This window comes from Streptomyces sp. NPDC029526, from assembly GCF_040637405.1.
In the GTDB taxonomy this organism is placed as follows: domain Bacteria; phylum Actinomycetota; class Actinomycetes; order Streptomycetales; family Streptomycetaceae; genus Streptomyces.
Genome location: NZ_JBEZWE010000002.1, coordinates 1079401 through 1136416, shown reverse-complemented (window position 1 = coordinate 1136416; position 57016 = coordinate 1079401). Strand labels below are relative to the sequence as shown.

The 57016-nt window shown below is 71.8% G+C and carries 50 protein-coding genes, 5 tRNA genes and 1 pseudogene (2 of these 56 running past the window's edge); 16 read left to right on the top strand and 40 right to left on the bottom strand.

What is annotated here, in order from left to right; genetic code table 11:
* The 8 genes from rnc to AB0F01_RS10500 form a co-directional block, all read right to left on the bottom strand.
* A protein-coding gene (rnc, locus tag AB0F01_RS10535) for a ribonuclease III (protein ID WP_362092591.1) crosses the window boundary here: on the bottom strand, positions 1-681 show its 5' portion. Its footprint begins 186 nt before the window's first position; the window shows 681 of its 867 coding nt (coding positions 1-681); it begins with the start codon at positions 679-681; its stop codon lies off the left edge, out of view.
* 19 nt (positions 682-700) lie between these two features.
* A complete protein-coding gene (gene rpmF, locus AB0F01_RS10530) occupies positions 701-874 on the bottom strand; it encodes a 50S ribosomal protein L32 (protein WP_003951102.1) in 174 nt (57 codons plus the stop codon).
* A 2-nt stretch (positions 875-876) separates the two neighbouring features.
* Positions 877-1521, bottom strand: coding sequence for a DUF177 domain-containing protein (locus AB0F01_RS10525; protein ID WP_362092245.1), 645 nt, complete (start codon positions 1519-1521; stop codon positions 877-879).
* A gap of 174 nt (positions 1522-1695) precedes the next feature.
* Positions 1696-2868, bottom strand: a complete 1173-nt coding sequence (locus tag AB0F01_RS10520; protein ID WP_362092242.1) for an ATP synthase F0 subunit B — start codon at positions 2866-2868, stop codon at positions 1696-1698.
* A 198-nt stretch (positions 2869-3066) separates the two neighbouring features.
* Complete coding sequence (coaD, locus tag AB0F01_RS10515; protein ID WP_362092239.1) at positions 3067-3546, bottom strand: pantetheine-phosphate adenylyltransferase; 480 nt, start codon at positions 3544-3546, stop codon at positions 3067-3069.
* A 26-nt stretch (positions 3547-3572) separates the two neighbouring features.
* A complete protein-coding gene (gene rsmD / locus AB0F01_RS10510; RefSeq protein WP_362092236.1) occupies positions 3573-4160 on the bottom strand; it encodes a 16S rRNA (guanine(966)-N(2))-methyltransferase RsmD in 588 nt (195 codons plus the stop codon).
* A 73-nt stretch (positions 4161-4233) separates the two neighbouring features.
* Complete coding sequence (recG, locus tag AB0F01_RS10505) at positions 4234-6504, bottom strand: ATP-dependent DNA helicase RecG (RefSeq protein ID WP_362092233.1); 2271 nt, start codon at positions 6502-6504, stop codon at positions 4234-4236.
* A gap of 252 nt (positions 6505-6756) precedes the next feature.
* A complete protein-coding gene (locus tag AB0F01_RS10500; RefSeq protein ID WP_362092230.1) occupies positions 6757-8490 on the bottom strand; it encodes a DAK2 domain-containing protein in 1734 nt (577 codons plus the stop codon).
* A 266-nt stretch (positions 8491-8756) separates the two neighbouring features.
* On the opposite strand from AB0F01_RS10500, the gene rpmB reads away from it, so the two are divergent.
* Positions 8757-8942 carry a 50S ribosomal protein L28 gene (rpmB, locus tag AB0F01_RS10495; RefSeq protein ID WP_003993230.1) on the top strand — a complete coding sequence of 62 codons (186 nt, stop codon included), beginning with the start codon at positions 8757-8759 and terminating at the stop codon, positions 8940-8942.
* Positions 8943-9169: 227 nt separating this feature from the next.
* On the opposite strand, the gene thiD is transcribed toward rpmB, so the two are convergent.
* Together thiD and AB0F01_RS10485 are read right to left on the bottom strand one after the other, a co-directional pair.
* The gene (gene thiD / locus AB0F01_RS10490) at positions 9170-9979 is read right to left on the bottom strand and encodes a bifunctional hydroxymethylpyrimidine kinase/phosphomethylpyrimidine kinase (protein ID WP_362092227.1); all 810 of its coding nucleotides are present in this window, start codon (positions 9977-9979) and stop codon (positions 9170-9172) included.
* Positions 9976-10941 (bottom strand): thiamine-phosphate kinase, encoded by a 966-nt coding sequence (locus AB0F01_RS10485; protein ID WP_362092224.1) that lies wholly within the window; start codon positions 10939-10941, stop codon positions 9976-9978. The genes thiD and AB0F01_RS10485 overlap by 4 nt, the downstream gene beginning before the upstream one ends.
* Before the next feature lie 206 nt (positions 10942-11147).
* Here AB0F01_RS10485 and AB0F01_RS10480 point away from each other — a divergent pair, with 206 nt between their 5' ends.
* Together AB0F01_RS10480 and AB0F01_RS10475 are read left to right on the top strand one after the other, a co-directional pair.
* Positions 11148-11381: an Lrp/AsnC ligand binding domain-containing protein gene (locus AB0F01_RS10480; protein WP_362092222.1), complete on the top strand. Its 234-nt coding sequence runs from the start codon at positions 11148-11150 to the stop codon at positions 11379-11381.
* A 20-nt stretch (positions 11382-11401) separates the two neighbouring features.
* Positions 11402-11902, top strand: coding sequence for a DUF3515 domain-containing protein (locus AB0F01_RS10475; protein WP_362092219.1), 501 nt, complete (start codon positions 11402-11404; stop codon positions 11900-11902).
* Between the two features lie 55 nt (positions 11903-11957).
* On the opposite strand, the gene AB0F01_RS10470 is transcribed toward AB0F01_RS10475, so the two are convergent.
* The 3 genes from AB0F01_RS10470 to AB0F01_RS10460 all read right to left on the bottom strand — a co-directional run bounded on the left by AB0F01_RS10470 (position 11958) and on the right by AB0F01_RS10460 (position 15099).
* Complete coding sequence (locus AB0F01_RS10470) at positions 11958-13115, bottom strand: D-alanine--D-alanine ligase family protein (RefSeq protein WP_362092216.1); 1158 nt, start codon at positions 13113-13115, stop codon at positions 11958-11960.
* A gap of 104 nt (positions 13116-13219) precedes the next feature.
* A complete protein-coding gene (locus tag AB0F01_RS10465) occupies positions 13220-14230 on the bottom strand; it encodes an NAD(P)H-dependent glycerol-3-phosphate dehydrogenase (RefSeq protein ID WP_362092213.1) in 1011 nt (336 codons plus the stop codon).
* Entirely contained in the window at positions 14227-15099 is an 873-nt protein-coding gene (locus AB0F01_RS10460) for a lysophospholipid acyltransferase family protein (protein ID WP_362092210.1), read from the bottom strand. The genes AB0F01_RS10465 and AB0F01_RS10460 overlap by 4 nt, the downstream gene beginning before the upstream one ends.
* Before the next feature lie 158 nt (positions 15100-15257).
* On the opposite strand from AB0F01_RS10460, the gene cofC reads away from it, so the two are divergent.
* Together cofC and AB0F01_RS10450 are read left to right on the top strand one after the other, a co-directional pair.
* A complete protein-coding gene (cofC, locus tag AB0F01_RS10455; RefSeq protein ID WP_362092207.1) occupies positions 15258-15896 on the top strand; it encodes a 2-phospho-L-lactate guanylyltransferase in 639 nt (212 codons plus the stop codon).
* 10 nt (positions 15897-15906) lie between these two features.
* Positions 15907-16110 carry a hypothetical protein gene (locus AB0F01_RS10450; protein WP_362092204.1) on the top strand — a complete coding sequence of 68 codons (204 nt, stop codon included), beginning with the start codon at positions 15907-15909 and terminating at the stop codon, positions 16108-16110.
* 179 nt (positions 16111-16289) lie between these two features.
* Here AB0F01_RS10450 and AB0F01_RS10445 read toward each other — a convergent pair whose 3' ends face one another.
* The 4 genes from AB0F01_RS10445 to leuC all read right to left on the bottom strand — a co-directional run bounded on the left by AB0F01_RS10445 (position 16290) and on the right by leuC (position 19606).
* Positions 16290-16934 (bottom strand): HU family DNA-binding protein, encoded by a 645-nt coding sequence (locus tag AB0F01_RS10445; RefSeq protein WP_362092201.1) that lies wholly within the window; start codon positions 16932-16934, stop codon positions 16290-16292.
* A 136-nt stretch (positions 16935-17070) separates the two neighbouring features.
* Entirely contained in the window at positions 17071-17301 is a 231-nt protein-coding gene (locus AB0F01_RS10440) for a hypothetical protein (RefSeq protein ID WP_362092199.1), read from the bottom strand.
* A 274-nt stretch (positions 17302-17575) separates the two neighbouring features.
* Entirely contained in the window at positions 17576-18169 is a 594-nt protein-coding gene (gene leuD, locus AB0F01_RS10435) for a 3-isopropylmalate dehydratase small subunit (RefSeq protein ID WP_362092196.1), read from the bottom strand.
* Between the two features lie 6 nt (positions 18170-18175).
* Positions 18176-19606, bottom strand: a complete 1431-nt coding sequence (leuC, locus tag AB0F01_RS10430) for a 3-isopropylmalate dehydratase large subunit (protein ID WP_362092193.1) — start codon at positions 19604-19606, stop codon at positions 18176-18178.
* A gap of 215 nt (positions 19607-19821) precedes the next feature.
* Here leuC and ndgR point away from each other — a divergent pair, with 215 nt between their 5' ends.
* A complete protein-coding gene (gene ndgR, locus AB0F01_RS10425; RefSeq protein ID WP_362092190.1) occupies positions 19822-20535 on the top strand; it encodes an IclR family transcriptional regulator NdgR in 714 nt (237 codons plus the stop codon).
* 487 nt (positions 20536-21022) lie between these two features.
* Here ndgR and AB0F01_RS10420 read toward each other — a convergent pair.
* From AB0F01_RS10420 to AB0F01_RS10380, 9 genes are all read right to left on the bottom strand, one after another.
* Positions 21023-21095, bottom strand: a tRNA-Glu gene (locus AB0F01_RS10420).
* A 27-nt stretch (positions 21096-21122) separates the two neighbouring features.
* Positions 21123-21194: transfer RNA gene (locus AB0F01_RS10415), tRNA-Gln, on the bottom strand.
* Between the two features lie 20 nt (positions 21195-21214).
* Positions 21215-21287 (bottom strand) — tRNA-Glu (locus tag AB0F01_RS10410).
* 87 nt (positions 21288-21374) lie between these two features.
* A tRNA-Glu gene (locus AB0F01_RS10405) sits at positions 21375-21447 on the bottom strand.
* Between the two features lie 38 nt (positions 21448-21485).
* A tRNA-Gln gene (locus tag AB0F01_RS10400) sits at positions 21486-21557 on the bottom strand.
* Positions 21558-21647: 90 nt separating this feature from the next.
* Positions 21648-22382, bottom strand: coding sequence for an HAD family hydrolase (locus AB0F01_RS10395; RefSeq protein ID WP_362092187.1), 735 nt, complete (start codon positions 22380-22382; stop codon positions 21648-21650).
* A 92-nt stretch (positions 22383-22474) separates the two neighbouring features.
* On the bottom strand, positions 22475-23962 hold the full coding sequence (gltX, locus tag AB0F01_RS10390; RefSeq protein ID WP_362092184.1) for a glutamate--tRNA ligase: 1488 nt from the start codon (positions 23960-23962) through the stop codon (positions 22475-22477).
* The gene (locus tag AB0F01_RS10385) at positions 23955-24740 is read right to left on the bottom strand and encodes a fumarylacetoacetate hydrolase family protein (protein ID WP_362092181.1); all 786 of its coding nucleotides are present in this window, start codon (positions 24738-24740) and stop codon (positions 23955-23957) included. Before AB0F01_RS10385 ends, gltX begins: the two co-directional genes overlap by 8 nt.
* Before the next feature lie 140 nt (positions 24741-24880).
* Positions 24881-25069 carry a hypothetical protein gene (locus AB0F01_RS10380; RefSeq protein WP_362092608.1) on the bottom strand — a complete coding sequence of 63 codons (189 nt, stop codon included), beginning with the start codon at positions 25067-25069 and terminating at the stop codon, positions 24881-24883.
* 603 nt (positions 25070-25672) lie between these two features.
* On the opposite strand from AB0F01_RS10380, the gene AB0F01_RS10375 reads away from it, so the two are divergent.
* From AB0F01_RS10375 to AB0F01_RS10340, 8 genes are all read left to right on the top strand, one after another.
* A complete protein-coding gene (locus tag AB0F01_RS10375) occupies positions 25673-29356 on the top strand; it encodes a nitrate- and nitrite sensing domain-containing protein (RefSeq protein WP_362092179.1) in 3684 nt (1227 codons plus the stop codon).
* A gap of 9 nt (positions 29357-29365) precedes the next feature.
* Complete coding sequence (locus tag AB0F01_RS10370) at positions 29366-29779, top strand: roadblock/LC7 domain-containing protein (RefSeq protein ID WP_004983056.1); 414 nt, start codon at positions 29366-29368, stop codon at positions 29777-29779.
* A 112-nt stretch (positions 29780-29891) separates the two neighbouring features.
* A complete protein-coding gene (locus AB0F01_RS10365) occupies positions 29892-30287 on the top strand; it encodes a DUF742 domain-containing protein (RefSeq protein ID WP_159535968.1) in 396 nt (131 codons plus the stop codon).
* Positions 30268-30858 carry an ATP/GTP-binding protein gene (locus AB0F01_RS10360; RefSeq protein ID WP_362092176.1) on the top strand — a complete coding sequence of 197 codons (591 nt, stop codon included), beginning with the start codon at positions 30268-30270 and terminating at the stop codon, positions 30856-30858. The genes AB0F01_RS10365 and AB0F01_RS10360 overlap by 20 nt, the downstream gene beginning before the upstream one ends.
* A 375-nt stretch (positions 30859-31233) precedes the next feature.
* A complete protein-coding gene (locus AB0F01_RS10355) occupies positions 31234-34611 on the top strand; it encodes a nitrate- and nitrite sensing domain-containing protein (protein WP_362092173.1) in 3378 nt (1125 codons plus the stop codon).
* A gap of 10 nt (positions 34612-34621) precedes the next feature.
* Positions 34622-35035: a roadblock/LC7 domain-containing protein gene (locus tag AB0F01_RS10350; protein WP_004983065.1), complete on the top strand. Its 414-nt coding sequence runs from the start codon at positions 34622-34624 to the stop codon at positions 35033-35035.
* Positions 35036-35129: 94 nt separating this feature from the next.
* Entirely contained in the window at positions 35130-35702 is a 573-nt protein-coding gene (locus AB0F01_RS10345; RefSeq protein WP_362092170.1) for a DUF742 domain-containing protein, read from the top strand.
* On the top strand, positions 35683-36264 hold the full coding sequence (locus AB0F01_RS10340; RefSeq protein WP_164334568.1) for an ATP/GTP-binding protein: 582 nt from the start codon (positions 35683-35685) through the stop codon (positions 36262-36264). The genes AB0F01_RS10345 and AB0F01_RS10340 overlap by 20 nt, the downstream gene beginning before the upstream one ends.
* A gap of 427 nt (positions 36265-36691) precedes the next feature.
* Here the strand turns inward: AB0F01_RS10340 and AB0F01_RS10335 are convergent, their stop codons facing one another.
* The 3 genes and pseudogenes from AB0F01_RS10335 to AB0F01_RS10325 form a co-directional block, all read right to left on the bottom strand.
* The gene (locus AB0F01_RS10335; protein WP_362092167.1) at positions 36692-36886 is read right to left on the bottom strand and encodes an acyl-CoA carboxylase subunit epsilon; all 195 of its coding nucleotides are present in this window, start codon (positions 36884-36886) and stop codon (positions 36692-36694) included.
* A 57-nt stretch (positions 36887-36943) separates the two neighbouring features.
* Positions 36944-38548 carry an acyl-CoA carboxylase subunit beta gene (locus AB0F01_RS10330; RefSeq protein ID WP_362092164.1) on the bottom strand — a complete coding sequence of 535 codons (1605 nt, stop codon included), beginning with the start codon at positions 38546-38548 and terminating at the stop codon, positions 36944-36946.
* A 116-nt stretch (positions 38549-38664) separates the two neighbouring features.
* Positions 38665-38925 (bottom strand): annotated as a pseudogene (locus tag AB0F01_RS10325) (hypothetical protein); the annotation flags it as partial.
* 451 nt (positions 38926-39376) lie between these two features.
* On the opposite strand from AB0F01_RS10325, the gene AB0F01_RS10320 reads away from it, so the two are divergent.
* Positions 39377-39988: a YceI family protein gene (locus AB0F01_RS10320; RefSeq protein WP_362092161.1), complete on the top strand. Its 612-nt coding sequence runs from the start codon at positions 39377-39379 to the stop codon at positions 39986-39988.
* Between the two features lie 847 nt (positions 39989-40835).
* On the opposite strand, the gene AB0F01_RS10315 is transcribed toward AB0F01_RS10320, so the two are convergent.
* The 7 genes from AB0F01_RS10315 to AB0F01_RS10285 all read right to left on the bottom strand — a co-directional run bounded on the left by AB0F01_RS10315 (position 40836) and on the right by AB0F01_RS10285 (position 50133).
* The gene (locus AB0F01_RS10315; protein ID WP_362092158.1) at positions 40836-42182 is read right to left on the bottom strand and encodes a hypothetical protein; all 1347 of its coding nucleotides are present in this window, start codon (positions 42180-42182) and stop codon (positions 40836-40838) included.
* Between the two features lie 313 nt (positions 42183-42495).
* Complete coding sequence (gene cimA, locus AB0F01_RS10310; protein WP_362092156.1) at positions 42496-44100, bottom strand: citramalate synthase; 1605 nt, start codon at positions 44098-44100, stop codon at positions 42496-42498.
* A 390-nt stretch (positions 44101-44490) separates the two neighbouring features.
* Positions 44491-45579, bottom strand: coding sequence for a branched-chain amino acid aminotransferase (locus tag AB0F01_RS10305; protein ID WP_362092153.1), 1089 nt, complete (start codon positions 45577-45579; stop codon positions 44491-44493).
* Between the two features lie 252 nt (positions 45580-45831).
* Positions 45832-46875, bottom strand: a complete 1044-nt coding sequence (locus AB0F01_RS10300) for a 3-isopropylmalate dehydrogenase (RefSeq protein ID WP_362092150.1) — start codon at positions 46873-46875, stop codon at positions 45832-45834.
* A 79-nt stretch (positions 46876-46954) separates the two neighbouring features.
* Positions 46955-47086, bottom strand: a complete 132-nt coding sequence (locus AB0F01_RS10295) for a hypothetical protein (protein WP_362092147.1) — start codon at positions 47084-47086, stop codon at positions 46955-46957.
* A 454-nt stretch (positions 47087-47540) separates the two neighbouring features.
* Positions 47541-49172, bottom strand: coding sequence for an L-glutamate gamma-semialdehyde dehydrogenase (pruA, locus tag AB0F01_RS10290; protein WP_362092144.1), 1632 nt, complete (start codon positions 49170-49172; stop codon positions 47541-47543).
* 34 nt (positions 49173-49206) lie between these two features.
* Entirely contained in the window at positions 49207-50133 is a 927-nt protein-coding gene (locus AB0F01_RS10285) for a proline dehydrogenase family protein (RefSeq protein ID WP_362092141.1), read from the bottom strand.
* A gap of 182 nt (positions 50134-50315) precedes the next feature.
* Here AB0F01_RS10285 and AB0F01_RS10280 point away from each other — a divergent pair, with 182 nt between their 5' ends.
* Complete coding sequence (locus tag AB0F01_RS10280) at positions 50316-51506, top strand: helix-turn-helix domain-containing protein (protein ID WP_362092138.1); 1191 nt, start codon at positions 50316-50318, stop codon at positions 51504-51506.
* Between the two features lie 31 nt (positions 51507-51537).
* On the opposite strand, the gene AB0F01_RS10275 is transcribed toward AB0F01_RS10280, so the two are convergent.
* The 4 genes from AB0F01_RS10275 to serA all read right to left on the bottom strand — a co-directional run.
* Positions 51538-52737: an amidase domain-containing protein gene (locus tag AB0F01_RS10275; RefSeq protein WP_362092135.1), complete on the bottom strand. Its 1200-nt coding sequence runs from the start codon at positions 52735-52737 to the stop codon at positions 51538-51540.
* Positions 52738-52882: 145 nt separating this feature from the next.
* Positions 52883-54166, bottom strand: coding sequence for a hypothetical protein (locus AB0F01_RS10270; protein WP_362092133.1), 1284 nt, complete (start codon positions 54164-54166; stop codon positions 52883-52885).
* 81 nt (positions 54167-54247) lie between these two features.
* Positions 54248-56371 (bottom strand): transglycosylase domain-containing protein, encoded by a 2124-nt coding sequence (locus AB0F01_RS10265; RefSeq protein ID WP_362092588.1) that lies wholly within the window; start codon positions 56369-56371, stop codon positions 54248-54250.
* 497 nt (positions 56372-56868) lie between these two features.
* A protein-coding gene (gene serA, locus AB0F01_RS10260; RefSeq protein ID WP_362092130.1) for a phosphoglycerate dehydrogenase crosses the window boundary here: on the bottom strand, positions 56869-57016 show its 3' end. It continues 1442 nt past the right edge of the window; 148 of the gene's 1590 nt are visible here — the last part of the coding sequence; its start codon lies off the right edge, out of view; it ends in the stop codon at positions 56869-56871.

Below are 57016 nucleotides of genomic sequence, written 5' to 3'. Positions count from 1 at the left end.
TGCCTGCTGCTCCGCCTCCTTCTTGCTGCGGCCGGTGCCGGTGCCGTACGAGACGCCTCCGACGCGGGCGGCAGCAGTGAAGGTCTTCTCATGGTCGGGACCGGTCTCCGTGACCAGGTACTCGGGCACACCGAGTCCTTCGGTCGCGGTCAGCTCCTGGAGACTGGTCTTCCAGTCCAGGCCGGCTCCGAGGTTCGACGACTTCTCGATCAGCGGGTCGAACAGGCGGTGCACCAGTTCGGAGGCCGCGTCGAGACCCTGGTCGAGGTAGACGGCGCCGATCACCGCTTCGAGGGTGTCGGCGAGGATGGATGCCTTGTCCCGGCCTCCCGTGCCCTCTTCACCGCGGCCGAGCCGGATGAAGGAACCCAGGTCGAGCCCGCGGCCCACCTCCGCCAGCGCGCGCGAGTTGACCACCGCGGCCCGGAGCTTGGCCAGCTGGCCCTCGGGCAGATCGGGGTGGGTGCGGTGCAGCGTGTCCGTGACGACGAGGCCGAGCACGGAGTCCCCGAGGAACTCCAGCCGTTCGTTCGTCGGCAGACCGCCGTTCTCGTACGCGTAGGAACGGTGGGTCAGCGCTCGCACCAGAAGGGCGGACTCGAGCCGATAGCCGAGCCGCCCTTCCAGAAGCGTGTGGGACGAGGCCTGGTGGTCCGCAGAGTTCTTCTTCGGCGTGGACACAGTGCCTCTCACCAGCCGCTCAGACCTCGAGGACCTGGCGCTTGTTGTAGGTGCCGCACGACGGGCACGCGATGTGCTGCTGCTTGGGCTCGTGGCAGCGCTCGCACGCAACCAGGGTGGGGACCGCAGCCTTCCACTGCGACCGGCGGTGGCGCGTGTTGCTGCGCGACATCTTCCGCTTCGGAACAGCCACGGCTACTTCTCCTGCTTCTCGTCGACGCCAGGTTCGGCGCCGCTCATCTCGTCCTTCTCGCCGTCCTTCATGGTGTCGGCGAGTCCCTGCAGTGCCGCCCAACGGATGTCGACGGCGTTGTGGTGGTGTTCCGGGTCGTCCGCGAGACGCGCTCCGCATTCGGAACACAGACCCGGGCAGTCTTCCTGGCACACCGGCTGCATCGGCAGTGCGAGCACCACCGCATCACGCAGCACAGGCTCGAGGTCGAACAAGCCGTCCTCGAGGAAGAGCCTGTCCTCGTCGTCCTCGGCGTCGTCGCCGGGCTCCGCGGTGACGCGGCCCCGGTCGTCGGCGTCAGGGTACGAGAACATCTCCTGGAAGTCCGCTGCGAGCTCCTGCTCGAGCGACTCCAGACACCTTACGCACTCCCCCTCGGCCGTCGCACGGGCGGTGCCGGTGACGAGCACACCTTCCATGACCGACTCGAGCCGGAGTTCGAGCTCCACCGGGGCGCCTTCCGGCACTCCGACGACTCCCTTGATACCGAGGTCCTTGGGGGCGTCCACCGTGCGGTTCAAGCGCTGCAGCGCACCAGGACGCCGCCCCAGCTCGTGCGTGTCGAACACGAGGGGGTTGCGGTGGTCGAGGCGGGCGTTCAGGGCCATTCCTGCTTTCGGTCTTCGAGCTCTGAGGGGGGACGCTGCTCCGTGGTGTTCCGGGCAGCGCTGATCGCGGACGTCCACGAAGTGAGCACAGCGCGCACGCGACCGATGAGCCAGGATACTGGACCATCGCCCATCGACCCAATTCGGTGCCGCGGGGGCACCCGGCCGGGGGCCTCAGCCGTTGCCGCGGCCCTCCTCGTAGGCCCGCAGCTGCTCCGCGCTGATCATGCTGGTGTCGAACAGGCTGGTCTCGTCCAGGGACGACGGCTGCTGCGGGACGTACCCCTGCGGGTCCTGTCCGGTGCCGTAGCCGCCCTGCCCCCCGTCGTAGCCCTGGTAGGCGGCCGCGTACGGGTCGGCCTGCTGCGGGTAGCCGTAGGGGTCCTGCTGTCCCGGGTACTGCTGGTGCTGCTGGTAGCCGCCGTAGGGGTCGGGCTGCGGGGGCTGCTGCGGGTAGCCGTAGTCCGGCTGCGGGTCCTGCCGGGCGTAGGCGGCCTGCTGGTCGTGCTGTTCCTGCGCCGCCGCGTACGCGGCCTGGTGGTCCTGTCCGGCGTAGGCCGGCTGGGGCTCGGGCTGCTGCGGGGCGTGGTCCGGCGGGGCCGGCCGGGGGTTGGGGCGGGCGGGGGTGTCCGAGAGGGCCGCCAGGTCGGCGAGGTAGTCGGCGTCGCTGGAGTGCTGGACGGTGGTGGGGTCGTCGGAGAGGGCGCCGAGGTCGTCGGTGGCGATCCGGCCGTGCAGCTTCTGGCGGCCCCGGCCGACGGCCTCCAGGGTTTTGGCGAGGACCGTTTCGAAGGCGCCCAGCTTGACGTCGACGTAGGCGTCGGCGTTGCGGCGCAGGGTCTCGGGGTCGTGGCTGCGCTCGGGGGCGTCCTCGTCCTCGTAGCCCTGCTCGTCCAGGCCGGGGCCGGTGCCGAGGAGCTTCTCGCGTCCGCGGCCGACCGAGCCGAGGGTCTTGGTGAGGACGACCTCGAAGTTGGCCAGCTTGGAGTCGACGTAGTCGTCGGCCTCGGCGCGGATCTCCTCGGCCTCCTGGCGGGCCTCGCTGAGGATCCGGTCGGCCTCGGCCTGGGAGCGGCGGGCCACTTCGGTGCCGGAGACGAGGGAGCCGCGCTCGGCGTGCGCGCTCTCGATGATGCGCTCGGCCTCCTGGCGGGCCTGTTCCACCATCTGCTCCCGGCCGCCGATCAACTCCTGTGCCTGGGCGAGGGAGTCGGGGAGCGCCGCGCGCACCTCGCCGAGCATCTCCAGCAGTTCGGCGCGGTTGACCACGCACGACGCCGACATGGGCATCGACCGGGCACTGGAGACCGCGGCGACGATCTCGTCGAGCTTCTTCTGCACGTCCACCGTGTGCTCGCCACTCTCTACAGCTGTGTTGGAGACGGACGGGACGACTGTACGGCCCCGGCACGGGCGGGGGACACCGGCCGGCGGAGCGTCGGCGTCCGGGACGTCCGGGGCCCTCCGGGCACGTGCGGGAGCCGTCCGGGCGCTCCGCGCTCCCGGGCCGGGCGAGCCGCGTGCGGGAGGCGTCGGCCCGCGGCGTCAGTCCTGGCGCAGGCGGTCGGTCAGGGCCGACAGGACCTCTTCGGGCACCAGGTGGGAGACGTCGCCGCCCCAGGTGGCGACCTCCTTGACCAGGGAGGACGACAGGAAGCTGTAGGTGGGGTTGGTGGGGATGAAGAGGGTCTCCACCCCGGAGAGGCCGTTGTTCATCTGGGCCATCTGCAGCTCGTAGTCGAAGTCGCTCACGGCGCGCAGGCCCTTGACGATGGCGGGGATGTCCCGCTGCTTGCAGAAGTCGACGAGGAGGCCGTGGAAGGCCTCGACGCGGACGTTGCCGTACTCGGCGGTGACGCGGCGGATCAGGTCGATCCGCTCCTCGATCTCGAACAGCCCTCTCTTGGACTGGTTGATCATCACCGCGACGTAGACCTCGTCGTAGAGCCTGGAGGCGCGGGAGATGATGTCGAGATGTCCGTTGGTGATCGGGTCGAACGACCCGGGGCATACGGCGCGGCGCACTTGTGATCCCTCGCTCTCCGGTCCGGTCATCGTGCGTCTTCGCACGTAGAGGCGGCGCGACCGTACCAAAACGTTCCCTCGCCGTAGCGGCGGGCCCGGATCGGTTCGAAGCCGGGCGGCCACCCGAATTCCCCGCCCCTGGTGCTGCGCTCCACGGTGACGAGGGCATCGTCCGTGAGCCACCCCTGCGAACGGAGTGTGAGGAGGATCTCGCGAAGATCGTCGTCGGAGACGGCGTACGGAGGGTCCAGGAAGGCGAGGTCGTACGGCTCCCCGGCCGGGGCCGCGCGGACGATCTGTTCGGCTTTGCCCGGTCTGACCTCGGCGCCGGGCAGACCGAGGGACCGCACGTTCTCCCGGACGGTGCGCACCGCCCGGGCGTCGGCCTCCACGAGGAGGGTGTGACCCGCTCCGCGGGACAGGGCCTCCAGGCCGACGGCGCCGGACCCGGCGTAGAGGTCGAGGACGCGTTCGCCGTCGAGGGGGCCGCCGAGCAGGGCCTGCCAGGTGGAGAACAGGCCCTCGCGCGCACGGTCGGAGGTGGGGCGGGTTCCCTGCCCCGGCGGTACCGCCAGGCGGCGTCCGCCGGCCGTGCCGGCGATCACGCGGGTCATGTCCTCGGTCCTTGGGTGAGTGCGGTGGGCGGTGCGGAGGTCGGTGGGCGCGGTGGGTGGCGCTCCCAGTCTGTCAGCCCTTCTCCAGGTACTGCTCCCGCTCCGCGTCCAGCAGGGCGTCCAGGGCGGTGCGCAGGGCCGGCAGCTCCGTCAGGTCCGGGTCGGCGGCGACGACGGCCGCGGCCTCCTCCCGTGCGGCGGCGATGACCTCCTCGTCGTCGATGACGGCGAGCATGCGCAGGCTGGAGCGGGTGCCGGACTGGGCCTGGCCGAGGACGTCGCCCTCGCGGCGCTGTTCGAGGTCGATGCGGGAGAGCTCGAAGCCGTCCAGGGTGGAGGCGACGGCGTTCAGCCGCTGCCTGGCGGGGCTCGCCTCGGGCATGTCGGTGACCAGCAGGCACAGCCCGGGGGCCGCGCCGCGGCCGACGCGGCCGCGCAGCTGGTGGAGCTGGGAGACGCCGAAGCGGTCGGCGTCCATGATGACCATCGCGGTGGCGTTGGGCACGTTGACGCCGACCTCGATGACGGTGGTGGCGACCAGCACGTCGGTGTCGCCGGCGGCGAAGCGGCGCATCACGGCGTCCTTGTCGTCGGGCTGCATCCTGCCGTGCAGGACCTCCACGCGCAGGCCCTTCAGGGGGCCGGCGGCGAGCTGGTCGGCGACCTCCAGGACGGCGAGCGGCGGGCGCCGGTCGGCGTCCTCCCCGCCGGCCCCGGTCGCCGCCTTCTTCTTGGCGGCCTTCGGGTCGTCGTCCTCGTCGCCGATGCGGGGGCAGACCACGTAGGCCTGGTGGCCCTTCTCGACCTCCTCGCGGACGCGTTCCCAGGCGCGGGCCAGGAAGTGGGGCTTGTCGGCGGCCGGGACGACATGGCTGGCGATGGGGGAACGCCCGGCCGGGAGCTGGTCCAGGACGGACGTCTCCAGGTCGCCGAAGACGGTCATGGCGACGGTGCGCGGGATGGGTGTGGCGGTCATCACGAGGAGGTGCGGGGGCTGCTTGCCCTTGCCGCGCAGGGCGTCGCGCTGCTCGACGCCGAAGCGGTGCTGCTCGTCGACCACGACCAGCCCCAGGTCGTGGAACCGGACCTTGTCCTCGATGAGCGCGTGGGTCCCGATGACGATGCCGGCCTCGCCGGTGACCAGGTCGAGCAGGGCCTGGCGGCGGGCCGCCGCCCCCATGGACCCGGTCAGCAGCACCACCTTGGTGGCGTCCTCCGCACCGCCGAGCATGCCGCCCTCCCGTCGCCCGCCACCGCCCTTCTGAGGAGGCGCTTCGCGCCACAGCCCCCAACTGGCCAGTTCGCCCATCATCTCCGTGATCGAGCGGTGGTGCTGCTGGGCGAGCACCTCGGTGGGCGCGAGCATCGCCGCCTGGCCACCCGCGTCGACGACGGCGAGCATGGCGCGCAGGGCCACCATGGTCTTGCCGCTGCCGACCTCGCCCTGCAGGAGCCGGTGCATCGGGTGTTCGGTGGCCAGGTCGCGGAAGATCTCGCCGGACACCTTCTGCTGGCCCTCGGTGAGGGTGAAGGGGAGACGGTCGTCGAAGGCGGCGAGCAGGCCGTCGGGCTTCGGCCGGCGGGCGACGGCGGGGAGCTGGGCGTCGGCGTGGCGGCGCCGGGCGAGGGCGACCTGGAGGACGAAGGCCTCGTCCCACTTGAGGCGGGAGCGGGCGTCCTCGATGTCGGCCGGGGTGTGCGGGCGGTGGATCTTCAGCAGGGCCTCGGGGAGCGGCAGCAGCCCGCGGCCCTCCCGCAGGGAGGCGGGGAGCGGGTCGACGGCCTCCTGGGCGCTGGGCAGCACCGTCTGGAGCGCCTTGCCGATCTTCCAGGACTCCAGCTTGGCGGTGGCGGGGTAGATCGGGATGAGCGCGCCGGCCCAGGTCTCCACCGTCTCCTCGGTGTCGCCGCGCAGCAACTCGTAGGCAGGGTGGGCCAGTTGGAGGCGCCGGTTGAAGAGGGAGACCTTGCCCGCGAACATCGCGCGGGTGCCCGGGAGGAGTTCCTTGTGGGGCTTGTGGACGCCGTTGCCGAAGAAGACCAGCTGGAGGCGGCCGTGGCCGTCCGTGATGGTCACCTCCAGACGCTGGCCCCGGCCGCGCGGGGCCCTGGACGAGGCGAAGGAGTGCAGGCGGGCGTCTGCGACCTGGGCGACCACGGTGACGTGTTCGTCCATGGGGAGGTCGGCCAGGTGCGTGAGCTGGCCGCGCTCCTCGTACCGGCGCGGGTAGTGGTGCAGCAGGTCGCCTACGGTGTGCAGGCCGAGGTGCTCGGCCATCACCTTCGCGGTGGCGGGGCCGAGCACCTTCTTCAGTGGTTCTTCCAGTGCGGGCACGAGATCCATTGCACACCACGGCACCGACAATGCGGGAACGCGCGTCCGCGAACGGCCCGGCCGGTCCGGTGAAACCGCTGGTCGGCGGGGTGGTCGGGACGGGGACGACTCGGTCGGACCTTCCCCGCCCTCCCTGTCCTCCTCGCCCTCTCCGCCGGACGGGACCGGCCTTCACGTCGCTCCCGGGCCGCTTCGAGCCGGGGAGCCGTGGCCGTGGTCGTGGCAGTGGCCGTGGCAGTGACAGTGGCCGTGGCCGATCGTTCACTCCACGCCGATGAGGAGCAGCGCGCCCTGCCGGCCGCCGCGGTAGACGACCGTGTCGACGGCCAGATAGCCCTCGCGGACCCGGTTCTCCAGGTGGGCGGCGACGGTGTCGGGGGCCTCGTCGCCGAGGACCAGGGTGACCATCTCGCCGCCGGCCGCGAGCATGCGGTCCAGGACGGCCGTCGCCGTGTCCGCGACCTCCTGGCCGATGACGGCCACGTCGCCGTCGATGAGTCCCAGGACGTCCCCGGCCTGGCAGATGCCCGCCATCGTCCAGGACTGGCGCTCGGCGATGGTGACCTCGGCGTAGCGGGTGGCGCCCGCCGCGGACGTCATCGACACCACGTCCTCGTCGAACCGGCGTTCCGGCTCGTGCACGGCGAGCGCGGCGATGCCCTGGACCGCGGAGCGGGTCGGGATGAGGGCGACCCTGATGCCCTCGGCGCGGATCTGTTCGGCCGCTGCGGCGGCGGTGTGGCGCAGGTCGGCGTCGTTCGGCAGCAGGACGACCTCCCGCGCGCCGGAGCGGCGCACCGCCTGCACCAGCTCGCCGCTCGCGGGCGGTTCGCCGGGCCGGGACGGCACGGTGGTCGCGCCCGCCTCGGCGTACAGACCGGCCAGTCCCTCCCCGGGGACCACGGCCACGACGGCCCGCAGGGGGCGGTCCGGGGCCGCCGGACGTTCGGCGCCGGTGGTGTGGACGTCGGCGGCGCCGAAGTGGGTGATCCGGATCCGGTACGGTCGGCCGGCCTCGACCCCGGCCTCCACGGCGGCTCCGGCGTCGTCGACGTGCACGTGGACGTTCCACAGCCCGTCGCCGCCGACCACGACGAGCGAGTCCCCGAGGCCGTCGAGCCGTCGGCGCAGCCGGGCGACGGCGTCGTCGTCCGCCTCCAGGAGGTAGATCACCTCGAACGCGGGCCCGGCGGTCGGCGCCCCTTCCGGGTCCGTCGCGGGGTCGGCGCACTCCCCGGGGCCGCAGCCGGGGACGGGTGCGAAGGAGGTCCGGGGCACCGCCCGGCCTCCGCCGCCGGTCCCGCCCGGTGTCTCGCCGGTGAGCGTCTGGACCAGGGCGGCGAGCACCGCGACCAGGCCCCTGCCGCCCGCGTCCACCACTCCCGCGCGCCGCAGCACGGCCAGCTGGTCCGGTGTGGCGGCCAGGGCGGTGCGGGCCCCCTCGTGGGCGGCCCGGGCCACCGCGCCGCAGTCGCCCTCGGCTCCGGCGGCCGCTTCGGCGGCGGCCGCGGCGACGGTGAGGACCGTGCCCTCGACGGGGTGGGCCACCGCCCGGCGGGCCGAGTCGGCCGCGTGCCGCAGGGCGTGCCGCAGGCCCTGCCCGTCGGCGTGGGGGGCGGCCTCGTCCCCCGCCAGCACCTGGGCCATGCCGCGCAGCAGCTGGGCCAGGATGGTGCCGGAGTTCCCGCGGGCGCCGATCAGCGCGCCGTGCGCCATGGCCCGCGCGGCGTCGGCCAGGGTCGGCCCGGAGCCCGCGCCGGGGGCGGCTCCGGGGCCGGTCGCGGCCCCCGCCTCGTGGCCCTCGAACACGGCTTCGACGGCCGCGGCGGCGGACTCGACGGTGAGGTACAGGTTCGTGCCGGTGTCCCCGTCGGCGACGGGGTAGACGTTGATGGCGTCGATCTCCTCGCGCGCCCGTCCCAGTGCGTCCAGCGCGAGGCCGCACCACGCACGCACCGCGAGAGCATCGAAGAATGTCTGCGGCACCTGCGCCACCGCGCCTCCCTGAGCTGCTGGCCGTGGCACGCAGCGTAGACCTTGGGGGCCGGACCGCCCCAGGAGGGCCGGGCGGGGGGCGGGGGCCGTCATGGTAGTTTCGTTCTACGGGTGCAGCCGTTGTATGCTGCTCCGGTTGCCCGATCCGATCGGGCCTTCCCCCTGGCACCGCCACTCGGATCCGACGGACTCCCCGGAGTTCCCGGATCGTGATCCCGGCATGCCGGGATCAACCGTAAGTGCATCTGAAGTCTTTGGAGTGACCCGTGGCTGCCAACTGCGACGTCTGCGGCAAGGGGCCGGGCTTCGGCAACAACATCTCGCACTCGCACCGCCGTACGTCCCGTCGCTGGAACCCGAACATCCAGCGTGTGCGTACCGTGGTCGGCGGGACGCCGAAGCGCGTGAACGCCTGCACCTCGTGCATCAAGGCCGGCAAGGTCTCGCGCTGACGCTTCCGCTGAGCGCGCTGCCACACCCGGTTCCGCCGCACTGAGCCGGTCCACCCCCAGGTGGACCGGCTTTTTGCCGTGCCGCCGCGCGTGAGCGCAGGGGGCCGCCGCGCCCGCATCTCGGGACGGTGACCGCCACGGTCGCCGTCCGGCCGCCCGCCCGTCGGTGGCTCCCGCTGCCGCGCGTGTTCTGCGGCCCGACTGCCGGCTCCCGCTGCCGCCCGTGTTCAGCGGCCCGGCTGCCGGAAGGTCCAGCCGTGGTCCACCGGGCCGATGCCGCCGCCCAGGGCGAACCCGGCGGCCAGCGCCCCGGTGACGTACGCCTTCGCGCCGGCCACCGCTTCCGGCACCGTCCGGCCCTTGGCCAGCTCCGAGGCGATGGCCGAGGCCAGCGTGCACCCGGTGCCGTGGGTGTGCCGGTTGTCGTGGCGCGGGGCGCGCAGCCAGTGCTCCTCGGTGCCGTCCGTCAGCAGGTCGACGGCCTCGCCCCGCAGGTGACCGCCCTTGATCACCACCCAGCGCGGCCCGAACTCCAGCACCGCGTCGGCCGCCCGCCGCATCTCCTCCTCGGCGCGCACGCGGACGCCGGTGAGCTGCTCGACCTCGTCGAGGTTGGGGGTGGCGACGGTCGCGGCCGGCAGCAGCCTGGTGCGCACCGAGTCCAGGGCGGAGGCGGCCAACAGCGCGTCCCCGTGCTTGGACACCCCCACCGGGTCCACGACGGCGGGCACGTCCGTGCCGGCGATCAGCTCGGCCACCGCCCCGACCAGTTCCGCCGACGCCAGCATGCCGGTCTTGACCGCCTGCACGCCGATGTCGTCCACCACGCTGCGGTACTGGGCCCGCACCGCCTCCACCGGCAGTTCCCAGGCGCCCTGCACGCCGAGCGAGTTCTGCGCGGTCACCGCGGTGAGCACGCTCATGCCGTGCACGCCGAGCGCCAGCATCGTCTTCAGGTCCGCCTGGATGCCGGCTCCGCCGCCGGAGTCGGACCCGGCCACGGTGAGCACCCGGGGCGGTGCGGTCCCCGCGCTCATGACTCGATGTCCCCGAAGTGGTCCCAGCCGCCCTTGCTGGTCCAGGGCGCCCCGTCGACGGTCACCTGGGGCAGCGCCGAGGGGTTGAGCACCTCGCCGATCACCTTCCAGCGGGCGGGCAGCTTCACGTCCGGCGGGAAGGTCGCCACGATGGCGTGGTCCTCTCCCCCGGTCAGTACCCACTGCATGGGGTCGACGCCGACGGCCTGGCCGATGTCGTTCATCTGGGAGGGGATGTCGACGGCGCCGGAGCGGATGTCGATGCGCACCTTGCTGGCCTCCGCGATGTGCCCGAGGTCGGCGATCAGGCCGTCGCTCACGTCGCACATCGCGGTCGCGCCCAGTCCGGCCGCGGCCGGGCCCGCGTGGTACGGCGGTTCGGGCCGTCGGTGCGCCTCCACGAAGGCGCGCGGGGAACGGAAGCCGCGGGACAGGACCGCGTGGCCGGCGGCGGACCAGCCGAGCCAGCCGGTCACCGCCACGAGGTCACCGGGCTGGGCGCCGCCCCGGGTCACCGGCTCCTGGTTGCGCAGGTCGCCGAGCGCGGTGATCGACACCATGATCTGATCGCCGCGCACCACGTCGCCGCCGACCACCGCGGCCCCCGCGACCTGGCACTCGTCGCGCAGCCCGTCCATCAGCTCGCTGGGCCAGGTGACCGGCAGCTCCGACGGGACGACGAGGCCGAGCAGCAGCGCGGTCGGCACGGCGCCCATGGCCGCGATGTCGGCGAGGTTCTGGGCCGCGGCCTTGCGGCCGACGTCGTAGGCGGTGGACCAGTCGCGGCGGAAGTGGCGGCCCTCCAGCAGGATGTCGGTGCTGGCCACGACCCTGCGGTCGGGTGCGGCGACCACCGCGGCGTCGTCGCCGGGGCCGACCCGGACCGCCGGGGTGGTGGTGAGACGGGAGGTGAGCTCCCTGATGAGCCCGAACTCCCCGAGCTCACCAACAGTGCCCTTCATTTCCCTTGCTCCCCTTCTGTCCCTGTCCGTTCCCGGTCGCGAGTCCTCTGTCCGCTCGCTACGGTCGAGGTGACCGTCCACTTCTCTCCTGCCGGACCCCCGGCGCGCAAGGCCCGGTCCCCGCACATCTCCCCGCGGCGAGCGGCGACGCGATACCGTGGCGTTCCTTTTCCCCACATGATCCTCGTGGCCGCTGTGGAGGTTCCGTGGTACAGGCGTACATCCTGATCCAGACGGAGGTCGGCAAGGCGTCGACCGTCGCCGATCTGATCGGCAAGATTTCCGGGGTGATCCAGGCCGAGGACGTGACCGGGCCGTACGACGTGATCGTCCGCGCCCAGGCGGACACCGTCGACGACCTGGGCCGCATGGTGGTCGCCAAGGTCCAGCAGGTGGACGGCATCACCCGCACCCTGACCTGCCCGGTCGTCCATCTGTAGCCCCCGTCTACCCTGTGCCGGTGAACTCCTTCCGTCACCGGCTCGCCCTGCTGCCCGCGTTCGCCGCGCTGCTCTCCGTCGCGGGCTGCTCCCCGGCGGGCGACGACGCGTCCGTGGCGGTTCCCCGTCCGGACGCGAAGGTCGCCGAACACTGCCGGAACCTGGACGACGTCCTGCCGGACGTGGTGGACGGCGAGAAGCGCGACGATCCCGAACCCGCGTCCGAACTGACCGCGGGCTGGGGCGGCGTGGCGATCATACTGCGGTGCGGTGTGGACCGGCCGCCGAAGATGACCGACCCCCGGGTGGCGAGCGGCCACGACCCGGAGGCGGTCGCGGGCGGGGTCGAGGGCGTCGACTGGCTGATGGAGCGGGAGGACGGGGACACGCACCGGTTCACCACCGCCCTCCGCGAGGCCTACGTGGAGGTGCGGGTGAGCGACGGACGGGACGGCACGGGCGTGCTGGTCGACCTGGCCCCGGCCGTGAAGAAGGCGATCCCCGAAGGGATCGCCCCCTGAGCACCGGGCCGGGCGCTCGCGGTCGCCGCGGGCCGGGCGGCCCGCCGTGCGCGGGTCAGCGCAGGCCGGTCGAGCGGCGCAGCGCGGCCTGCACCAGGCGGTCCACCAGCTCCGCGTAACCGACGCCGGTGGCCTGCCACATCTGCGGGTACATGGAGATCGGTGTGAAGCCGGGCATGGTGTTGATCTCGTTGATCACGAACTCGCCGTCCTCGGTGAGGAAGAAGTCCGCGCGCACCAGCCCCTCGCAGGCGGCGGCGTCGAACGCCTCGACAGCGAGCCGGCGCACCTCGGCGGTCTGCTCGTCGGTCAGCGGGGCGGGCACCAGACCGGGCGTGGAGTCGATGTACTTGGCCTCGAAGTCGTAGTAGGCGTGCGCGTCGGGCGGCGGGATCTCCGCGGGCACCGAGGCGCGCGGGCCGTCCTCGAACTCCAGCACCCCGCACTCGATCTCGCGGCCGTGCAGGGCCGCCTCCACCAGGATCTTCGGGTCGTGCCGCTGGGCCTCGGCGATCGCCTCGTCCAGACCGGCGAGGCCGTCCACCTTGGTGATGCCGATGGACGAGCCCGCGCGGGCGGGTTTCACGAACACCGGCCAGCCGTGCTCGGCGGCGAAGTCGACGATCTTCTTGCGGGCGGCCGGTTCGTCGCGCTCCCACTCGCGCGGCCGGATCACCACGTAGGGGCCGACCTTGAGGCCGAACGAGGCGAACACCCGCTTCATGTACTCCTTGTCCTGGCCGACGGCCGAGGCGAGCACCCCGGAGCCCACGTAGGGGACGCCGGACAGCTCCAGGAGGCCCTGGAGGGTGCCGTCCTCCCCGTAGGGGCCGTGCAGCACCGGGAAGACCACGTCGACCTCGCCGAGCGCCTTGGGCACCGAGCCCGGTTCGCTGTAGACGACTTCGCGGTTCGCCGGGTCGACGGGGAGCACCACACCGCCGTCGGCGGACTCCGCGAGCTGGTCCACGCTGGGCTGCCTGCGGTCCACGATGGCCATGCGTTCGGGGTCGTCGGCGGTGAGGGCCCAGCGGCCGTCCCGGGTGATGCCGATCGGCAGGACGTCGTACTTGGTCCGGTCGATGGCCTTGAGGACGGCGCCCGCGGTGACCACGGAGATCCCGTGTTCGGAGCTGCGCCCGCCGAACACGACGGCCACGCGCGGCTTGCGCGGCGGCTGCTCGGGGCTCTGGGGGAGGTTCTCGGTGCTCATATCGCGACGAGACTACCCGTTGGCGGTGCCCCGACACAGCGCCCGCAACGCCGCGGAATCGGCCGTGCCGTCCGGCACCCGGCCGGGTGCGGCCGGGCGGTCGCTCAGCGTCGTTCGGGCTTCGCGCTGCGCGACATCAGCTCCTTGAGGGCGACCACGGGCGGCTTGCCCTCGTGCACGATGCCGACGACCGTCTCGGTGAGCGGCATGTCGACGTCGTGGCGGCGGGCCAGATCCAGCACCGACTCGCAGGACTTGACGCCCTCGGCGGTCTGCTTGGTGACCGCGATGGTCTCCTGCAGGGTCATGCCCTTGCCGAGGTTGGTGCCGAAGGTGTGGTTGCGCGACAGCGGCGAGGAGCAGGTCGCCACCAGGTCGCCCAGGCCCGCCAGGCCCGAGAAGGTGAGCGGGTCGGCGCCCAGGGCGACGCCGAGCCGGGTGGTCTCGGCGAGCCCGCGGGTGATGAGCGAGCCCTTGGCGTTGTCGCCGAGGCCCATGCCGTCCGCGATGCCGACGGCCAGCCCGATCACGTTCTTCACCGCGCCGCCCAGCTCGCAGCCGATGACGTCGGTGTTGGTGTACGGGCGGAAGTACGGGGTGTGGCACGCGGTCTGGAGCCGCCGCGCGACGGTCTCGTCGGCGCAGGCGACGACGGCCGCGGCGGGCATCCGGGCGGCGATCTCGCGGGCCAGGTTGGGTCCGGTGACGACGGCGACGCGGTCGGCGCCGACCCGGGCCACGTCCTCGATGACCTCGCTCATCCGCATGGCGGAGCCGAGTTCGACGCCCTTCATCAGCGACACCAGGACCGTGTCGGCCGCGAGCAGCGGCGTCCAGTCGGCGAGGTTGCCGCGCAGGGTCTGCGAGGGGACGGCGAGGACGGTGAAGTCGGCGTCCTTGGCGGCCTCGGCGGCGTCCGTGGTGGCCCGCAGGTTCCTCGGGAGCTCCACGCCCGGCAGGTAGTCGGGGTTGGTGCGGGTGGAGTTGACCGCCTCCGCGAGTTCGGTGCGCCGGCCCCACAGCACGACGTCGCAGCCCGCGTCGGCGAGGACCATGCCGAACGCGGTGCCCCAGGATCCGGTGCCGAACACCGCGGCCTTGACCGGCTTGCTCACGTGCCCAGCCCTTCCTCACGCGCGGCGCCGCCGCCGTCCGGGGCGGTCCGCTCGGCCGTCGTCCGTCCCCCGGCCGCCTGCTCCCCGGTCGCCCGGTTCCGTCCCGGCGTCCGCGTCTTGTTCTGCGTCTGCCGCTGCGCCCGGGTCCTGCGGCGCTGCTCGACCCGTTCGCGGCGCGGGTCGTAGGGCGTCCCGGGGGCCTTCTCGCCCCGGATCTCCTCCAACTGGCGGGTGATGGCGGCCATGATCGCCTCGGTCGCCTCCTTGAGCAGTTCCGGGGTCATCTCCCGGTCGTAGAAGCGGTCCAGGTCGACCGGCGGACCGGCCAGGACGCGGTGGGTCTTGCGGGGCAGCAGCCGGGGCTTCCTGGCGTACGGCGGCAGGATCTCGTTGGCTCCCCACTGGGCGACCGGGATGACCGGGCACTTGGTCTGCAGGGCCACGCGGGCGGCACCGGTCTTGCCGGTCATCGGCCAGCCGTCGGGGTCACGGGTGAGGGTGCCCTCGGGGTAGAAGGCGACGCACTCGCCCCGCTCCACGGCGTCGATGGCGGCCCGGAAGGCGCTGAGGGCGTCCGTGCTCTCGCGGTACACCGGGATCTGGCCGGTACCGCGCATCGCGGCGCCGACGAATCCCTTCTTGAAAAGCCCGCTCTTCGCGAGGAATCGCGGAACGCGTCCGGTGTTGTACTGGAAATGCGCGTAGGCGAAGGGATCGATGTGCGAATTGTGGTTCACCGCGGTGATAAATCCACCGTCGGCCGGAATGTTCTCCATTCCGCGCCAGTCGCGCTTGATCAGTACCACCAGCGGCGGTTTGCAGATCACCGCGGCGAAGCGGTACCAGAAGCCGATTCTGCGGCGCGGCACAAGGACACCTTCCTCTAGAGCCTGGTCCCGGGGGCCAGGCGGGCCGCACAAGTGTCGCCCCGGGCCGCCGGTCTGTCGAGAACACGGTACGCCCCGGCGGGCCGGGGGCCGGGTGTGCCGGGGGACAATGACCGGGACAAGAGAGGGACGTAACACTCGTGCAGTGGACCTTGGTGGTACCCGTGAAGCCGCTGGCCCGGGCCAAGAGCAGGCTCTCGGACGCCGCGGACGACGGGCTGCGCCCCCATCTCGCCCTGGCCTTCGCCCTGGACACGGTGGCGGCCGCGCTGGCGTGCCCGGCGGTCGGGGGTGTGGTGGTCGTCACGGACGACGGACCGGCCGGCCGCGCCCTGGCCGCACTCGGTGCGGGCGTCGTCCCCGACGAGCCGCGCGACGGCCTGAACGCCGCCCTGGCGCACGGCGCGGACGTGGTCCGGGCCCGCCGGCCCGCGGCCGCGGTGGCCGCGCTCAACGCCGATCTCCCGGCTCTGCGGCCGGCGGAACTGTCCCGGGTCCTCGATGCCGCCTCCGCTTTTCCGCGGGCTTTCCTCAGTGACGCGGCGGGCAGTGGCACCACCTTGCTGTCCGCCGCCCCCGGGCGGGAACTGCTGCCCTGTTTCGGTGTCGGCTCCCGGGCCCGGCACCGGGCGTCGGGAGCGGTGGAACTGAGCCCCGGCGGCGTGGACTCCGTGCGGCAGGACGTGGACACCGGCGCGGACCTGCGGGCCGCCCTGGCGCTCGGGACCGGGCCCCGCACGGCCGCGGCCGCCGCGCGCCTGTCGATGTCCGGGCAGTAGGCTGCCGGGCATGCAGGCGACGGCGTACACCTACGACCCGGAGAGCCGCAGCGGCCAGGTGCTGCTGGACGACGGCACCCCGGTGCCCTTCGACGCCCCGGCGTTCGACGCGGGGGGCCTGCGGCTGCTGCGGCCCGGGCAGCGGGTGCGCATCGAGACGGAGGGCGACGGCGACGCCCGGCGGATCACGCTCGTCACCCTGTACACCTTCTGATCACCGCCCGCGGAAACCCTTCGCCCGCGGACGCCCGTCACGGACTCCCGTCGTACCTGGACTCCCGTCGCGCCGGACGCCCGTCGCCCCCGGAAGCCCGTCGGCGGTGCCCGGACACGCCGCGGGCCGGACTCCCCGGTCGGAGTCCGGCCCGGCGCGTGAGTGCCGCCCGTGCGCGGCTACTTCTTGCGGGCGGTGGTCTTCTTGGCGGTGGTCTTGCGCGCGGTCGACTTCTTGGCGGGCGCCTTCGTGGCCGTGGCCTTCTTCGCCGGGGCCTTCTTGGCGGCCGTCTTCTTCGCCGCGGTGGTCTTGGCGGTGCTCGCCGTCTTCTTGGCGGGTGCCTTCTTCGCCGTGGTCTTCTTCGCGGCGGCGGTCTTGGTGGCGGGTGCCTTCTTCGCCGCCGTCTTGCGGGCCGCGGTGGTCTTCGACGCCCCCGTCGCCTTCTTGGCGGCGGCCTTCTTGCCCGCGGCCTTGGAGATCGTGGGGGGCGGGCCGGACAGGCTGCCCTTGGGGGCCTTCTTGACGGCGATGTCGTTCTTCGGGAGCTTCTTGGAGCCACTGACCAGGTCCTTGAAACCCTGGCCCGCCCGGAAACGCGGAACGGAGGTCTTCTTGACCCGAACCCGCTCGCCCGTCTGGGGGTTGCGGGCGTAGCGGGCCGGACGGTCGACCTTCTCGAACGAGCCGAAGCCGGTGACCGAGACCCGGTCTCCCGCCACCACGGCGCGGACGATGGCGTCCAGTACCGCGTCGACAGCGTCGGCGGCCTGCTGCCGGCCGCCCATCTTGTCGGCAATCGCTTCTACGAGCTGCGCCTTGTTCACGTCTTCCCCTTCGGAGACATCGCCGGAACGAATCTGTTCAAGCGTTTTCGCACGTTAGGCAGATATATACCGCAAATCAAACACGAAACGGGCTTATCACCCTTGTGCCGCAACGAACTCGGTTGTCTCGGCTGGCTCAGCGTTCCTCTTCGGGGAATCGACCCTCGTCGAGGTCCGCGATGAACCGCTCCAGACGCCTTGCCGCAGTGGCGAGATCGTGCTTGGCCACGGCCGTGATGACCAGCAGTTTCCGGGTCAGCGCCATCCGTACGCCCTCCGGGACTTGCAGTGCGCGCACCCCTGCGTGCGCTTCCTTGAGCCGGACCGCGACCGCCGCGTAGAGCTCGAGTTGGCCGTCGTGTTCCATGCACAGATTGTGCCATCTGGGGCGAGTTGTCGCCCCCGCAGGGGGTAACTGCCGCTGCTGACAGCCGTGCGGGAGCGGGCGGGGGTCACGGGCACATGACACGTGTACCCAGGCAACAACCGCCATAACGTGGGAAGTTGCGGGCCACCTCGGTCGCGTGCGGACGCGCGGGGGAGCAGAAACGTCCGTACCCCCGATCGGTGGGATCGGGGGTACGGACGGGCGTTTCGGTGGCCGAAAGTCGACCTGCCGCGAGGACTTCGCGGCCCGGCGGTCAGGCCGTGAGCGTCCGCGGCTTGAACGACGGGCGCCGCTCCTCGTACGCGGCGATGTCCGCCTCGTTCTGCAGGGTGATGGAGATGTCGTCCAGGCCGTTCAGCAGCCGCCAGCGGGCGTTCTCGTCGAGCTCGAAGGCGGCGGTGATGCCCTCGGCGCGCACCTCACGGGACTCGAGGTCGACGGTGATCTCCGCGGTGGGGTCGGCCTCGGTCAGCTCCCACAGGGCATCCACCGTCGCCTGCTCCAGGACCACGGTGAGCAGACCGTTCTTCAGCGAGTTGCCGCGGAAGATGTCGGCGAAGCGGGAGGAGATCACGGCCTTGAAGCCGTAGTTCTGCAGCGCCCAGACGGCGTGCTCGCGCGAGGAGCCGGTGCCGAAGTCGGGGCCGGCGACGAGCACCGTGGCGCCCTGCCGCTCGGGGCGGTTGAGCACGAACTCCGGGTCCTTGCGCCAGGCCTCGAACAGCCCGTCCTCGAACCCGTCCCGGGTCACCTTCTTGAGCCAGTGGGCGGGGATGATCTGGTCGGTGTCGACGTTGCTGCGGCGCAGCGGGACGGCCCGGCCGGTGTGGGTGGTGAATGCTTCCATGACTGATCAGACTCCAGCGGGCGTACGGGCGTCGGCGTCGGCGAGGTCGGCCGGGGAGGCCAGGTGACCGAGGACCGCGGTGGCCGCGGCGACCTGCGGGGACACCAGGTGGGTGCGGCCCCCCTTGCCCTGCCGGCCCTCGAAGTTGCGGTTGGAGGTGGAGGCGGAGCGCTCACCGGGGGCGAGCTGGTCGGGGTTCATGCCCAGGCACATGGAACAGCCCGCGTGCCGCCACTCGGCCCCGGCCTCCTTGAAGACCACGTCCAGGCCCTCCGAGACGGCCTGCAGACCGACCCGCGCGGAGCCGGGGACGACCAGCATGCGTACGCCGTCGGCGACTTTGCGGCCCTTGACGATCTCGGCGGCGGCCCGCAGGTCCTCGATGCGGCCGTTGGTGCAGGAGCCTACGAAGACGGTGTCCACACCGATGGAGCGCAGCGGCTGCCCGGCCTCCAACCCCATGTACTCCAGGGCCTTCTCGGCGGCCAGCCGCTCCGAGGCGTCCTCGTACGAAGCAGGGTCGGGGACCGACGCCGAAAGCGGCGCGCCCTGGCCGGGGTTGGTGCCCCAGGTGACGAACGGGGACAGCTCGGCGGCCTCGATGACGACCTCGGCGTCGAACTCGGCGTCGTCGTCGGACCTCAGCGTCTTCCAGTAGGCGACGGCCGCGTCCCAGTCCTCGCTCTGGGGGGCGTGCGGGCGGCCCTCCAGGTAGGCGAAGGTGGTCTCGTCGGGGGCGATCATGCCCGCGCGGGCGCCGGCCTCGATCGACATGTTGCAGATGGTCATCCGGGCTTCCATCGACAGCTTCTCGATGGCCTCGCCGCGGTACTCCAGGACGTAGCCCTGACCGCCGCCGGTGCCGATCTTCGCGATGATCGCCAGGATCAGGTCCTTGGCGGTGACGCCGTCGGGCAGCTCGCCGTTGACCGTGATCGCCATGGTCTTCGGGCGGGCCATGGGCAGCGTCTGGGTGGCCAGCACGTGCTCGACCTGGGAGGTGCCGATGCCGAAGGCGAGTCCGCCGAAGGCGCCGTGGGTGGAGGTGTGCGAGTCGCCGCAGACGACGGTCATGCCGGGCTGGGTCAGTCCCAGCTGCGGGCCGACCACGTGCACCACGCCCTGCTCGACGTCGCCCAGCGGGTGCAGCCGGACGCCGAAGTCGGCGCAGTTCTTGCGCAGCGTCTCCAGCTGGATCCGGGAGACCGGGTCGGCGATGGGCTTGTCGATGTCCAGGGTCGGGGTGTTGTGGTCCTCGGTGGCGATGGTGAGGTCGGTGCGGCGCACCCGGCGGCCGCTCTTGCGGAGACCGTCGAAGGCCTGCGGGCTGGTCACCTCGTGCAGCAGGTGCAGATCGATGAAGAGGAGATCGGGCTCGCCCTCGGCGCGCCGGACGACGTGGTCGTCCCAGACCTTCTCCGCGAGTGTCCTACCCATCGCTTTCCCTCCGGCCGGCACGCACTCGGCGCCGGCCCAACTAGAGATCTGTGCGGAGGCGAGGCGCCCGTATCCCCTGTCAGCCGGGCGTCCGCCACCAGGCCCTGATGTCCACGCTCGTGTCCACGGGCCGCGTTGCTTCCGTGTTTCAAGAGTGGCGGGTTCCACGGAAAATTGAACTTGCGTTTCACAGAGTGAGACGCAAGTATCGTTTCATGGACAACAGTAGCGGCGTCGGCGTTCTGGACAAGGCGGCCCTCGTCCTGAGCGCTCTGGAGTCCGGCCCGGCCACCCTCGCGGGACTGGTCGGGGCGACCGGACTGGCACGACCCACGGCCCACCGCCTGGCCGTGGCGCTGGAACACCACCGTCTGGTGGCGCGGGACATGCAGGGCCGGTTCATCCTCGGCCCGCGCCTGGCCGAACTGGCCGCGGCGGCCGGTGAGGACCGCCTGCTCGCCACGGCGGGCCCGGTGCTGACCCACCTGCGGGACGTCACCGGCGAGAGCGCCCAGCTCTACCGCCGCCAGGGCGACATGCGCATCTGCGTCGCCGCGGCGGAGCGCCTGTCCGGGCTCAGGGACACGGTGCCGGTGGGATCCACCCTGACGATGAAGGCCGGCTCCTCCGCGCAGATCCTGCTCGCCTGGGAGGAGCCGGAGCGGCTGCACCGCGGCCTGCAGGGCGCCCGCTTCACGGCGACGGCCCTGTCGGGCGTGCGGCGCCGCGGCTGGGCCCAGTCGATCGGCGAGCGGGAGCCCGGGGTCGCCTCCGTCTCCGCACCGGTGCGGGGGCCGTCCAACCGCGTGGTCGCCGCCGTCTCCGTCTCCGGTCCGATCGAGCGCCTGACCCGGCACCCGGGGCGCATGCACGCGCAGGCCGTGATCGACGCCGCCGGCCGCCTCTCCGAGGCGCTGCGCCGCTCCTGACCCCTCTCCCCCGCCCGATCGCCGGGACGGGCCCGCCTCAACGCCGCGGCGGACCCTCTCCCGGCCCCACGCGCCGCCGGCCACCACCGGCGGCGCCGCCGTTTCCCCGGCCCTCGCGCCCGTCCCGCCGGGTCGTGCCCCGCGGGCGGTGCCCGGCTCACCCGGCGTCCCCGGGCGACGGCACCCGGCCTCCCGGGCAGCCCGCGCGCCTGCCGTTCGGTCCCGCTTCTCGTCCGCCCCGTGCCACCGACGGGGAGTTGGTGCCCGGAGGGCCCAAGGACGGCTCGTGCGCGGGCCGGTGCGCGCCTCCGGGGCAGGACCCGGAGGGGGCGGGCCGTGGCCTCCGCCGTGCGCTGCTGTTCCGGTCCGGTCGGCGCTTCTCGCTCGCACCGCCGGTCCGGGAGGCGGTGTCGGCCCGGCACGGTGAGGCCGGGTGAGCGGGAACACGCGAAAGCCCCCCACCGAGGTGGAGGGCTTTCGTGTCGTGTACCCCCGACCGGATTCGAACCGGCGCTACCGCCTTGAGAGGGCGGCGTGCTAGGCCGCTACACAACGGGGGCGTGGATCACGCGTTGCCGCGGATCCTGCTGGTCTACCTGGACTCGAACCAAGACTAACTGAACCAGAATCAGTCGTGCTGCCAATTACACCATAGACCAATGTGGTTTAGACCAGTCAGTACCCCCGACCGGATTCGAACCGGCGCTACCGCCTTGAGAGGGCGGCGTGCTAGGCCGCTACACAACGGGGGCCCTGGCGATCCCCACCCGGCCGTAGCCGGGTGTTGTCACCGCGAGGGCAGCGGGAGCTACCCGGACTGCCTTCGCGGGATGGATCTGTACCCCCGACCGGATTCGAACCGGCGCTACTGCCTTGAGAGGGCAGCGTGCTAGGCCGCTACACAACGGGGGCTTGCGGATGTGATCCGCGGTGCAGATGAGCTCTGCGAGCTGGCCTACCTGGACTCGAACCAAGACTAACTGAACCAGAATCAGTCGTGCTGCCAATTACACCATAGGCCACTGGAACGCAAGCCCCGGAGGGGATCTTGTTCTAGCTGTGCGCCCGGGGTTCCGGCTCGGTGACCGGCGCCCCTCGGCGCAGGAAGAACATTACCCGAAGGAGGACGGGGCTCCAAAACGAGTATCCGGGCCCCCGAGGACGGCGGGGAGTTCGGCCAGGGAGGCGATGCGGCGCGGGCCCTCGGGCGGTTCCACGCTCGCCCGGTCGCCGGAGCGGTCGATCCACACCGACAGCAGCCCCGCGTCGGCGGCCCCGCGGCCGTCGATCTCCGGGTGGTCCCCCACGTACGCCACCTCCCCGGGCGGCAGCCCCAGGGCGTCGCACGCCGCCAGGAAGGCGCCCGGCTCCGGCTTGGAGACGCCCAGCTCGGCGGCGCACAGGACGGCCTCGAAGCGGTCGTGCACCCCGAGGACGCGCAGCTTGCGGTCCTGGACGTGCTGGCTGGAGTTGGAGAGCACCGCGTGGCGGTGGCTGGCGGCCAGGGCGTCGAGCACGGGCAGCACGTCCGGGAAGAGGCTCCAGGCGGACTCGTAGTGCCTCACGTAGCGCTGGAACCAGGCGTCGGCCTCGTCGTCGGTCAGCTCCCGCCCCAGGAACACCCGGGTGCGGTCGCGCCGCTGCGTGACGAAGTCCACCTCGCCGGCGGCGAACCGCGCCCACTGGGCCTCGGTGATCTCCCGCCAGCGCACGAGGGCCTCCTCGGCCGACCCGTACCCGGCGAGCAGCCCCTCGGCCGCCAGGTGGACGCGCATGCCCTCGCGGTCGGCGGTGGTGTAGTCGAAGAGTGTGTCGTCCACGTCCCAGACGACGGCCCGGATCCCCATGCCACCAGCCTAGGGTCCGCGGGCCCGGGCACGCGCGGCACGGGGCGGCGGCCGTGACGGCCGCCGCCCCGTGTCGGTGCGCTGCGGGTGGGTTACGCGGCGAGCTTCGCCAGCGCCGCGTCGATCCTGGCCAGCGTGGTCTCCCGGCCCAGGACCTCCAGGGACTCGAACAGCGGCAGACCGACGGTGCGGCCGGTGACGGCGACGCGGACGGGCGCCTGGGCCTTGCCGAGCTTGAGGCCGTGGGCCTCGCCGGCGGCCAGGACGGCCTCCTTCAGGGACTCGGCGGAGGTCCAGTCGGCGGCCTCCAGCTTCTCCCGGGCGGTGCGCAGCAGGGCGTCGGAGCCCTCCTTCATCGCCTTGTTCCACGACGCCTCGTCGAAGACCGGCTCCGGCAGGAACAGGAAGTCGACGTTGTCGGTGATCTCGGAGAGGACCTTCAGGCGGGTCTGCGCGTGCGGGGCGACGGCCTGCCACTTGGCCTCGTCGAAGTCCTCCGGCGCCCAGGGGGCGAAGGGGGCGCGGAGCCACGGACGGCAGCGCTCGGCGAAGTCCTTCACGTCGAGCATCCGGATGTGGTCGGCGTTGATCGCCTCGCACTTCTTGAGGTCGAAGCGGGCCGGGTTGGGCTGCACGTCGGTGACGTCGAAGGCCGCGACCATCTCCTCGACCGAGAAGACGTCCCGGTCGGCGGAGAGCGACCAGCCGAGCAGGGAGAGGTAGTTGAGCAGGCCCTCGGGGAGGAAGCCGCGCTCCCGGTAGAGGTTGAGCGAGGACTGCGGGTCCCGCTTGGAGAGCTTCTTGTTGCCCTCGCCCATCACGTACGGCAGGTGACCGAAGGCCGGGGTCTCCTTGGCGATGCCCAGTTCCGTCAGCGCCTTGTAGAGGGCGATCTGGCGGGGGGTGGAGGAGAGCAGGTCCTCGCCGCGCAGGACGTGGGTGATCTCCATCAGGGCGTCGTCGACCGGGTTGACCAGGGTGTACAGCGGGGCGCCGTTGGCGCGCACGATGCCGTAGTCCGGGACGTTCTCCGGGAGGTAGGTGATCTCGCCGCGGACCAGGTCGGTGAAGGTGATCGCCTCGTCCGGCATGCGGAAGCGGACGATCGGCTCGCGGCCCTGGGCCCGGTACTCCTCGACCTGCGCGTCGGTCAGCTCACGGCAGTGGCCGTCGTAGCCGGAGGGCTTCCCGGCGGCGCGGGCGGCCTCGCGGCGGGTGTCCAGCTCCTGCTGGGAGCAGTAGCAGTGGTAGGCGTGCCCGGCGTCCAGCAGCTTCGCCGCGACGTCCCGGTAGACGTCCATGCGCTCGGACTGGCGGTACGGGGCGTGGGGGCCGCCGACCTCGGGGCCCTCGTCCCAGTCGAAGCCCAGCCAGCGCATCGCGTCGAGCAGCTGGGTGTAGGACTCCTCGGAGTCGCGGGCCGCGTCGGTGTCCTCGATGCGGAAGACCAGGGTGCCGCCGTGGTGCTTGGCGAACGCCCAGTTGAACAGGGCGGTGCGGACCAGGCCCACGTGGGGGTTACCGGTGGGCGAGGGACAGAAACGGACGCGTACGGGAGACGAGCCGGGTGCGCTAGCCACGCTTGACAACCTTGTTGGTGAGAGTGCCGATGCCTTCGATGGTGACGGCGACTTCGTCGCCGACGTGGAGGGGGCCGACGCCGGCCGGGGTGCCCGTGAGGATCACGTCGCCCGGGAGCAGGGTCATGGCCTCGGAGATGTTGACGACCAGGTCCTCGATGGAGTGGATCATCTCGCTGGTGCGGCCGAGCTGGCGCTGGGCGCCGTCGACCGTCAGCTGGATGGTCAGGTCGCCCGCGGCGGCGAGGTCCAGGCCGGTCTCCACCCACGGGCCGAGCGGGCAGGAGGTGTCGAAGCCCTTGGCGCGGGCCCACTGCTTCTCGCGCCGCTGGACGTCGCGGGCGGTGACGTCGTTGGCGCAGGTGTAGCCGAACACGACGTCCTTGACGCGTTCACGGGGGACCTCGCGGCACATCCGCCCGATGACCACGGCCAGCTCGGCCTCGTGGTGCAGCTCCTGGGAGAAGGAGGGGTACTGGATCTCGTCGCCGGAGCCGATCACCGAGGTGGCGGGCTTGAGGAAGGCGAAGGGGGCGTCGGGGACCTCGTTGCCCATCTCCTTCGCGTGCTCGGCGTAGTTGCGGCCGAAGGCCACGACCTTGTTGGGCAGCACCGGGGGCAGCAGCCTGACCTTGTTCAGCGGGACCCTGGTGCCGGAGAGCTCGAAGTCGGCGAACGGGATGCCCTTGATGATGTTCAGGACGAGTTCGTCCTGCCGGTCGCCCTCGACCGCACCGAAGGCGACGTTCCCGTCGATGGAAAATCTGGCGATGCGCACGGGATGCCTGTCCCCTTGACTGAGCCGGCTGGAGTCTGACGCTCCAGGCTAACGCGGCGGGGTGCCGGGTCCGGACGCACGAGCGCCGGGCGCCCCGCTGAACGAGGGGCACCCGGCGTGCGTACTGACCGGTGTCGGTGTCAGTGCGCGGCGGCGGCCGCGACCGGGATCTCCATGAGGACGGTGCGCTTGGGGTTGGCAGTCCTGGCCGGGAGTTCGACGGCGTGTTCCTGCTGGGCCGGCGTCTGCAGGTCGTCGGCGCCGTCGAGGTGGGCCAGCGTCGTGCGTCGCGGGTTGGCGATCTTGTGGAACATCGTCGTCGTCTTCACTGTTTACTGGACCCTGTTCTGCTCGAGGGCGCCCGCCGGGTCCGAATGGTCCCGGTCGGACGCGGGTTGACGGTTCTGCCATCCCTGTAAAGCGTCAGGCTAAACATGCAATTCCCCGCCGATGACGCCGGGACGGGATGATCCACGTGTGAGTTTCCTCACGGGCGGACGGACATTCCAGCCAATCCGGACGGCCGGTTTCCGCCGCCGAAACGGACATTCGGCACCTGAAGCCATCATTCCGCTCCCGATCATGGCGACTGGGACACCCGGCTCCCCCGTACGACTCGCGGGGTTTCGTCCGTTCCGGCCCGAATACTGATCCACTACTCGTGATACCTCACTCACGGGGTGTCACGTATGTCACGGCTCGGTCCACGGGCCTTGTTGGAGATCCTGCACTGTGCTGGAATTCCTCGGACCGCCGCAGGATCGAGCCGGCGCACAGGGGGCGCACCGACGCGCCGAGTGGCGGCGAGATGGGGGAACCCGCGCCGGTCACTCACGACCACCACGGGGGCGTATTCAGGGCGCCCTCAAGACGCCGACACCGTGCCCAGCCGTTCACGCGGAGGGGTGCCTGGTCCAGAGGTTGCGACGCTAGTGCAGGGACGTTTCAAGAGGGATGGCAGCGCTTCGGCGGAGCCGGAGCCGCACGGCGGGACTGGCCCCATGCCAGGCAGCTCCTCGCCCCAGCACGCCCAGATTCCGGGCCGGCCCACGGCCGGCGACAGCGGCGACCGCCCCGGCACGTCCGGGACCGACGGACCGGAGGGCCCGCCCCCGGCGCGGCCGCCGAAGGGACCGACGGGTCCGGGGCCGCGAATAGCCCTGCGCAACTGGCGCATCTCCACCCGACTGGTGTCGCTGCTCGCGCTCCCGGTGGTCGCGGCCACCTCGCTGGGCGCCCTGCGTATCGACCAGTCCATGGACGACATCCAGCAGCTCGACAACATGAAGCTGCTGACGGACATGACCAAGCAGGCCACCGAGCTGGCCGCCCAGCTCCAGGACGAGCGCGACCAGTCCGCCGGCCCGCTGGCGCACGGCGCCAAGCCCTCCGACTTCACCGTCAAGGGCACCCGGGAGAAGACCGACCGGGCGATGCGGAACTTCCTGGACAGTTCCGAGCGGATCGACACCACCGAGGACGGCAACCTCAGCGGCGTCCGCGAGAGCCTGGTGCAGATCGTCGCCCAGCTCGGCAACCTCAACAAGACGCGCAACTCGGCCTACAGCCAGGAGCGCAACGCCACGCAGACCGTCGAGGCGTACCACCGCCTGATCGAGAACCTGGTCGACCTCTCCCAGGACATGGCGGAGGCCACCAGCAACCCGGAGATGATCCAGCGCACCCGCGCGCTCGCGTCCTTCTCCGCGGCCAAGGAGTACGCCTCGGTCCAGCGCGCGATCCTCGCGGCGGCGCTGCCGGCCAGCAACACCACCTTCGGTGACCTCTCGGAGAACGACCGCCTCTACGGCGAGTCGGCGCAGGAGAGCGAGGGGATCGAGCTCGACTCCTTCAAGGCGGTCTACGGCGAGGCCGACGCGGTGGAGCTGCTCCTGCCCATCACCGAGGGCAACAGCACCATCCAGGCCACCGACAAGTACGCCACCCGCGCGCTCAGCAGCCGCGACGGCCTGAAGTCGATGAACAAGCGGTCCTACCGCGACTGGCTCGACGACAGCGGCACCAAGCTCCAGCAGATGAAGAACATCGAGCACACGCTGCTCGAGGAGATGGAGCAGAAGGCCCGTGAGCTGCGCAGCGCCACCGAGCGCGACGCGATCATCTCCGGTCTGCTGATCCTGCTGGTCCTCGGCGTCTCCCTGGTCGGCGCCTTCGTGGTGGCCCGCTCCATGATCCGCTCGCTGCGGCGCCTGGAGGACACCGCGACCAAGGTCGCCCAGGAACGCCTGCCCGAGCTGGTCAAGCAGCTGTCCGAGTCCGACCCGCAGGACGTCGACACGTCCGTGGAGTCGGTCGGTGTGCACTCCCGGGACGAGATCGGCCGCGTGGCCGCGGCCTTCGACGACGTGCACCGCGAGGCGGTCCGCCTCGCCGCCGAGCAGGCCCTGCTGCGGGGCAACGTCAACGCGATGTTCACCAACCTCTCGCGCCGCTCCCAGGGTCTGATCCAGCGCCAGCTGTCGCTGATCTCCGAGCTGGAGTCCCGCGAGGCCGACCCGGACCAGCTGTCCTCGCTGTTCAAGCTGGACCACCTCGCCACCCGTATGCGCCGGAACGGTGAGAACCTCCTGGTCCTCGCCGGTGAGGAGCCGGGCCGCCGGTGGACGCGCCCGGTCCCGCTGGTCGACGTGCTCCGCGCCGCCGCCTCCGAGGTGGAGCAGTACGAGCGCATCGAACTGTCGTCGGTGCCGACCACCGAAGTGGCCGGCCGGGTCGTCAACGACCTCGTGCACCTGCTCGCCGAGCTGCTGGAGAACGCGACCTCGTTCTCCTCCCCGCAGACCAAGGTGAAGGTCACCGGTCACGCGCTGCCCGACGGGCGGGTGCTGATCGAGATCCACGACACCGGTATCGGTCTGTCGCCGGAGGACCTGGCGGCGATCAACGAGCGGCTCGCCTCGCCGCCCACCGTGGACGTCTCCGTCTCCCGCCGCATGGGTCTGTTCGTGGTCGGCCGTCTGTCGCAGCGCCACGGCATCCGCATCCAGCTCCGCCCGTCCGACTCCGGCGGTACGACCGCGCTGGTCATGCTGCCCGTCGACGTCGCCCAGGGCGGCAAGAAGCCGCAGGGCAAGCCGGGTCAGCCGGGCCAGGGCGGTCCCGCCGCCGCGCAGGCCGCCGCCGGTGCCGCCGCCGCCCGGCGTGCCGCCGGGGCCGGCCAGTCCGGTGGCCCCGCGCTCGGCGCCGGTGCGCCCGGTGGTGGCCGGCTCGGCGCCGGCCAGGCTCCGCGGGCCGCGCTGCCCCCGCGCGACGGCGGCGGACGGCCCGGTGCTCCGGGCGCCCCGCGCGGACCGCAGGGCCAGCCGGCCTCCTCCGGACCGTCGCTGTTCGAGCAGGGCGGCGCGCCGTCCGCGCCGCAGGGCCGTCCCGCTCCGGCGGGCGCCGGCTTCGGCGGCCAGGCTCCGGGCGCCCCGCAGGGGCTGCAGGCCGCGGGCCCGGGCGGCGCCCAGGGCCAGGACGCCTTCGGCGGACGCGCACCGGTGCCGCCGCAGCGCGGCAAGGACAACGCCGACCGGGGCCGTCGGCCGCAGCTGCCGCCGCGCGGTGGCGCACGGCCGGAGCTGCCGGGCGGGGAGCCGCAGCAGCAGCAGCGGGTGCCGAGCTGGAGCGACGAGAACGCCCAGCCGCAGGTGCCCCCGCGTCCGGCGCACGACGCGCCACGCGGTCACGACGAGTCGGACGTCACGCGCACGGCCGCCATGCCGCGCATCGACGGACCCGCCGCGAACCCGCAGCACACCGGCCAGTTCGCCGGGCCCGGGGCCGACGGCGGCCGGCACCCCGGCCAGTTCGAGCAGCCCGGCGCGGACCGCGCCCAGGGCGGCGACCCCTTCGTCCGCGGCGACGTCTTCGGCGCCCCCTCGGACCAGCAGCACCGGCAGGACCCGGCGCAGACGGGGCAGTTCCCCGTCCCGCAGGGTTACGACAACGCCTCCACCGGCCAGTTCCCGGCGCCCGGCCAGGGCGGCGGCAACACCGGGCGTCACGCCCTGCCGGGGCGGCAGGGTGCCGCTGACCCGGCGGCCACCGGTCAGTTCGAACGTCCGCAGGTGAACGGCGCGCACGGCGGCGGCTTCGGCGCCTCGCGTCCGCAGGCCCCGCAGCAGCGGCCGGCCCGCGAGCCGGAGGCGCTGCCCCCGGCGACCGGCCCCGGTGACGGACGTACCCCGCTGTACGACACCCTGGAGACCAACTGGTTCCGCGGTGCCGGCCGGCAGCAGCCGGAGCAGGGCGCGGGCCCGGCCCCGGCCGCCCCGCAGCAGCAGCCGCAGGGGCCCACCGGCCCCCAGCGGTCCGACACGGCCTCCTGGCGCAGCTCGCCCAACGACGAGCTGGTCCGGCAGGCCGAGCGGGTCCGGCAGCCGGCCGCGGGTGGCGTCACCACCTCCGGTCTGCCGCGCCGGGTGCCCCGGGCGAACCTCGTCCCGGGCACGGCTCAGCAGCAGTCGCACCAGAGCGGTCCGCAGGTCTCCCGCGCACCGGACGACGTGCGCGGACGGCTGACCAATCTTCGTCGGGGTATCGCACAGGGGCGTCAGGCCGGGTCCACCCAGACCGGCAGCTTCCCGCGGCCCACTCACCAGCAGGAGCGTTAGTTGAGCCAGATGAGCCAGGCGGCACAGAACCTCAACTGGTTGATCACCAACTTCGTGGACAACACCCCCGGGGTGTCCCACACCGTCGTCGTGTCCGCCGACGGACTCCTGCTGGCACTCTCGGAGGGCTTCCCGCGCGACCGCGCGGACCAGCTCGCGGCCGTCGCCTCGGGACTGACCTCCCTGACGGCCGGTGCCTCCCGGATCTTCGAAGGCGGCAACGTGGCCCAGACGGTCGTCGAGATGGAGCGAGGATTCCTGTTCCTCATGTCCGTCTCGGACGGCTCGTCCCTGGCCGTCCTGGCGCACCCCGAGTGCGACATCGGCCTCGTCGGCTATGAGATGGCGCTGCTGGTCGACCGCGCGGGTGCGGTTCTGACCCCGGACCTGCGCGCCGAACTACAGGGAAGTCTGCTCCACTGATCGGCCCCGGCACCACCCGTCTCACCAAATCACCGTCCGGCCGCCACATTCCCCCCACCGGCCCTGTTCAGACGGCTTGACCGACCGACTTGCTGTCCCGCCCGGAGGATTCATGACCCCGCCCACCGCCTCTCATGATCCGTACGCGGAGCCGTACGAGGACGAGGGCGACCAGCCGCTGGTACGTCCGTATGCGATGACCGGCGGCCGGACCAGGCCGCGCTATCAGCTGGCCATCGAGGCACTGATCAGTACGACGGCCGACCCGGCAGCGCTCATGGGACTCCTTCCGGAGCACCAACGGATCTGCCACCTGTGCCGAGAGGTGAAGTCCGTCGCCGAGGTGTCGGCGCTGCTGAACATGCCGTTGGGGGTCGCCCGGATCCTGGTGGCGGACCTCGCGGAGGCGGGGCTGGTCGCCATCCACCAGCCGGGCGGCGACGAGACGACCGGCGCCCCGGACGTGACACTGCTCGAAAGGGTGCTCAGTGGACTTCGCAAGCTCTAGTGGCGGGGCGGTCTCCGAGAGCCGTTCCACGACCTCCGCGAAGATCGTGGTGGCGGGTGGCTTCGGCGTGGGCAAGACCACGTTCGTCGGCGCCGTCTCGGAGATCAATCCGCTGCGCACGGAGGCCGTCATGACGTCCGCCTCGGCGGGCATCGACGACCTGACCCACACCGGGGACAAGACGACCACCACGGTGGCCATGGACTTCGGGCGCATCACGCTCGACCAGGACCTGATCCTGTACCTGTTCGGCACCCCCGGCCAGGACCGGTTCTGGTTCATGTGGGACGACCTGGTGCGCGGCGCGATCGGCGCGGTCGTCCTCGTCGACACGAGGCGGCTCGCCGACTGCTTCCCCGCCGTCGACTACTTCGAGAACAGCGGCCTGCCGTTCGTCGTCGCCCTCAACGGCTTCGACGGACAGCAGCCGTACCAGCCGGAGGAGGTGCGCGAGGCGCTGCAGATCGGGCCCGACACCCCGATCATCACCACCGACGCCCGCCACCGCTCGGACGCCAAGAGTGCCTTGATCACTCTGGTGGAGCACGCCCTGATGGCCCGCCTCAGGTAGATCAAACAGCAAGATCCATACGGCAGTTGCCGTATCAGCACCGGGGCCGGCCGTGTCCTTCGACACCGCCGGCCCCGGTGTTCATAACGTTTCGGCAGAGGAATCGCGGGAGGTCGATACGCGACGCGTTCGGGCGGTACCACTGTGCGCACGAACGCCCTGCCTTTTGACGCGGCTCGCTCCGTTTGACCGTTTTATCTGGGGTTTACATCACTCCGCTTCCCTGCCGCCGACTGTTTGGAAGAGCGCAGGTCGGCATGCTGGAATGCCTGAACTGCCCAGTAGTCAAAGACGTACCCAGTAGTCGATGACGAGCAGGGTTCTGAGACACAGCGGCACGACTGAGGTGCCGACCGCCGAGAGGTTGTTGGTCGAGTGAGGCGAAGCACGAACGGTCCCGAGCCGTCGGCCCGGGGCAACTTCACCCCGCCGCCGCGCACAGCGGCGCCCGCCCACGTACCCGAAACCGAGGCGGCGGCCGCACCACCGCCGAGCAGCGGCCGTTTCTCCCCGCGCAACTGGCGGGTGACCACCCGGCTGAACGCGATCCTGCTCATACCCGTGCTGGTCGGCCTCGTCATGGGCGGCTTCCAGGTGAGCAGCTCGATCGAGACCTGGCAGGAGGCCGAGGACGCCGAGAAGGTCGCGCTCCTCGTGCGCGCCGCCGACGACTACGGTCAGGCGCTGCTCAACGAACGTGACCTCACCGCCCCCGACCTGCTGTCGGGCAAGGGCGAGACGGAGCAGGTCAAGAAGCTCCGGGCGGCCACCGACGCCGCCAAGGAGGAGTTCGACCGGGTCGCCGAGGACCTGCCGAACACCGCCGCGCTGGACCGCCGGATGAAGCTCTTCCGCTCCAACGAGACCGGCCTGGCCCCGCTGCGCGAGAAGGCGTACACCGCCTCCATGGACCCGGTGAAGACCGAAGAGGGCTACGTCTCGGTCCAGCACTCCCTGATGGAGTTCGCCAACGAACTCGGTCTCGGCACCGGCAACGTCACCAGCTACGGCCGCACCGTCTACGCCGTCTCCCTGGCCAAGGCCGCCGCCTCCCTCCAGCGCTCCATCGGCGTGCACCTGCTGGTGCGCCCGAGCCAGAAGCCCGACGTCGGCCAGCAGCAGCGCGTCGCCCTCGCGTCGTACCGCTACCTCGAGGGCATCGCGATCAACGAGTTCGTCTCCTCCGGCACGCAGGGAGACGTCGAGCGGCTCGACGCGATCATGGCACAGCAGCGCGAGACCATCGGTGACAAGGGCGCCGCGATCGGCGCCGGCGAGTCCTCCTCGACGCAGGGCGGTGCCTACACGGCCATGCCCGCCGCCGACAACATGCTCCAGGGCCTGGCGTCCGGCGCGCTGTCGGAGGACCAGCTCAAGGAGAACGGCATCACCCTGAAGAACTGGATGGGTGCCTACACCGCCAAGTTCTCCGGGTACAGCAAGGTCGAGTCCGAACTCGTCGACAAGGCCGTGGCCGAGGCCCAGACCATCGCCGACGACGCCAAGCGGGACGCGCTGATCACCGGCGCCGCCGTCGTGATCGCCCTGCTCGCCGCGTTCATCCTGGCCGGCATGGTGGCCCGCCAGATGAGCCGCTCCATGCGCCAGCTGCGCAACGCCGCCTTCGGCATCGCCGAGCAGCGCCTGCCGATGCTGGTCGACCAGCTCTCCCGGACCGACCCGGGCCGGGTGGACACCCGCGTCGCGCCCATCCCGATCACCTCCACGGACGAGATCGGCGAAGTCGCCCGCGCCTTCGACCAGGTCCACCGCGAGGCGGTCCGGCTCGCCTCCGAGCAGGCGCTGCTGCGGGGCAACATCAACGCGATCTTCACCAACCTCTCGCGCCGCAACCAGTCGCTGATCGAGGGCCAGCTGACCCTGCTCACCGACCTGGAGAACAACGAGGCGGACCCGGACCAGCTGGAGAACCTCTTCCGCCTGGACCACCTGGCCACCCGTATGCGCCGCAACGGCGAGAACCTCCTCGTCCTCGCCGGCGAGGAGCCCGGCCGCCGCTGGGACCAGCCGGTCCCGCTGGTCGACGTGATCCGCGCCGCCTCCTCCGAGGTGGAGCAGTACGAGCGCATCGAGCTGTCCGGGGTGCCGGAGGCCGAGATCCACGGCCGCGCCGTGACCGACCTCGTGCACCTGCTGGCCGAGCTCCTGGAGAACGCCACCACGTTCTCCTCGCCGCAGACCAAGGTCCGGGTCACCGCGACCCGTCTCCCCGACGGCCGCGTGATGATCGAGATCCACGACAAGGGCATCGGCCTCACCGCCGAGGACTTCGCGGACATCAACCACAAGCTGGCCAACCCGCCGACCGTGGACGCCGCGATCTCGCAGCGCATGGGCCTGTTCGTGGTCGGCCGGCTGTCCGACCGGCACGGCATCCGGGTCCAGCTGCGCCCCTCGGGCGAACAGGCCGGAACCACCTCGCTGGTCATGCTGCCGGACGCCATCACCCACGGTGGCGGCGGCGAGCAGGCGGGCCACGACGAGTTCACGGTCTCGCAGATCATCCCGGAGCAGAACTACCAGGGTGAGGACTTCAACCAGCAGCCGCTGCGCACCGCCGCGGAGCTGGGCTTCGACGACAGCCGCTACGAGGTCCCGGACGACCTGCGCGACCTGGACCCGGTCGGCCGCTCCCTGATGCGCGAGGGCCGCCGCGCGGCCCTGGAGGCCCAGCAGCCGTCCGAGGCGGCCCCGGCGGACGAGGCCCGGGCCACCGGCGAGTTCACCGGCCCGCAGGGCTACGACCAGAGCCAGGGCTACGACCAGGGCGCGCAGGCCGCCCAGGCCTTCGACGAGAGCTACGGGGGCCGGCAGCCGACGGCCGGGTACGGCACGCAGCAGCAGGCCGGGTACGACCAGCAGTCCTACGACGTCGGCGGCGACCAGCAGGGGTACGGCAACTCCGACCAGCAGGCGTACGGCAACGGGCAGCAGCAGTCCTACGACAACGGCTACTACGCGCCGAACGGCAACGCCCCGCAGAACAACGCCCCGCAGAACGACGCCTACGCGTCCGACGGCGGCTACGCGGACCCCGGCATCCCGGAGCAGACCCCGGCCGACGGACCGGCGGGCGGACCGGCGGGCGGACCGGCGGGCGGACCGGCGGGCGGACCGGCGGGCGCCTCCTCCGACTCGTTCCACGGTTTCGCCGACCGGCGCCGCGAGGACGACTGGCCCCAGGCCGACGGCTACCGCAACGGCTACCCTGCCCAGTACCCTGCGGGTGCCCAGGAATCCGAATCCTCGCAGGCCGCTGACGCAGGTGAGCGGGACAGCGTAGGCTTCGACCGTCCGGGACCGGCCCCCACCGACGCCCACGAGCTGACCGACGCCGGGCTGCCCCGCCGCGGATCGACCGCGAGCGGCGCCACGGGCGGCGCGCGGCACGCGGGCCAGGAGACGCCGGCCTCCACTCCGGAGACCAACGGCGACGGCAGCGGCTGGCGTTCGGCGAACGACGAACGCTGGCAGCAGGCCTCGCAACTCCGGAAGCCCAAGGCGGGCGGAGTGACCTCCTCGGGTCTGCCGCGGCGGGTGCCCAAGGCCAATCTGGTCCAGGGCTCCGCCGAAACCACTCCTCAGGGAGGCCCCCAGGTCTCCCGCGCCCCGGAAGACGTCCGGGGCAGGCTGAGCAACCTGCGGCGCGGTGTCCAACGGGGCCGCAACGCAGGCAGTGAAACGAACGGCCAGGGCTTCGGTCCTGACAGCACCTACAACCAGGAGCGTTAGTGTGAGCCCGATGAGCCAGGCGGCACAGAACCTGAACTGGTTGATCACCAACTTCGTGGACAACACCCCGGGGGTGTCCCACACGGTGGTGGTCTCCGCCGACGGACTCCTTCTGGCGATGTCCGAAGGCTTCCCCCGCGACCGCGCCGACCAGCTCGCGGCCGTCGCCTCCGGTCTGACGTCTCTGACGGCAGGCGCCTCCCGGATCTTCGAGGGTGGCAGCGTGAACCAGACGGTCGTGGAGATGGAGCGGGGATTCCTCTTCATCATGTCCATCTCCGACGGTTCGTCGCTCGCCGTCCTGGCACACCCGGAGGCGGACATCGGCCTCATCGGGTACGAGATGGCCCTCCTGGTGGACCGGGCCGGTACCGTTCTCACCCCGGATCTTCGTGCGGAGCTCCAAGGGAGCCTTCTCAACTAACAGACGGACGGTGCGCTTTGTCGTCCCGGGGCCGTAAGGTTTCGGGACGCGGCTCCAGCATGATGGATGCCAGGCACAGTCGGAGGAGGAGAAAGTGGCAACACCCCCAGGCGGTTCCTCGTCGGGCAACTGGTCGTACGGCCCCGCACAGGGCCCGAACGACGGTGCCCAGGGCGGGTACGGCTACCCTTCCGCCCCCGATCACCGGCAGCCGTACGCACCGCAGGGCCCCGGTCCTTCGCCGTACGACCAGCCGCACTCGCCACGCATCCAGCCCGTGCAGCCGCAGCGTCGCGCCCCCGAGCCGGCGCCCTCCGGGGCGTCGAACAGTCCCCTGGTGCGTCCGTACGCCATGACGGGCGGCCGCACCAGGCCGCGGTACCAGCTCGCCATCGAGGCACTGGTGCACACCACCGCGCAGCCGCACCAGATGCAGGGCCAGCTGCCCGAGCATCAGCGGATCTGCAACCTCTGCCGGGAGATCAAGTCGGTGGCCGAGATCTCGGCCCTGCTTACCATCCCTCTCGGCGTGGCCAGGATCCTCGTCGCCGACTTGGCGGAGGCGGGACTGGTCGCCATCCATCAGCCCGGCGGCGACGAGAACGCCGGCGGCCAGCCAGACGTGACACTGCTCGAAAGGGTGCTCAGTGGACTTCGCAAGCTCTAGCGGCGGTCCTTCCCGCTCCACCACCTCCGCGAAGATCGTGGTGGCGGGCGGCTTCGGCGTGGGCAAGACCACGTTCGTCGGCGCCGTCTCGGAGATCAACCCGCTGCGCACAGAGGCCGTCATGACGTCTGCGTCCGCAGGCATCGACGACCTCACCCACACCGGGGACAAGACCACCACGACGGTGGCCATGGACTTCGGGCGCATCACGCTCGACCAGGACCTGATCCTGTACCTGTTCGGCACCCCCGGCCAGGACCGGTTCTGGTTCATGTGGGACGACCTGGTGCGCGGCGCCATCGGCGCGGTCGTCCTCGTCGACACGAGGCGGCTCGCCGACTGCTTCCCCGCCGTCGACTACTTCGAGAACAGCGGCCTGCCGTTCGTCATCGCCCTCAACGGCTTCGACGGACAGCAGCCCTACCAGCCGGACGAGGTCCGCGAGGCGCTGCAGATCGGGCCCGACACCCCGATCATCACCACCGACGCCCGCCACCGCTCGGACGCCAAGTCCACGCTCATCACGCTCGTCGAGCACGCGCTGATGGCCCGTCTGCGGTAACCGCCCTCCCGGCGGAACCCGGCGCCCCCGTCGGTGCCGGCCGGAGCAACGCCCCCGCGGCCATCGGGCTGCCGGGGGCTGTTGTGTGCGGTCCCCCGGTATCGCCGCGTTCCTACGTACCCCGTCCTGCGGTGTCCCCGCGCTTGCCTCGTACGCCGTCCTGCGGAGTCCCGCGCTCGCCTCGGTCCGTTGCGCAGCATCCCCGCGCTCGCCTCGTACGCCGTCCCGCGGCACTTCTGACGCACCCACGCGCCCTGAGGTTCTCCGCGCGCCCGCCGGTCCGGGGCGACCGCGGGCGGCTGTCGCGCCCCGCCCTCTCGCACGGCTCCGCGCACCACGACGTCGAGAGGCCCCTCCCACGCTGCGGGAGGGGCCTCTCGGGGCCGGTGGCGGCGGACGCGTCCGGGACGGGACGGGTCCGCGGGAGTCAGCGCCAGCTGTGCGGGGCGCGGAAGCCGCCTTCGCGCTCCAGGCGGCGCCAGCCCGCCCTCGCGCGGCCCCGGTGGGCCGGGACGGTCTCGGCGGGGCGGGCCGCCGCGCGGGCCAGCAGGATCGCCGTGATGGCGGCGACCTCCTCGGGCTCGGCGTGGCCCTTCTCGACGCGGATGTCGGGTGTGCTCATGGGGCTCAGTCTCCCTGGGAGAGGGGTCCGCGGGGTTGCCGCGGCGGGTCCGTCCGGTTACTGGGGCGGGTTGCCGTGCTTGCGGGACGGCAGGTCGGCGTGCTTGGACTGCAGCATCGCCAGGGACCTGATGAGGACCTCGCGGGTCTCGGCGGGGTCGATGACGTCGTCGACCAGGCCCCGCTCGGCCGCGTAGTAGGGGTGCATCAGCTCCGACTTGTACTCCTTGACCATGCGGGCGCGCATGGCGTCGGGGTCCTCGGCGTCGGCGATCTGACGGCGGAAGATGACGTTGGCCGCGCCTTCGGCGCCCATCACGGCGATCTCGTTGGTCGGCCAGGCGTAGGTGAGGTCCGCGCCGATGGACTGGGAGTCCATGACGATGTAGGCGCCGCCGTACGCCTTGCGCAGGATCAGCGAGATCCGCGGCACCGTGGCGTTGCAGTAGGCGTAGAGCAGCTTGGCGCCGTGGCGGATGATGCCGCCGTGCTCCTGGTCGACGCCCGGGAGGAAGCCGGGGACGTCCAGGAAGGTGAGGATCGGGATGTTGAAGGCGTCGCACATCTGCACGAAGCGGGCGGCCTTCTCGGACGCCTCGATGTCCAGCACACCGGCCAGCGTCTGCGGCTGGTTGGCGACGATCCCGACGACCTGGCCGTCCATCCGGGCCAGCGCGCAGATGATGTTGCGCGCCCAGCGCTCGTGGACCTCCAGGTACTCGCCGTCGTCGACGATCTCCTCGATGACCTTGGCCATGTCGTAGGGCCGGTTGCCGTCGGCCGGGACCAGGTCGAGCAGGACGTCACCGCGGCGGTCGGCGGCGTCGGAGCTCTCGGCGCGCGGCGGGTTCTCGCGGTTGTTCTGCGGGAGGAGCGACAGGAGGTAGCGCACCTCCGCGATGCAGGTCTCCTCGTCGTCGTACGCGAAGTGGCAGACCCCGGAGGTCTCGGCGTGCACGTCGGCGCCGCCCAGGCCGTTCTGGGTGATCTCCTCGCCGGTGACGGCCTTGACGACGTCGGGGCCGGTGATGAACATCTGCGAGGTGTCGCGGACCATGAACACGAAGTCCGTCAGGGCGGGGCTGTAGGCCGCGCCGCCCGCGCACGGGCCGAGCATCACGCTGATCTGCGGGATGACGCCCGACGCCTTGGTGTTGCGCTGGAAGATGCCGCCGTAACCGGCGAGGGCGGAGACGCCCTCCTGGATACGGGCCCCGGCGCCGTCGTTGAGGGAGACCAGGGGGGCACCGGCCGCGATGGCCATGTCCATGATCTTGTGGATCTTGGTGGCGTGGGCCTCACCCAGGGCGCCGCCGAAGATCCGGAAGTCGTGCGCGTAGACGAAGACCGTGCGGCCCTCGACCGTGCCCCAGCCGGTGATGACACCGTCGCTGTAGGGCTTCTTGGCCTCCAGACCGAACCCGGTCGCCCGGTGCCGGCGCAGCTGCTCGACCTCGCGGAAGGACCCCGCGTCCAGCAGGAGTTCGATGCGCTCCCGTGCGGTCAGCTTGCCCTTGGCGTGCTGCGCCGCGGTCGCCTTCTCGCTCGGGCCGGCCAGTGCCTGGGCACGGATCTCGTGCAGTTCGGCCACCCGGCCACGCGCGTCGGCGGGCTCTTCCGGCAGGTCGGTCGGCTCACCCGGCGCCTCGTCCAAAACGGTCATGTAGTGACCTTACGAAGTCGACGGGTGATTGCGAGCCGTCGACTCCTCACAGTCTCGACGGCGATTTCCTGGTACCACTGAACAGAACCACGGCGGTGTGCAGGCTTTTCGACTGCTCAGAGGGCGTGCCGCTTGTAGGGGTGACACAAAGCCGTGCGGACGAGGGTCAGCTCACACCGGTGGGGGGCGCATACCTCCCCCGGAGTGACGCGCGGCCGCAGCCGCGGTCCGGTGGCGAGGATTTCCACGGTGTCGTCGGCCCGTACGGGTCCCCGGACCGGGTGATCCCGGACGATCTCCCGCGGTTCGCCCGTTCGGGTCGGTTCGCTCCCGCAGAGGGTAGCGGTCCCCTCCGTCCGGCGGACCAGCACGCTCGCGGGGACGGGACGCAGAACGGGCCCGTGGTGCCGGGCCGCAGAGGGTGGGCGCCGGTGTCGGCGAGCCGGGAGGCATAGGGCTCCGCGTTCGGGGGGTACCCGCGCCGAGGGTGAGCCGTCGGGAGACGCGCACGTCCGGACCACCTCCACCGGCCGAACGGTCGCACGGTCGCACCGTCCACGGTCGAACGCATGCAGCGGCCGGTCGCCGCAGGGAGGGCGATGCGAGGGACCCCACCTGCGCAACGGGGTCTCGTCCCCTGCGCCACGGCGGAGCGTTCCGGGCAGCCACACCGGGTCCGGCTGATGCGGGCGATCCGGCTGATTCTTTTCGGCACCCTCCCAGAAGATGTTGAACTTTGAAGGGAATGGGTCTACGGTAGGTCTTGTTGAGTTAGTTGAACATTGAACGGGATGACCCGTTCAACCCGTCCCCAGAAGGAGAAAGACCGTGGGTATCTTCAACCGCAAGAGCGACGACGCCGCGACCGCCACCGCCACCGCCACCGCCGTGGGCCCGGACCTGACCGCTCTCACCGGTGACTACACGATCGACCCCTCGCACACCACCATCGGCTTCGTCGCCCGGCACGCCATGGTCACCAACGTCAAGGGCAGCTTCAAGGAGTTCACCGGCACGCTGCACCTGGACGGCTCCGACCCGTCGAAGTCCACGGCCTCGATCGACGTGGTGATGGACAGCATCGACACCGGCAGCGCCGACCGTGACGGCCACCTCAAGAGCGCCGACTTCTTCAAGACGGACGAGTTCCCGAAGATGACGTTCCGCTCCACCGCGATCGAGGCGGCCGGCGACGGCGAGTACCGCGTCACGGGCGACCTGACGATCCTGGGCACCACCCGGCCGCTGACCATCGACGTCGAGTACAACGGTGCCGCCACCGACCCGTTCGGCAACCAGCGCGTCGGCTTCGAGGGCAAGGCCGAGATCTCCCGCTCGGACTGGGGCCTCACCTGGAACGCCGCGCTCGAGACCGGTGGCTTCCTCGTCTCCGACAAGATCAAGCTGAACTTCGACATCTCGGCGATCCGCAACGCCTGACCCCCGGCGGCGCGGCCCCGCCCCGCCACCCTCTGAGCGCGCCCGTCCGACGGCATCCGGTGCCGGAGGGCGGGCGCTCGGCTGTCCGGGTCTCCCCCTGTCCCGCTGTCCCGCTGCCCGGCCGCATGTCCGACCGTGCGACGACGGGGCAGTACGGCACGGTCGGGCACGGAAGACCCGGGCGCCGGCCGCGTATCCGCCCTATCCGACGAACGGCCGGGACGGCTCGGTCGAGTGCGGGGACCGGGCACGGCGGACCGGGCACGGCGGACCGGGCTCAGCAAACCGGGCTCGGCGGCGGCACACGGGAGTACCGCGGGCGGGAGTGCACGGACGGGGGGCGGACGGGGGGCGGACAGTCACGGTGCGCCCCCTCCCCCGGGCTCGGCCGGTGGGGCGCGCCGGGCCTTCAACGGTCTGCGCCGGTGGGCGGGGGGATGCCGTTGTCCATGACTGAGACGCAGGGGCCTCGAAGGGCTGTGTCCATGCGTGACATACGCGGGGTCGCCAACCGTCCGCGCCCATGGCTGGACGTCGAGGCCCCCGACGGTCCGTGGACGGTGGGGAGACGCCTCCCCCTCGCCCGCGGACGGTGGTGGAACGCCTGCCCCTCGCGCGCCGTCGGCCGCCTGGCCCGCGACCGGCAACCCGGCGTGGCCGGGCGAGCCGGTCAGGACGGCCCGCCGACCCGCCGGCCCTCGCCACCCGCGCGGGGGCGCATCGTCCTGGACGCGAGCGGGGCATTCGTCCTGCGCGCCGCTCAGTGGCCCCGCACACCCGTCGGCCGATGGGCTCCCCCCGGAGAGGACCGGCCCCGGGTGCCCAGTCGCCCCAGGCAGCGGGCGGGTCAGAAACCTCCGCCGAAGTCCCCGCCGCCGAAACCGCCACCGCCGAAGTCGCCGCCGCCGAATCCCCCGCCGAAGTCGCCGGGGTCGAAGTCGGCACCGGACATGTCGCCGCCCTCGAAGCCTCCGAAGTCGCCGTAGCCCGCGCCGTAGTCGGCCGCGTAGGCGGGGCCGGCCATCATGCCGCCGAGCATGGTGCCGACGAGGAGGCCGGGCAGCAGCCCGCCGCCGAAGTAGCCGCCGGCCCACGGGCCGTAGGCGGGTCCGGCCTCCCAGTAGGGACGCCGTCCGTCGGCGGTGTCGACCTCGCGCACCGCCGGGTCGAGCCCGTCGTCGAGACGGGCCTTGTCGGCCGCGCACACCGGCACGTAACGCGCCGTCCCGCCCGGCGGCGTCCAGTGGGCGTCGGCGACCGAGGGGCCGTGCCGCGGGTCGAAGAAGCACGGTGGGCGCCGCGCCGGCAGCTCCCGGCCCTCACGGCGGGCGGCGAGCACGGCGAGGGAGAACCGGCCGTCCTCCACGGCCTGGGTGACCGCCTTGACGTCCTCGGGTTTGCGGGCCGCCGCCATCAGCCGCTTCGCCTGCTCGTAGGCGTCGAGCGCGTGCTCGTAGTCGGTGCGCATCGCGTCGTCGGCGCCGGCTTCCGCGGGGTGGAAGTCGAGGCGGTCGAGTTCCTCGCCGAAGGCGGTGATGTCCTCGTCGACCACCACCCGCAGCTTCTCCAGCGCGGCCCGCTGCTCCTCCTCGTGGCGGCGCCGGTTGCGGCGGGACAGGGCGTACACGCCCGCGCCGCCCGCCGCGAGTACGGCGCCGACCGTGATCAGGCCGCCGACCGGCACCTCTCGGCCGCCCTCGTTCCAGCTGCCGGGCGCCGAGCCGTCGATGGTGCGCAGCGCGTCGTCGACGAAGTCGTTCAGCTGGGCCTTGGCGTCACCGGCGCCCTGTGCGGCGGCGACCAGGTTGCTGACGCCCCGTGGGCTGACCACGGCGCTGTCCGCCCTCGCGTCGAACCGGTCGCCCAGGCGGACGCCGTAGAGGCCGGTCACGCCGGTCTCGGTGCGCAGGTTGCGGAAGAGGTTCTCGGTCGGCTGGTCGGCCGGGAGAACCGCGACGAAGACGGGTTTGTCCGCGTCCTCGATCTTGTCGGCCAGGGCCTCGGCATCCGACGCGGAAAGGATGTCGGTGGCTCCGGGGGCTACGTACACGGGGCTCTCGCGCAGGGCTCGGCCGACCTCCGAGAGGTCGGTGGCTGCCTGCGCGCCGGGCGCCGTGCCCAGCAGCACCGCCAGTGCGGCGGCCACCGGGACGATCAGCAGGCGTATCAGAGTACGCGGCAGCGCGACCTTCATACTTTCGAAGCTACCTGAATCGAACAGAAAACGGACATCTGCTCGACAGGAACGTGCCGGGGGATGCGCTCGCGTGGCACGGTCCACGGCCCGGCACCCGGGACGCCGTGCCCGCCGTCGGGCGGCCGACCGCGCACCGCGAGGTGCACCGCCACCCGGCGGCGGGCGCCGTACGCCGGGGCGGGCTCTATACGCCGGGGGGCGGGCTCCGTACGCCGCGGGCTCTATACGCCGGCGGGCGGACGCACACCCCGGACACGCTCGGCCCGTCCGCCCGCCCCGGACGCGCCCGGCCGTCCGCTCCCGGTGCCGCCTACGCGACCGGTTCCACACCCGCGCGCAGCAGGCCGTACGCGTAGGCGTCCTCCAGTGCCTGCCAGGACGCGGCGATGACGTTGTCCGCGACGCCGACCGTGGACCACTCCTCGGCCCCGTCGGACGTGGAGATGAGCACCCGGGTCGTGGACTGGGTGCCGTGCTTGCCCTCCAGGATGCGGACCTTGTAGTCGACCAGCTCCAGCCTGGCGAGCTGGGGGTAGATCCTCTCCAGGGCGACGCGCAGCGCGCGGTCCAGGGCGTTGACCGGTCCGTTGCCCTCGGCCGTGGCGACGATGCGCTCGCTCTTGGCCCAGAGTTTGACGGTGGCCTCGTTGGCGTGGCTGCCGTCGGGGCGGTTCTCGACGATCGCGCGCCAGGACTCCACGGCGAAGTACTTCACCGGGCGGCCCTCCGCCTCCGCCCGCAGCAGCAGTTCGAAGCTGGCGTCGGCCGCCTCGTAGGTGTAGCCCTGCAGCTCGCGCTCCTTGACCCGCTCCACGACCCGGGCGACCAGGTCGCGGTCGTCGCCGAGGTCGATGCCGAGTTCCTTGCCCTTGAGCTCGATGGAGGCGCGGCCGGCCATGTCGGAGACCAGCATCCGCATGGTGTTGCCGACCCGCTCGGGGTCGATGTGCTGGTACAGGTCCGGGTCGACCTTGATCGCGGAGGCGTGCAGGCCGGCCTTGTGGGCGAAGGCCGAGACGCCGACGTAGGGCTGGTGGGTGGAGGGCGTCAGGTTGACGACCTCGGCGATGGCGTGCGAGATGCGGGTCATCTCGCGCAGCCGCCCCTCGGGCAGGACCTTCTTGCCGTACTTCAGCTCCAGTGCCGCCACGACCGGGAAGAGGTTGGCGTTGCCGACCCGCTCGCCGTAGCCGTTGGCCGTGCACTGCACGTGGGTGGCGCCCGCGTCGACCGCGGCGAGGGTGTTGGCGACCGCGCAGCCGGTGTCGTCCTGGGCGTGGATGCCGAGCCGGGCCCCGGTGTCGGCGAGCACGGTGGCGACCACGGCCTGGATCTGCGCGGGGAGCATGCCGCCGTTGGTGTCGCACAGGACGACCACGTCGGCACCGGCCTCGGAGGCGGCGCGGACCACGGACTTGGCGTAGCCGGGGTTGGCGCGGTAGCCGTCGAAGAAGTGCTCGCAGTCGACGAAGACGCGGCGGCCCTGGGCCTTCAGGTGGGCGACGGTGTCCCGGACCATCTCGACGTTCTCGTCGAGCGTGGTGCGCAGGGCGAGTTCGACGTGGCGGTCGTGGGACTTGGCGACCAGGGTGATCACGGGTGCGCCGGACTCCAGCAGCGCCCTGACCTGGGGGTCCTTGTCCGCGGTGGTACCGGCGCGCCGGGTGGAGCCGAAGGCGACCAGCTGGGCGTGGGTGAAGTCGATCTCCTGCCGCGCCCGGGCGAAGAACTCGGTGTCACGCGGGTTGGCACCGGGCCAGCCGCCCTCGATGAAGCCCACGCCGAACTCGTCCAGGTGCCGTGCGATGGCCAGCTTGTCGGCGACCGTGAGGTTGATGCCCTCGCGCTGGGCGCCGTCGCGCAGGGTGGTGTCGAAGACGTGGAACGAGTCGTCGGGCTGGCTGGTTGCGGTCATGGTCTGAAGGCTCCTGATATCGATCTCGGTCTACCGGAATGACCGGCTCCACCGTCTCTCCATGGTCCCTGACGCCCGTCCCCCGGCTGCGGATGGGCCAGGAAACAGAAAAACCCCTCGCGGGTGCGAGAGGTCTGCGCGCGGGTCGAGGACGACGGTGTCCGCCCGTACCGTGTCGTACGTGGCGGTCACTGCGGACCGGCGCGCCTGCTGCCAATAATCGTGGCGAACGAGAGCACGGGGGCAGTCTGGCACATTCCGTCCCCGCGTCCGGCGCCCGTCTCAGGATGCGGGCGGTCCCGGGCGGAGGGCGGGTCGGGGACCGGGGGGCGACAGGCGAAGGCCGGGTGCCGGAAGGGTCCGGCACCCGGCCTCGTCGCCGCCCGTGCGTCAGCCCAGCCGGTGCATCCAGCCGTGCTTGTCCTCGGCGGTGCCGCGCTGGATGTCGAGCAGGGCCTGGCGCAGCCGCTGCGTGACCTCGCCGGGCTCGCCGCCGCTCTGCTGCCACTGGGCGCCGGCCCGCTTCACGGTGCCGACCGGGGTGATGACGGCGGCGGTGCCGCAGGCGAAGACCTCGGTGAGGGTGCCGTTCTCGGAGTCGCGCTGCCACTGGTCGACGGAGACGCGCTCCTCCACGGCCTCGTACCCCAGGTCGCGGGCGACGGTCAGCAGGGAGTCACGGGTGACGCCCTCCAGGATGGAGCCGGTGAGGGTGGGCGTGACGATCCGGTCGCCGTACACGAAGTAGAGGTTCATGCCGCCCAGTTCCTCGACCCAGGTGTGCTCCGTGGCGTCGAGGTAGCAGACCTGGTCGCAGCCCTCGGCGGCGGCCTCGGCCTGCGCGAGCAGGGAGGCGGCGTAGTTGCCGCCGGTCTTGGCGTCGCCCATGCCGCCGGGGACGGCGCGGACGCGGTCCTCGGAGACCCAGATGGAGACCGGCTTCACGCCGCCCGGGAAGTAGGCGCCGGCCGGGGAGGCGATGACCAGGAACAGGTACTCGTTGGCGGGCTTGACCCCGAGCCCGACCTCGGTGGCGATCATGAACGGGCGCAGGTAGAGCGACTCCTCGCCGCCGTGCGCCGGGACCCACGCCTTGTCCTGGCGGACCAGCGCGTCGCACGCCTCGAGGAACGTCTCGACGGGCAGCTCCGGCATGGCCAGGCGGCGGGCGGAACGCCGGAAGCGCTCGGCGTTCTTCTCCGGCCGGAAGGTGGCGACGGAGCCGTCGGGGTGCCGGTAGGCCTTCAGCCCTTCGAAGATCTCCTGCGCGTAGTGCAGGACGGTGGTGGCGGGGTCGAGCGGGATCGGCGCGTACGGGACGAGCTGGCCGTCGTGCCAGCCGCGCCCTTCCGTCCACTTGATCGTCACCATGTGATCGGTGAAGTGGCGGCCGAATCCGGGGTTGGCCAGGATCGCCTCGCGCTCTGCGTCCGAGAGCGGATGGGCGGAGGGCTTGAGCTCGATCGTGGGCGTCGTCATGAGTCGTCTGTCCTTCACCGGTTGTAGTGACGAGCCGCGCACACTCCCGTACGGCCGGTGGCCGTTACTAGGACGTCCGAGCATTCCCTCATTCCGCGGCTCCGCGTTCGATTATCGCCCGTGGGCGGCTGCGGAAGAAACGGGGTGAATGCGGCCCGTTGGTCGATGGTGGCACCCGGCGGGGACATGCGGAAGCCGCCGGGCGCGGAAGGGACCCGGCGGCTTTCGTGTGGGGTTCGAGAGCGCGCCCGGTCAGCCGGCTACCCGTACGGCGAGCGCGTCGCCGATCTCGGAGGTGCTGCGTGCGGGCAGGTCACCGCGTTCCGCGAGGTCGGCGGAGACGGCGTCCTCGATGCGGGCGGCCTCGGTCTCGTGGCCGAGGTGGCGCAGCAGGAGGGCGACGGACAGGACGGTGGCCGTGGGGTCGGCCTTGCCCTGGCCGGCGATGTCGGGGGCCGAGCCGTGCACGGGCTCGAACATGGAGGGGAACTCACCCGAAGGGTTGATGTTGCCGCTCGCGGCCACGCCGATGCCGCCGGAGACGGCCGCGGCGAGGTCGGTGATGATGTCGCCGAAGAGGTTGTCGGTGACGATGACGTCGAAGCGGGCCGGGTCGGTGACGAGGTAGATCGTCGCGGCGTCGACGTGGATGTACTCGGTGGTGACCTCGGGGTACTCCTCGGCCACCTTGGTGAAGATGTTGGTCCAGAGGTGGCCGGCGAAGGTCAGCACGTTGTTCTTGTGGACCAGCGTCAGCTTCTTGCGGGGGCGGGCCTGGGCGCGGGCGAAGGCATCGCGGACCACGCGCTCGACACCGAAGGCCGTGTTGACAGAGACCTCGGTGGCGACCTCGTGGGGCGTGCCGGTGCGGATGGAGCCGCCGTTGCCGGTGTAGGGGCCCTCGGTGCCCTCGCGGACGACGACGAAGTCGATCTCCGGCTGGCCCGCGAGCGGGGTGGCCACGCCGGGCAGGAGCTTGCTCGGCCGGAGGTTGACGTGGTGGTCGAAGGCGAACCGCAGCTTGAGCAGGAAGCCCCGCTCCAGGACGCCGGGGGGGACGCCGGGGTCGCCGATGGCGCCCAGCAGGATGGCGTCGTGCTTGCGGAGTTCGGCCAGGTCGGCGTCGGTGAGGGTCTCACCGGTGGCGTGGTAACGCCGGGCGCCGAAGTCGAACTCCCTGGTCTCCAGCTTCACATCCTGCGGAAGGACGGCCGAGAGGACCTTGAGCCCTTCGGTCACGACCTCCTGGCCGATGCCGTCACCGGGGATCACTGCGAGATTGATGCTGCGAGACATGCGGGCACCCTACTCCTCGTCCCATGCACTGACATGAGCCGTCCGAGATCCGGACACCCGCATGGAGGACGGGCCGGGCTCAATGACCGGTCGAACCGCCGTTGTCCCGGCGGTCGAGGGCGCGCTGCAGGGCGGCGGCCGCGTTCTTGCGGTCGGACTCGGCGGTGCGGGAGGCGTGGCGGACGCGGCGGCGGGTGGTCGTCTCGGGCATGGGTCATCGGCTCCTTCGGGACGCGCGCCGGGGCGCGCGGAGGGTCAAGGGACGCCGGAAGGGGCGGGGAGCCCGGGACCGCAGGGGGTGACCTGCACAGGGGTCCGGCTCACGACCGCCATTCGCTGGATCGAGCGAGACGTTCGGCTCCTACAAAAGTAAGGGCGCGCCGCGCGTCTGTCTGCACAATTACTTGGGCTTCCTACTATCTGAGACGGTGGACTGCGTCACACCTCTCCGACCTGGCCTTTTACCGGTCCATGAAGGTCGGCGGAGACGGAGGACACCGCCGCCGGGCCGCACCGGGGCGCCCTGCCGGAGCCGCCGTCCACGGCCCTCCCCGGAGCAGCCCGCCCCCTGGGCCCGTACCGGAGCCGCGGAGCCGCACCACGGGCGGGCACACGAACGGGCCAGGTCGGGGGGTGACCTGGCCCGTTCGCGTTCGGAGGGGGCGTCAGCCCATGTGCGGGTACGGGTAGTCGGTCGGCGGGACCAGCGTCTCCTTGATGGCGCGGGTCAGAGTCCAGCGCATCAGGTTCTGCGGGGCGCCCGCCTTGTCGTTGGTGCCGGAGGCACGGCCGCCGCCGAAGGGCTGCTGGCCGACGACGGCACCGGTCGACTTGTCGTTGATGTAGAAGTTGCCGGCCGCGTAGCGCAGCTTCTCCATCGTGTACGCCGCCGCCGCGCGGTCGTTCGCGATGACCGAGCCGGTGAGGGCGTAGTCGGAGACCGACTCCATCTGGGTCAGCATCTCCTCGTACCGGTCGTCCTCGTAGACGTGCACGGCGAGGATCGGGCCGAAGTACTCGGTGCGGAACACCTCGTTCTCCGGGTCGGTGCACTCGATGACGGTCGGGCGGACGAAGTAGCCGACCGAGTCGTCGTAGGAGCCGCCGGCGACGATCGTGCAGGAGGGGTCCTCCTCGGCACGGTCGATGGCGGCCTTGTTCTTCGCGAAGGACCGCTCGTCGATGACGGCGCCGATGAAGTTGGACAGGTCGGTGACGTCACCCATCCGGATGCCGTCGACCTCGGCCGCGAACTCCTCCTTGAAGCCGGAGTTCCAGATCGACGCCGGGATGTAGGCGCGGGAGGTCGCCGAGCACTTCTGGCCCTGGTACTCGAAGGCGCCGCGGGTGAGCGCCGTCTTCAGGATCGCCGGGTCGGCGCTCGGGTGGGCGACCACGAAGTCCTTGCCGCCGGTCTCGCCGACCAGGCGCGGGTAGGTGCGGTACTTCTCGATGTTGTTGCCGACCGTCTTCCACAGGTGCTGGAAGGTCCTGGTCGAGCCGGTGAAGTGGATGCCCGCCAGGTCCCGGTGCTCCAGGGCGACCTCGGAGACCTCCAGCCCGTCACCGGTGAGGAGGTTGATGACGCCCTTGGGCAGCCCGGCCTCCTCCAGCAGCCGCATCAGCAGCACGGCGGCGTGCGTCTGCGTCGGGGAGGGCTTCCACACCACGACGTTGCCCATCAGCGCGGGCGCGGTCGGCAGGTTGGCGGCGATCGCGGAGAAGTTGAACGGGGTGATGGCGTAGACGAAGCCCTCCAGCGGGCGGTGGTCCAGGCGGTTCCACACGCCCGGCGAGTTGGCCGGGGGCTGTTCGGCGAGGATGCCGCGCGCGTAGTGGACGTTGAAGCGCCAGAAGTCCACCAGTTCGCAGGGGCTGTCGATCTCGGCCTGCTGGGCGGTCTTGGACTGGCCCAGCATGGTGGAGGCGGCGATGGTCTCGCGCCAGGGGCCGGCGAGCAGTTCGGCGGCTCGCAGGATGATCGCCGCGCGGTCGTCGAAGGACATCGCGCGCCAGGCGGGCGCGGCGGCCAGGGCCGCGTCGATGGCGTCCTGGGCGTCCTGCCGGGTGGCGTTGGCGGCGGTGCCCAGGCGGGCCTTGTGGTTGTGGGGCTGCACGACGTCGAACCGGTCGCCGCCGCCCATGCGCTTCTCGCCGCCGATGGTGCAGGGCAGGTCGACCGGGTTGTCCGCCAGCTCCCGCAGCTTCGCCTCCAGCCGGGCCCGCTCGGGAGAGCCGGGGGCGTAGCCGCGCACCGGCTCGTTGACGGGGGTGGGGACCTGGGTCACAGCGTCCATGGTGTCCGTAACTCCTTGACTTGAGCGGTGTGTGTCAGCCCTTGGTGATCATGCTGCGCGCGAAGAACCGCAGGTTGGCGGGCTTCTCCGCGAGCCGCCTCATGAAGTAGCCGTACCAGTCGGTGCCGTAGGCGGTGTAGACGCGCATGCGGTGTCCCTCCGCGGCCAGCCGCAGGTGCTCGTCGCTGCGGATGCCGTACAGCATCTGGAACTCGTACTCGTCCGGCTTGCGCCCGGCGGTGCGGGCCAGCTCCTGGGCGATGGAGATCAGACGCGGGTCGTGGGACCCGATCATCGGATACCCGTCGCCGTTCATCAGGGTGCGCAGGATGCGCACGTACGCCTTGTCGATCTCGTGCTTCTGCTGGAGGGCGACCTCGGCGGGCTCCTTGTAGGCGCCCTTCACCAACCGTACGCGACTGCCGTTCGCGGCGAGCCTGCGCGCGTCCTCCTCGGTGCGGTACAGGTACGCCTGGATGACGCAGCCGGTCTGCGGGACGTCCCGGCGCAGTTCCTCGTGGACGGCGAACATCGAGTCGAGGGTGGTGTGGTCCTCGGCGTCCAGGGTGACGGTGGTGCCGATGGCGGCGGCGGCCTCGACGACCGGGCGGACGTTGGCGAGCGCCAGGTCGTGGCCGCCGGGGAGGGACTGGCCGAACATGGACAGCTTGACGGACATCTCGACGCGGTCGCCGAGCTCCAGCGGGGCCAGCCGTTCGATGAGTTCCAGGTAGGCGTCGCGGGCCGCCTCGGCCTGCTCGGGCCGGGTGATGTCCTCGCCGACGACGTCCATCGTCAGCTCCAGGCCCCGGCCGGTGAGCTCCTCGACGATGGGCAGCACCGCGTCGACGGTCTCCCCGGGGATGAACCGGTCGACGACCTGCCGGGTCACCGGCGCCGCCGAGATCAGCCGACGCATCCGGTCGCTGCGCGACGCGGCGAGAATCACGGGACCCAGCACGGGGCACCTCCCAAGCACATGCACCAGACGGCCGCGATCCGTTCGTCCGGATACGGCACGGGGAACCACCGTGAAACCTATGGAGTCCCCCGATCGTCGGCCATCGACAGCTGTCACGCATCCGTGCCGCGGTTCTCAGACATCTGTATGAAGGACGGGCCGGGGTGCGCGACAATGCCCGGGTGACGTCGGAACACAGGGGTGACTACCAGGAGCTCGTGGACGAGATCTCCGAGCTGCTCGGCGCGCCGGCGACCCTGGAGAGCCGGGACTTCGAGCTGATCGCCTTCGGCGTGTACGACAGCGAGGGGGACCTGGATCCGTCCGCGCTGGACCCGGTGCGCACCCGGTCGATCCTCACCCGCCGTTCCACGGCCGCCGTCCGCGCCTGGTTCGAGGGCTTCGGCATCACCCGCGCCACCGGCCCGGTCCGCATCCCGCGCACCCCGGAGGCGGGGGTGCACCGCGGACGCATCTGCCTGCCGGTACGCCATCGGGGTGCCGTGCTGGGGTACGTCTGGCTGCTGGAGGACGACCCGGGCCCCTCCGACCGCCGGCTGGAGGCGGCCATGCGGGTGACCGCGCGGATCGGCGCGCTGCTCGCCGACGAGGCGCAGCACGGCGCGGACCTCACCCGCGAACTCCGGGCGGTGCTCACCGCGGAACGCGACTGGCAGCACGACATGGCCGTCGCCGAACTGCGCACCGCCCTGGGGCCCCGGGCGGACGGCCCGCACACCCTGGTCTGTGTGGCGCCCTGGCCGTCGGCCGATCCCGAGGACGCGCCGTCGGTACGGACCGTGCCGGGGGCGACGGCGCTGTGCACGCTGCCCCGGGGCGCCTCCGACCTGGCGCTCGCCCTGCTGCTGCGGCTGCGGGCCACGGACGTGCTGACCCCGGCGACCACCGCGGCGGGCCGGCTCCTGGAGCGGGCCCGTGAGGCCGGTCCCGGCGGCCGGGGACCGGTGGCCGCCGGGATCGCCGGTCCGCGCACGGGCCTCGCGGAGCTGGGCACGGCCTGGCGGGAGGCCTCGGCGGCGGCCCGGGCGGCGCTGGCCGAGCCCCGGCTCGGGCCGGTCGCCCGGTGGGACGCGATCGGCCCGTACCGCCTGCTGACCGCGCTGCCCGCGGGGGCGGCCCACGACCCGGTGGCCGGGCTGCTGCTGGCCCCCGCCCACCGGGAGCTGGCCCGCACCGCCGAGACCTACCTCGACCTCGCGGGCCAGGCCGGGCGGACCGCCGCCGAGCTGGGCATCCACCGCCAGACCCTGTACTACCGGCTGTCCCGCGTGGAACGGCTCACCGGCCTGGACCTGGACGACGGCGAGGACCGTCTGCTGCTGCACATGGCCCTCAAGTCCGCCCGCCTGTGACCCTCCTTCCGTACGTGTCCGCCGACCGCGTTCAGGTGCGGTAGGCGTAGTACGCGGCGTTCGGGTACGAGGCGATGATGCTCGCGACCGACCGGCGCAGCGTGTTGGTCGAGTGGTACGTCAGGTACGGCACGCCCTGGGCGCTGCGGTGCGTCACGATCATCGTGTGGTCCTTGGACCCGTCGCGGTCGAAGTCGACCTGGAGCACGTCACCGACGTCCATCTGGTACACGTTGGCGAGGCTGGTGGCGCGCTCGGAGTTCAGGGCGAACCACGACCACTCGTTGACCCCCACGAACGAGTGCGACTGGATCTCGTTGTTGCCGAACCAGCGCGTGTAGTCGTACACGTAGCCCGGCACGTGCTTCCAGCCGCCCGCCTTCAGGGCCTGGCTGACGAAGTTGGTGCAGTCGCCGCCGGCCCCCCGTCCGTCGAAGCTGGGGTAGTCCGGGTTGTAGTCCCGCCAGTGCTTCTCCGCGTAGGCGGCCATGGCCTTGTAGTCGTACTCACCGCCCGTCAGGTCCTTCGGGGCGGCCGGCGCGGGCCGGGTGATCTCGGCGCGCGGCGACGACGGCATGGTGTTGGCGGCCGCCTTCGTGGACGGCGTCGGGCTCGGCGTGGTCTCGACCGTCGGCGCGTCCGGCTGGTTGACGGCGAGCTGGTCGTCCGCCGCCTCACGGATACCGGTCAGGCGCCACTGGCCCCGCCGGTCGGCCTGGAAGGTCAGTTCGTGCTGGGACTGGAAGCCGGTGGTCCTCGGCTCGTCCCCCCGGACCTTCTTGTACGTCAGCGTCGTCGTCTCGGTGACGGCGACGACGGCCTTGCGGCCGTTCACCCGGGTGCGGTCGAGGGTGACCTTGGTGTCGGCCTTGCTGTACTTCTCGCCGTGCCGCGCGAGCCGTGCGCGGCGGTCGGTGAGCCGGTCCAGCGCCTTGCCCTCGGCCCGGGCCGTCCCGGAGGACAGCGCGACCCGGCCGGAGAAGCCGTCGGATATCTGCTTCTTCCTCTTGCCCGGCCGGTCGACCAGGGCATTGGTGCGGTCGGTGAAGACCGCGTCAGCCAACCGCTGGAACGTGGCCTTGGTCCGGGCGTCCACCTCGGGCTGGGCGGCCTGGGTGGAGGCGCCGGCGCTCCAGACGGGAAGCATCGCCGCTCCCGCGACGGCCGAGACGGCGGCCGCTGTGATGACGGTCGCGCGACGTCGTGTGCGGCGCAGCTTTCTTGACTTCACTGAAACTCCCCTCTTCCCGGCGGAAGATGCCGGTGTGAAGCGGAGTCTCGCATGTCATGTGTGGCTGCTGTGAAGGGGGTGGCGCCCTTGTCCGTACGGGAGTTACCCGACCGTCACCTCCGGCCGCGGGCGCCGTCCGCCCCGGTCACTTGACGACCGTGGACCAGTCCGGGGACTGCGCCGGATCGAGGTTCCGCAGCCGCTGCAGGACGGCCGGATCCTGCACGTCCATCCAGTCCGCCAGCTCCTTGAACGTGACGCACTCGACGTCCTTCTTGGGGCAGACCTTCTTGATCACCTCTTCGACGGCCTTCATGTAGATGCCGCCGTTCCACTCCTCGAAGTGGTTGCCGATGAACAGCGGCGCGCGGCTGCCGTAGTAGACGCGGTCGAAGCCCGCCATGTACGTCTGGACCGTCTCCTGCTGCCATTGCGGGTACATGGCCGGGTCGCCGTCGGTCTCCCCGTCGGACTGGTTGTAGAGGAAGTTGAAGTCCATGGACAGGCCCTGGTACTTGCCGCCCTCGTACGGGAGCATCTGCAGCGGGAAGTCCCAGATGCCGTCCTTCTTCACCGGCCAGATCTGGAAGTCACCGGCGGAGCTGGCGTCGTAGCGCCACCCGTAGTCCTTGGCCGCCTTCAGCAGATTGGCCTGGCCCTCCAGGCACGGGGCACGGCCGCCCGTGACCTCCTTCTCGACGTCGAAGGGCAGGGGGTCGACGTCGGTGAAGCCGGTGTTGGTCTTCCACTTCTTCACGAAGCCGTAGAACTGGTCGATCTCGCTGCGCCACTCGTCGACGCTCCAGTCGCCGCCGCCCTTGGTCCCGCAGAAGTGGCCGTTGAAGTGGGTGCCGATCTCGTGGCCCTCCTTCCAGGCGGCGGAGAGCTCCTGCAGGGTGGTGCGGATGTGCTCGTCGGTGGGGAAGCTGATCGCCGCGCTGCCGGCGGGGTGCTGCGGCGGGTCGTACAGGTGCCGCTTGGTCTTGGGCACGAGGTAGATGCCCGTGAGGAAGAAGGTCATGCGCGCGTCGTGCTGCTTGGCCGTCTGCCGGAAGTGCGCGAAGAGGCCGTCGTCCCCCTGGAGCGCGCCGTCCCACGAGAAGACCACGAACTGGGGCGGTTTCTGTCCGGGCTTGAGGCGTTCGGGCTTGTACCGGTTCTTCTGCGGGCCCGTGTACGAGGTGGACCCGTCGCCGATCACCTTCACCTTGCCGTCCCACTCCGGTTCCTCGGCCGCCTGCTGGCCGGACCGTCTCGGCGCCTTGTCCTTGGCGGACCCGGTGGGGGCGGTGCTGTCGTTGCCGGAGAGCGTCAGATAGGCGACCACGAGGGAGGCGACGACGAGGGCCGCCGTCAGCCCGATGAGGTGGCGGCGGGCGGGACGACGGGGTGCTCTGGTCTTGCGGCGACGGCCCGACGGCTGCTTCATCTGTGGCACGACCTCTGTGAGACGGAGGGGCGGGTGGCTGGCGGACAGGACGGCTGGGTGCGGTGCGGCCGCACCGGTGACTCAGTCACCGATCCCGAGGGCCTTCGACCAGATGCCGTACGGGACACTGCCGGAGGGCTTGCCCCCGAGCCCCTTGAGCGGGAGCGGTTCGAGGCTCTCGGCCAGGTCGATGCGGTACACGACGACGGCGGTCGTCTCCTTGCCCAGGTTGCCCACGTACCAGGCGGCGGTGTCGTCCTCGGTGGTTCCCACCTTTCCGGCGGCTTCGGCGGGACCGCCCGGGTGGGTGACGCGATGGCCCTCGGCCAGGGCCGCCTGGACCTGCCGTGCCGTGTCGGCGCTCACCGCACGGCGGGTGGTGGGCCGGGAGATGCCGATCCGGTGGCCCCCGCGGGTGACCTTGCGCACCGAGTACGGCTCGGTGTGCACCCCGTCGGCGACGAACGTGGCGTACCCACTGGCCATGCGGATGGCGCTGGGCGTGGCGCTGCCGTTCGCGAGTGCGGGCACCTGGGCGCCCATGCTGGAGGGCAGCAGTCCCGCCGCGATGGCGGTGGACCGCACCTTCGCCAGCCCGGTGTCCATGCCCAGTTGCATGAACGGGGTGTTGACCGACAGCGCCAGGGCGCGGTGCAGCGAGATCTTGCCGTAGGACTTGCCGCCGTCGTTGCGCGCGGCCACCTTGCGGCCGCTGCGGTCCCAGTACGGGCCTTCGGGCGTGGTGACGGGGACACGGTCGTCGCCGTTGTAGAGCGTCTCCCCGCTCACCGGCGTGGGCTGCCCGTCGCGGCTCGTGCGCACCCCGTGTTCCAGGCCCGCCGCGTACACGAACGGGTGGAACGCCGACCCCGCGGGCACGGTGGTCGCGTTGGACTCGTTGTAGCCCTGCTTGCGGTGGTCCGGGCCGCCGTGGACGGCGAGGATCCTGCCGTCGGCGGCCACCGTGGCGGCTCCGTAGTGGGCGTCGGCGGCCGGCTTCGGGTGGTCCTTGCGGCCCTTCTTCCGTGCCTCGACCACCGCCTTGGTGAGCTGGTCCTCGCGCTTCTTGTCGAACGTCGTGTAGATCTGGTAGCCGCCGAGGTCGAAGTCCCGCTCGGAGATGCCGGCGGTCTTCTTCACGTACTGGGAGGCGAGTTCGACGAGGTAGTCGCTCTGCTCACCGGTGGCGTAGAGCGGATTGCGCTTCAGCGGCTCGGGGAATTTGCTGTACTTGGCGCGCTCCTCGGGAGACAGCTTGCCGAGCGTCACCATCCGGTCGAGGATCCACGTCCAGCGCTCCACCGCCCGGTCGCGGTTGGCGGAGCTCAGCGTCGGGTCGTACAGGCCCGCGCCCTTGAGCAGGGAGGCGAGGAGGGCGGCCTCGCTGGCGTTGAGGTCCTGGACCTCCTTGCCGTAGTAGGCCTGTGCGGCGCGCTGGATGCCGTAGGTGCCGCGGCCGTACCAGCTGGTGTTGAGGTAGCCCTCCAGGATCTCGTCCTTGCTCATCTCGTTGTCGAGCTTGAGCGCGATCATCGCCTCCTTGAACTTGCGTCCGAGGGTGCGGTCCTGGTTGAGGTAGACGTTCTTCACGTACTGCTGGGTGATGGTCGACCCGCCTTCGGTGTCGCCCTGGCCGAACGTGCGCAGGAAGGCGCGCGAGATGCCCTTGACCGAGATGCCCGGATCGCTGTAGAAGCTGTCGTTCTCCGCGGCGAGCACGGCCCAGCGGACGTCCTCGGGGATCTCCTCCAGCGGCATCGCCTGCCGTTGCACCCACCCGGTCCTGGCGAGCGGGGTGCCGTCGGACCAGAAGTAGACGTTGTCCTGCTGGGTGGCGTGGGTGTTGAGGTCGTCCGGGATGTCGGTGGCCGCGTAGGAGACCATCACGAACAGGGTGCTCAGCCCGAAGGAGGCGAGGAGACCCGCGAGGGTCTGCCGCCGGGAGGGGATCCAGCGGCGCCACCCCGTGCGCCCCGGCCGGGGGTAGTGCGGGCGCAGTCGGCGGAGGTGGGGGCCGAGCAGGGCGACCACCGGCGCGAGGACCGGCTCGAGCCGGGCGGCGACGGGACGGAGTGCGGAGCGCAGGGCGCCCGTGCGGGAGGAGGCGGACCTGCGGGGCGCGCGGCGCGAGGGACGGGGCTCGGCCGGGTCCCGCTCGGGTATGCCGCTCGCGGGTATGCCTCCCTCGGGCACCCGCAGCTGCATGGTCTCGTCGGCGGGCGCACGGAGTTGGTCGACCCGTAGCTGCACCGTGGCGTCGGGCGGGGGCGGCAGCGACTCGCCGTCACCCCGCTCCCCGTCCTGCCGTCCGTCCCCCCGACCGACCCGGGCCATGCCCGTCCCTCCCTCCGCACATCGCGCGGGCGGCTCAGCAACCGCACGAAGATACGAGAACCGGGGACCACGGCCGCAGCGCCGGCCGCTCCCCCCGCTTCCCCCCGTTTCACGTACATCACAGTGCACACGAAATTACCAACATACTGACCATACAAGTTGGACGAACGTGCGAACGGCGTGACGTGGCGAGGCTCTCATCCCGGCGCCCGGCCGCCGCCGGACGGGCCGGGCGCCGACGCGCCGGCCATGCCCGTGCCCGGAGATCCGGACACGTCGAGCGCCGGACGGGCTGATCGGCTCAGCCCGTCCGGCGCTCGGCGGTCGGGAAGGGACGGTGCGGGCGCGCGGCCCGCACCGCGGTGGGGTCAGACCAGGTTGACCGAACGGGCCGACGTCGCCCCGATCTCGGCCGCGGCCTCGGCCAGGACCCCGGCCGGGACCGTGTCGTCGACCGTCAGCACGGCCAGCGCCTCGCCCCCGACCGTGGCACGGGCGACCTGCATGCCGGCGATG

Excerpts from the sequence above, each read along its gene's own strand:
- AB0F01_RS10315 (WP_362092158.1), bottom strand. The coding sequence starts at position 42,182 with ATGAAGGTCGCGCTGCCGCGTACTCTGATACGCCTGCTGATCGTCCCG.
- ndgR (WP_362092190.1), top strand. The coding sequence starts at position 19,822 with ATGGACAACAGTAGCGGCGTCGGCGTTCTGGACAAGGCGGCCCTCGTC.
- recG (WP_362092233.1), bottom strand. The coding sequence starts at position 6,504 with ATGGATCTCGTGCCCGCACTGGAAGAACCACTGAAGAAGGTGCTCGGC.
- AB0F01_RS10265 (WP_362092588.1), bottom strand. The coding sequence starts at position 56,371 with ATGCAGCTGCGGGTGCCCGAGGGAGGCATACCCGCGAGCGGCATACCC.
- leuC (WP_362092193.1), bottom strand. The coding sequence starts at position 19,606 with ATGGGTAGGACACTCGCGGAGAAGGTCTGGGACGACCACGTCGTCCGG.
- thiD (WP_362092227.1), bottom strand. The coding sequence starts at position 9,979 with ATGAGCGCGGGGACCGCACCGCCCCGGGTGCTCACCGTGGCCGGGTCC.
- AB0F01_RS10470 (WP_362092216.1), bottom strand. The coding sequence starts at position 13,115 with ATGAGCACCGAGAACCTCCCCCAGAGCCCCGAGCAGCCGCCGCGCAAG.
- AB0F01_RS10335 (WP_362092167.1), bottom strand. The coding sequence starts at position 36,886 with ATGAGCACACCCGACATCCGCGTCGAGAAGGGCCACGCCGAGCCCGAG.
- AB0F01_RS10350 (WP_004983065.1), top strand. The coding sequence starts at position 34,622 with ATGAGCCAGGCGGCACAGAACCTGAACTGGTTGATCACCAACTTCGTG.
- AB0F01_RS10300 (WP_362092150.1), bottom strand. The coding sequence starts at position 46,875 with ATGTCTCGCAGCATCAATCTCGCAGTGATCCCCGGTGACGGCATCGGC.
- AB0F01_RS10440 (WP_362092199.1), bottom strand. The coding sequence starts at position 17,301 with ATGGAACACGACGGCCAACTCGAGCTCTACGCGGCGGTCGCGGTCCGG.
- AB0F01_RS10525 (WP_362092245.1), bottom strand. The coding sequence starts at position 1,521 with ATGGCCCTGAACGCCCGCCTCGACCACCGCAACCCCCTCGTGTTCGAC.
- pruA (WP_362092144.1), bottom strand. The coding sequence starts at position 49,172 with ATGGACGCTGTGACCCAGGTCCCCACCCCCGTCAACGAGCCGGTGCGC.
- AB0F01_RS10485 (WP_362092224.1), bottom strand. The coding sequence starts at position 10,941 with ATGAAGGGCACTGTTGGTGAGCTCGGGGAGTTCGGGCTCATCAGGGAG.
- AB0F01_RS10365 (WP_159535968.1), top strand. The coding sequence starts at position 29,892 with ATGACCCCGCCCACCGCCTCTCATGATCCGTACGCGGAGCCGTACGAG.
- AB0F01_RS10270 (WP_362092133.1), bottom strand. The coding sequence starts at position 54,166 with ATGAAGCAGCCGTCGGGCCGTCGCCGCAAGACCAGAGCACCCCGTCGT.
- leuD (WP_362092196.1), bottom strand. The coding sequence starts at position 18,169 with ATGGAAGCATTCACCACCCACACCGGCCGGGCCGTCCCGCTGCGCCGC.
- AB0F01_RS10305 (WP_362092153.1), bottom strand. The coding sequence starts at position 45,579 with ATGACGACGCCCACGATCGAGCTCAAGCCCTCCGCCCATCCGCTCTCG.
- rsmD (WP_362092236.1), bottom strand. The coding sequence starts at position 4,160 with ATGACCCGCGTGATCGCCGGCACGGCCGGCGGACGCCGCCTGGCGGTA.
- AB0F01_RS10395 (WP_362092187.1), bottom strand. The coding sequence starts at position 22,382 with ATGGGGATCCGGGCCGTCGTCTGGGACGTGGACGACACACTCTTCGAC.
- cimA (WP_362092156.1), bottom strand. The coding sequence starts at position 44,100 with ATGACCGCAACCAGCCAGCCCGACGACTCGTTCCACGTCTTCGACACC.
- AB0F01_RS10295 (WP_362092147.1), bottom strand. The coding sequence starts at position 47,086 with ATGCCCGAGACGACCACCCGCCGCCGCGTCCGCCACGCCTCCCGCACC.
- AB0F01_RS10330 (WP_362092164.1), bottom strand. The coding sequence starts at position 38,548 with ATGACCGTTTTGGACGAGGCGCCGGGTGAGCCGACCGACCTGCCGGAA.
- AB0F01_RS10450 (WP_362092204.1), top strand. The coding sequence starts at position 15,907 with ATGCAGGCGACGGCGTACACCTACGACCCGGAGAGCCGCAGCGGCCAG.
- AB0F01_RS10370 (WP_004983056.1), top strand. The coding sequence starts at position 29,366 with ATGAGCCAGGCGGCACAGAACCTCAACTGGTTGATCACCAACTTCGTG.